General features: G+C 60.9%; 56 protein-coding genes (1 of these 56 running past the window's edge). 20 read left to right on the top strand and 36 right to left on the bottom strand.

The features are described from left to right. The 22 genes from EAY64_RS01325 to gatC all read right to left on the bottom strand — a co-directional run. A protein-coding gene (locus EAY64_RS01325) for a fimbrial protein (protein ID WP_158604591.1) crosses the window boundary here: on the bottom strand, positions 1 to 236 show its start. 850 nt of this gene lie to the left of the window's left edge; 236 of the gene's 1086 nt are visible here — the first part of the coding sequence; it begins with the start codon at positions 234 to 236; the stop codon falls past the left edge of the window. A gap of 307 nt (positions 237 to 543) precedes the next feature. After that, a complete protein-coding gene (moaC, locus tag EAY64_RS01320; protein ID WP_103522976.1) occupies positions 544 to 1023 on the bottom strand; it encodes a cyclic pyranopterin monophosphate synthase MoaC in 480 nt (159 codons plus the stop codon). A gap of 60 nt (positions 1024 to 1083) precedes the next feature. After that, positions 1084 to 1266: a hypothetical protein gene (locus EAY64_RS01315; RefSeq protein WP_103522975.1), complete on the bottom strand. Its 183-nt coding sequence runs from the start codon at positions 1264 to 1266 to the stop codon at positions 1084 to 1086. Positions 1267 to 1268: 2 nt separating this feature from the next. Beyond that, positions 1269 to 2180: a UDP-3-O-acyl-N-acetylglucosamine deacetylase gene (lpxC, locus tag EAY64_RS01310; protein WP_199734362.1), complete on the bottom strand. Its 912-nt coding sequence runs from the start codon at positions 2178 to 2180 to the stop codon at positions 1269 to 1271. A 117-nt stretch (positions 2181 to 2297) separates the two neighbouring features. Beyond that, on the bottom strand, positions 2298 to 3482 hold the full coding sequence (gene ftsZ / locus EAY64_RS01305) for a cell division protein FtsZ (RefSeq protein ID WP_103522973.1): 1185 nt from the start codon (positions 3480 to 3482) through the stop codon (positions 2298 to 2300). A gap of 95 nt (positions 3483 to 3577) precedes the next feature. Beyond that, positions 3578 to 4789 carry a cell division protein FtsA gene (gene ftsA / locus EAY64_RS01300; protein WP_220272880.1) on the bottom strand — a complete coding sequence of 404 codons (1212 nt, stop codon included), beginning with the start codon at positions 4787 to 4789 and terminating at the stop codon, positions 3578 to 3580. A gap of 46 nt (positions 4790 to 4835) precedes the next feature. Next, complete coding sequence (locus EAY64_RS01295) at positions 4836 to 5561, bottom strand: cell division protein FtsQ/DivIB (RefSeq protein WP_059285654.1); 726 nt, start codon at positions 5559 to 5561, stop codon at positions 4836 to 4838. Beyond that, entirely contained in the window at positions 5551 to 6462 is a 912-nt protein-coding gene (locus tag EAY64_RS01290) for a D-alanine--D-alanine ligase (protein WP_103522972.1), read from the bottom strand. Before EAY64_RS01290 ends, EAY64_RS01295 begins: the two co-directional genes overlap by 11 nt. Positions 6463 to 6515: 53 nt before the next feature. Next, positions 6516 to 7910 carry a UDP-N-acetylmuramate--L-alanine ligase gene (gene murC, locus EAY64_RS01285; RefSeq protein ID WP_103522971.1) on the bottom strand — a complete coding sequence of 465 codons (1395 nt, stop codon included), beginning with the start codon at positions 7908 to 7910 and terminating at the stop codon, positions 6516 to 6518. A 39-nt stretch (positions 7911 to 7949) separates the two neighbouring features. Then, entirely contained in the window at positions 7950 to 9038 is a 1089-nt protein-coding gene (gene murG, locus EAY64_RS01280; RefSeq protein ID WP_103523080.1) for an undecaprenyldiphospho-muramoylpentapeptide beta-N-acetylglucosaminyltransferase, read from the bottom strand. A 343-nt stretch (positions 9039 to 9381) separates the two neighbouring features. After that, positions 9382 to 10539, bottom strand: a complete 1158-nt coding sequence (gene ftsW / locus EAY64_RS01275) for a putative lipid II flippase FtsW (RefSeq protein WP_103522970.1) — start codon at positions 10537 to 10539, stop codon at positions 9382 to 9384. After that, positions 10536 to 11915 (bottom strand): UDP-N-acetylmuramoyl-L-alanine--D-glutamate ligase, encoded by a 1380-nt coding sequence (murD, locus tag EAY64_RS01270; protein ID WP_103522969.1) that lies wholly within the window; start codon positions 11913 to 11915, stop codon positions 10536 to 10538. Before murD ends, ftsW begins: the two co-directional genes overlap by 4 nt. Before the next feature lie 12 nt (positions 11916 to 11927). Then, the gene (mraY, locus tag EAY64_RS01265) at positions 11928 to 13013 is read right to left on the bottom strand and encodes a phospho-N-acetylmuramoyl-pentapeptide-transferase (RefSeq protein WP_103522968.1); all 1086 of its coding nucleotides are present in this window, start codon (positions 13011 to 13013) and stop codon (positions 11928 to 11930) included. Between the two features lies 1 nt (position 13014). Beyond that, positions 13015 to 14391 (bottom strand): UDP-N-acetylmuramoyl-tripeptide--D-alanyl-D-alanine ligase, encoded by a 1377-nt coding sequence (locus EAY64_RS01260; protein ID WP_103522967.1) that lies wholly within the window; start codon positions 14389 to 14391, stop codon positions 13015 to 13017. Next, positions 14388 to 15866 (bottom strand): UDP-N-acetylmuramoyl-L-alanyl-D-glutamate--2,6-diaminopimelate ligase, encoded by a 1479-nt coding sequence (locus EAY64_RS01255; RefSeq protein WP_103522966.1) that lies wholly within the window; start codon positions 15864 to 15866, stop codon positions 14388 to 14390. The genes EAY64_RS01260 and EAY64_RS01255 overlap by 4 nt, the downstream gene beginning before the upstream one ends. Before the next feature lie 11 nt (positions 15867 to 15877). Beyond that, complete coding sequence (locus EAY64_RS01250) at positions 15878 to 17629, bottom strand: peptidoglycan D,D-transpeptidase FtsI family protein (protein ID WP_103522965.1); 1752 nt, start codon at positions 17627 to 17629, stop codon at positions 15878 to 15880. Further along, positions 17629 to 17901, bottom strand: a complete 273-nt coding sequence (ftsL, locus tag EAY64_RS01245; RefSeq protein WP_059284568.1) for a cell division protein FtsL — start codon at positions 17899 to 17901, stop codon at positions 17629 to 17631. The genes EAY64_RS01250 and ftsL overlap by 1 nt, the downstream gene beginning before the upstream one ends. After that, the gene (gene rsmH, locus EAY64_RS01240) at positions 17898 to 18860 is read right to left on the bottom strand and encodes a 16S rRNA (cytosine(1402)-N(4))-methyltransferase RsmH (protein ID WP_103522964.1); all 963 of its coding nucleotides are present in this window, start codon (positions 18858 to 18860) and stop codon (positions 17898 to 17900) included. Before rsmH ends, ftsL begins: the two co-directional genes overlap by 4 nt. Then, complete coding sequence (gene mraZ, locus EAY64_RS01235; protein WP_103522963.1) at positions 18857 to 19303, bottom strand: division/cell wall cluster transcriptional repressor MraZ; 447 nt, start codon at positions 19301 to 19303, stop codon at positions 18857 to 18859. Before mraZ ends, rsmH begins: the two co-directional genes overlap by 4 nt. Before the next feature lie 392 nt (positions 19304 to 19695). Beyond that, complete coding sequence (gatB, locus tag EAY64_RS01230; protein ID WP_103522962.1) at positions 19696 to 21123, bottom strand: Asp-tRNA(Asn)/Glu-tRNA(Gln) amidotransferase subunit GatB; 1428 nt, start codon at positions 21121 to 21123, stop codon at positions 19696 to 19698. 64 nt (positions 21124 to 21187) lie between these two features. Continuing rightward, positions 21188 to 22639 (bottom strand): Asp-tRNA(Asn)/Glu-tRNA(Gln) amidotransferase subunit GatA, encoded by a 1452-nt coding sequence (gatA, locus tag EAY64_RS01225; RefSeq protein ID WP_103522961.1) that lies wholly within the window; start codon positions 22637 to 22639, stop codon positions 21188 to 21190. Between the two features lie 126 nt (positions 22640 to 22765). After that, complete coding sequence (gene gatC, locus EAY64_RS01220) at positions 22766 to 23053, bottom strand: Asp-tRNA(Asn)/Glu-tRNA(Gln) amidotransferase subunit GatC (RefSeq protein ID WP_059284572.1); 288 nt, start codon at positions 23051 to 23053, stop codon at positions 22766 to 22768. Between the two features lie 307 nt (positions 23054 to 23360). Between gatC and EAY64_RS01215 the strand changes: the two genes are divergently transcribed. From EAY64_RS01215 to EAY64_RS01190, 6 genes are all read left to right on the top strand, one after another. After that, complete coding sequence (locus EAY64_RS01215; protein ID WP_103522960.1) at positions 23361 to 24404, top strand: rod shape-determining protein; 1044 nt, start codon at positions 23361 to 23363, stop codon at positions 24402 to 24404. A 53-nt stretch (positions 24405 to 24457) separates the two neighbouring features. Further along, positions 24458 to 25363: a rod shape-determining protein MreC gene (mreC, locus tag EAY64_RS01210; RefSeq protein ID WP_103522959.1), complete on the top strand. Its 906-nt coding sequence runs from the start codon at positions 24458 to 24460 to the stop codon at positions 25361 to 25363. A 2-nt stretch (positions 25364 to 25365) separates the two neighbouring features. Then, entirely contained in the window at positions 25366 to 25869 is a 504-nt protein-coding gene (gene mreD / locus EAY64_RS01205) for a rod shape-determining protein MreD (protein WP_103522958.1), read from the top strand. Positions 25870 to 25872: 3 nt separating this feature from the next. Beyond that, positions 25873 to 27813 (top strand): penicillin-binding protein 2, encoded by a 1941-nt coding sequence (mrdA, locus tag EAY64_RS01200; protein WP_226034223.1) that lies wholly within the window; start codon positions 25873 to 25875, stop codon positions 27811 to 27813. Next, complete coding sequence (rodA, locus tag EAY64_RS01195; protein ID WP_199106488.1) at positions 27788 to 28888, top strand: rod shape-determining protein RodA; 1101 nt, start codon at positions 27788 to 27790, stop codon at positions 28886 to 28888. The genes mrdA and rodA overlap by 26 nt, the downstream gene beginning before the upstream one ends. Before the next feature lie 156 nt (positions 28889 to 29044). After that, positions 29045 to 29932, top strand: a complete 888-nt coding sequence (locus tag EAY64_RS01190; RefSeq protein ID WP_103522957.1) for a sterol desaturase family protein — start codon at positions 29045 to 29047, stop codon at positions 29930 to 29932. Here EAY64_RS01190 and EAY64_RS01185 read toward each other — a convergent pair. From EAY64_RS01185 to EAY64_RS01170, 4 genes are all read right to left on the bottom strand, one after another. Next, on the bottom strand, positions 29883 to 30206 hold the full coding sequence (locus EAY64_RS01185) for an AzlD domain-containing protein (protein WP_103522956.1): 324 nt from the start codon (positions 30204 to 30206) through the stop codon (positions 29883 to 29885). The two genes, EAY64_RS01190 and EAY64_RS01185, sit on opposite strands and share 50 nt — an antisense overlap. After that, positions 30203 to 30925, bottom strand: a complete 723-nt coding sequence (locus EAY64_RS01180) for an AzlC family ABC transporter permease (RefSeq protein ID WP_103522955.1) — start codon at positions 30923 to 30925, stop codon at positions 30203 to 30205. The genes EAY64_RS01185 and EAY64_RS01180 overlap by 4 nt, the downstream gene beginning before the upstream one ends. Positions 30926 to 30999: 74 nt before the next feature. Further along, positions 31000 to 31827, bottom strand: a complete 828-nt coding sequence (locus tag EAY64_RS01175) for an AraC family transcriptional regulator (protein ID WP_103522954.1) — start codon at positions 31825 to 31827, stop codon at positions 31000 to 31002. Positions 31828 to 31905: 78 nt separating this feature from the next. Beyond that, the gene (locus EAY64_RS01170) at positions 31906 to 32550 is read right to left on the bottom strand and encodes a MarC family NAAT transporter (protein ID WP_103522953.1); all 645 of its coding nucleotides are present in this window, start codon (positions 32548 to 32550) and stop codon (positions 31906 to 31908) included. 181 nt (positions 32551 to 32731) lie between these two features. Here EAY64_RS01170 and EAY64_RS01165 point away from each other — a divergent pair, with 181 nt between their 5' ends. From EAY64_RS01165 to dinB, 3 genes are all read left to right on the top strand, one after another. Then, positions 32732 to 33196 (top strand): copper chaperone PCu(A)C, encoded by a 465-nt coding sequence (locus EAY64_RS01165; RefSeq protein ID WP_103522952.1) that lies wholly within the window; start codon positions 32732 to 32734, stop codon positions 33194 to 33196. 396 nt (positions 33197 to 33592) lie between these two features. Continuing rightward, on the top strand, positions 33593 to 33901 hold the full coding sequence (locus EAY64_RS01160) for an Rdx family protein (protein ID WP_103522951.1): 309 nt from the start codon (positions 33593 to 33595) through the stop codon (positions 33899 to 33901). Between the two features lie 12 nt (positions 33902 to 33913). Beyond that, positions 33914 to 34978, top strand: coding sequence for a DNA polymerase IV (gene dinB, locus EAY64_RS01155; protein WP_103522950.1), 1065 nt, complete (start codon positions 33914 to 33916; stop codon positions 34976 to 34978). Positions 34979 to 34984: 6 nt separating this feature from the next. On the opposite strand, the gene EAY64_RS01150 is transcribed toward dinB, so the two are convergent. The 8 genes from EAY64_RS01150 to bioB all read right to left on the bottom strand — a co-directional run bounded on the left by EAY64_RS01150 (position 34985) and on the right by bioB (position 44198). Continuing rightward, positions 34985 to 35638, bottom strand: coding sequence for a glutathione S-transferase family protein (locus EAY64_RS01150; protein ID WP_103522949.1), 654 nt, complete (start codon positions 35636 to 35638; stop codon positions 34985 to 34987). Between the two features lie 161 nt (positions 35639 to 35799). After that, positions 35800 to 36690, bottom strand: a complete 891-nt coding sequence (locus tag EAY64_RS01145) for a patatin-like phospholipase family protein (protein ID WP_103522948.1) — start codon at positions 36688 to 36690, stop codon at positions 35800 to 35802. A 51-nt stretch (positions 36691 to 36741) separates the two neighbouring features. Continuing rightward, on the bottom strand, positions 36742 to 37284 hold the full coding sequence (locus tag EAY64_RS01140; protein WP_103522947.1) for a GNAT family N-acetyltransferase: 543 nt from the start codon (positions 37282 to 37284) through the stop codon (positions 36742 to 36744). 7 nt (positions 37285 to 37291) lie between these two features. Continuing rightward, entirely contained in the window at positions 37292 to 38206 is a 915-nt protein-coding gene (bioC, locus tag EAY64_RS01135; RefSeq protein WP_103522946.1) for a malonyl-ACP O-methyltransferase BioC, read from the bottom strand. Then, positions 38203 to 38967 carry a pimeloyl-ACP methyl ester esterase BioH gene (gene bioH, locus EAY64_RS01130; RefSeq protein WP_103522945.1) on the bottom strand — a complete coding sequence of 255 codons (765 nt, stop codon included), beginning with the start codon at positions 38965 to 38967 and terminating at the stop codon, positions 38203 to 38205. The genes bioC and bioH overlap by 4 nt, the downstream gene beginning before the upstream one ends. 76 nt (positions 38968 to 39043) lie before the next feature. Continuing rightward, positions 39044 to 41887 (bottom strand): putative bifunctional diguanylate cyclase/phosphodiesterase, encoded by a 2844-nt coding sequence (locus EAY64_RS01125; RefSeq protein ID WP_103522944.1) that lies wholly within the window; start codon positions 41885 to 41887, stop codon positions 39044 to 39046. A 64-nt stretch (positions 41888 to 41951) separates the two neighbouring features. Further along, entirely contained in the window at positions 41952 to 43106 is a 1155-nt protein-coding gene (gene bioF, locus EAY64_RS01120) for an 8-amino-7-oxononanoate synthase (protein WP_103522943.1), read from the bottom strand. 108 nt (positions 43107 to 43214) lie between these two features. Continuing rightward, positions 43215 to 44198: a biotin synthase BioB gene (gene bioB, locus EAY64_RS01115; protein ID WP_103523077.1), complete on the bottom strand. Its 984-nt coding sequence runs from the start codon at positions 44196 to 44198 to the stop codon at positions 43215 to 43217. A gap of 128 nt (positions 44199 to 44326) precedes the next feature. Between bioB and EAY64_RS01110 the strand changes: the two genes are divergently transcribed. The 3 genes from EAY64_RS01110 to EAY64_RS01100 all read left to right on the top strand — a co-directional run bounded on the left by EAY64_RS01110 (position 44327) and on the right by EAY64_RS01100 (position 46615). Then, positions 44327 to 45037: a ComFC family protein gene (locus EAY64_RS01110; protein ID WP_113024014.1), complete on the top strand. Its 711-nt coding sequence runs from the start codon at positions 44327 to 44329 to the stop codon at positions 45035 to 45037. 40 nt (positions 45038 to 45077) lie between these two features. After that, on the top strand, positions 45078 to 45542 hold the full coding sequence (locus EAY64_RS01105) for a tRNA (cytidine(34)-2'-O)-methyltransferase (RefSeq protein ID WP_103522942.1): 465 nt from the start codon (positions 45078 to 45080) through the stop codon (positions 45540 to 45542). Between the two features lie 275 nt (positions 45543 to 45817). Further along, positions 45818 to 46615 (top strand): septal ring lytic transglycosylase RlpA family protein, encoded by a 798-nt coding sequence (locus tag EAY64_RS01100; protein WP_226034222.1) that lies wholly within the window; start codon positions 45818 to 45820, stop codon positions 46613 to 46615. 235 nt (positions 46616 to 46850) lie between these two features. Here the strand turns inward: EAY64_RS01100 and yihA are convergent, their stop codons facing one another. Continuing rightward, positions 46851 to 47474 (bottom strand): ribosome biogenesis GTP-binding protein YihA/YsxC, encoded by a 624-nt coding sequence (gene yihA / locus EAY64_RS01095; protein ID WP_103522940.1) that lies wholly within the window; start codon positions 47472 to 47474, stop codon positions 46851 to 46853. Positions 47475 to 47564: 90 nt separating this feature from the next. Here yihA and EAY64_RS01090 point away from each other — a divergent pair, with 90 nt between their 5' ends. The 5 genes from EAY64_RS01090 (at position 47565) to EAY64_RS01070 (ending at position 53448) form a co-directional block, all read left to right on the top strand. After that, a complete protein-coding gene (locus EAY64_RS01090; protein WP_103522939.1) occupies positions 47565 to 48176 on the top strand; it encodes a c-type cytochrome in 612 nt (203 codons plus the stop codon). Positions 48177 to 48249: 73 nt separating this feature from the next. Beyond that, positions 48250 to 50274: a cytochrome c biogenesis protein ResB gene (locus EAY64_RS01085; protein ID WP_103523075.1), complete on the top strand. Its 2025-nt coding sequence runs from the start codon at positions 48250 to 48252 to the stop codon at positions 50272 to 50274. After that, positions 50274 to 51416, top strand: coding sequence for a c-type cytochrome biogenesis protein CcsB (gene ccsB, locus EAY64_RS01080; protein WP_103522938.1), 1143 nt, complete (start codon positions 50274 to 50276; stop codon positions 51414 to 51416). Before EAY64_RS01085 ends, ccsB begins: the two co-directional genes overlap by 1 nt. Before the next feature lie 120 nt (positions 51417 to 51536). Continuing rightward, positions 51537 to 53123: a TerC family protein gene (locus EAY64_RS01075; RefSeq protein ID WP_103522937.1), complete on the top strand. Its 1587-nt coding sequence runs from the start codon at positions 51537 to 51539 to the stop codon at positions 53121 to 53123. Further along, on the top strand, positions 53110 to 53448 hold the full coding sequence (locus tag EAY64_RS01070; protein WP_226034221.1) for a GIY-YIG nuclease family protein: 339 nt from the start codon (positions 53110 to 53112) through the stop codon (positions 53446 to 53448). Before EAY64_RS01075 ends, EAY64_RS01070 begins: the two co-directional genes overlap by 14 nt. Here EAY64_RS01070 and EAY64_RS01065 read toward each other — a convergent pair. Next, positions 53442 to 54263 carry a class I SAM-dependent methyltransferase gene (locus tag EAY64_RS01065; RefSeq protein ID WP_103522936.1) on the bottom strand — a complete coding sequence of 274 codons (822 nt, stop codon included), beginning with the start codon at positions 54261 to 54263 and terminating at the stop codon, positions 53442 to 53444. The two genes, EAY64_RS01070 and EAY64_RS01065, sit on opposite strands and share 7 nt — an antisense overlap. Before the next feature lie 124 nt (positions 54264 to 54387). Between EAY64_RS01065 and EAY64_RS01060 the strand changes: the two genes are divergently transcribed. From EAY64_RS01060 to EAY64_RS01050, 3 genes are all read left to right on the top strand, one after another. Then, entirely contained in the window at positions 54388 to 55038 is a 651-nt protein-coding gene (locus EAY64_RS01060; RefSeq protein ID WP_103523073.1) for an MBL fold metallo-hydrolase, read from the top strand. Continuing rightward, positions 55038 to 55373 carry an MGMT family protein gene (locus EAY64_RS01055; RefSeq protein ID WP_103522935.1) on the top strand — a complete coding sequence of 112 codons (336 nt, stop codon included), beginning with the start codon at positions 55038 to 55040 and terminating at the stop codon, positions 55371 to 55373. The genes EAY64_RS01060 and EAY64_RS01055 overlap by 1 nt, the downstream gene beginning before the upstream one ends. A 176-nt stretch (positions 55374 to 55549) precedes the next feature. Next, positions 55550 to 56299, top strand: coding sequence for an outer membrane protein OmpK (locus tag EAY64_RS01050; protein ID WP_103522934.1), 750 nt, complete (start codon positions 55550 to 55552; stop codon positions 56297 to 56299). Positions 56300 to 56495 lie beyond the last annotated feature (196 nt).

The raw sequence follows: 56495 nt of genomic DNA, 5'->3' as shown, positions 1-56495 counted from the left end.
AATGCCGTGGCACCATAATAAGAATAATAGTAAGTGCCACTACTATCAGCCTGACACTGAAAGAAAGTTGGAAAACTTGAAACATACCAGGGAGACAGTGGCGTGCCATCCGGATACAGATTACTCGTATTAAAAAGAAAAGAGGAAGGTCCGGTGGTGCTGAATATCTGATTGGTGGTACCGGGAAGGGCATTGCACTGAGCGTACAGCGTAGTGGGAGCAATCAGTACGAACAAGGTGAACAATAAACCTGACACTCGACTTCTGCATGGCATTTTACTGAAGAAAAGGCCTGCGAGACTCACTGGCACAGGCGCACATTTGCAATAAAAGATCATATTACGTCTCTCCGGTAATAAGCCAAAAACTCGCACAACTTGGGTCAGCTGCAGCAAATATAAAAATCCACACAGAATCAGCAAACGGTCAGGACCAAGGCTGGCCTCTTGAATAGCGTATTGAGCATGCAGGCGGTATTGATTCCAAACCGATCTTGAAAAACACCATGCAGAGACAACAAACCCTCAGTTACCAGTACCGCCTTCAAGGTCGACGCTGCCAATGGCCGCTCTTGCCGCCATCTTTTTCCTGCAACTGTACTGTTGAAATAACCATAGCACGGTCCACTGCCTTGCACATATCGTAGATGGTCAGTAAGCCGACGCTGGCAGCGGTGAGCGCTTCCATCTCCACCCCGGTCTGGCCACTACATTCCGCAGTGACAGTAATGGCAACGCTACTAGCGGCGGCGTCCAGCATGAAGTCGACCGCCACACGGGTCAGGGCGATGGGGTGGCACAGCGGGATGAGGTCGGCAGTACGTTTGGAAGCCATGATGGCGGCGATGCGGGCAATGCCCAGCACGTCGCCCTTTTTGTGGCTGCCATCGCGGATCAGTGCCAGGGTGGCGGGCTGCATCTGAATGCAGCCTTGTGCCACGGCACGGCGGCGGCTGACCTGCTTGTCACCGACATCCACCATATGGGCCTGGCCGCTGGCATCGAAATGAGTCAATCCGGACATGAAAACCTCCAGCAAGATGCAGCCGCGTACGGCTAGCGGAAAAAGGCTGGCAGTGTGCCGCTAGCGGATCAATTTGCCAATTAGCCAGAAGAGGGTGATCAGCAAACCCAGGCCGCCAGTCCACTTGCACAGGCGCTGGCTGATATGCAAATAACGCGGGTTGCGGGTGAGCGCATAGCTGATGGCGGACCAGCCAAAAGCCAGAATCATGACAATGGCCCACAGCCGCCACAGCGCCAGCATGGCTATATCACCTCGGGCAGGCGGTGGAAGCTGGACGGGGCGTCCAGCGGGTCGGTAAAGCTGACGTATTCCCAGGCATCCGGCGTATCCAGCAGTTTGCGTAGCAATTTGTTATTGAGCGCATGGCCGGATTTATGGCCGGAGAAGGCGGCAATCAGCGGGTGGCCGACGATGTACAGGTCGCCAATGGCATCCAGAATCTTGTGGCGCACGAATTCGTCGGGGAAGCGCAGGCCTTCCGGATTCAGCACATATTCGTCATCGATGACGATGGCGTTGTCCAGGCTACCGCCCAGCCCCAGTCCGTGCTGGCGCATGTATTCCACTTCGTGCATGAAACCGAAGGTGCGGGCGCGGCTGATTTCGTCCAGATAAGAGCTGCTGGCGAAATCGACAGTCACCTTTTGCGGGGCCAGATTGAAAGCGGGATGGTTGAACTCGATGGACAGGGTGATCTTGAAGCCATCCAGCGGCTCCAGCTTGACCCATTTGTCCCCTTGAACGATTTCCACTGGCTGCTTGACGCGGATGAAGCGCTTGGGCGCAGTCTGCTCGACCACACCAGCACTTTGCAGCAGATAAATGAAAGGGGCAGCGGAACCATCCATGATGGGCATTTCCGCTGCCGTCACCTCGACAATGAGGTTGTCGATGCCAAAGCCGGCAAAGGCCGACATCAAATGCTCGATCGTGCCGACACGCACGCCGGTGGCGGTCACCAGCGTGGAGGAGAGGCGCGTGTCGTTGACGAGCGCAGGCTCGGCTTTCACATCCTCCGACTCGGGCAAGTCGGTGCGGCGAAAGACGATGCCGGTGTCGGGTGCTGCCGGCAGCAGGGTGAGTTTCACCCGCTCGCCAGAATGCAAGCCGACACCTGTGGCGCTGATCGCTTGTTTCAGCGTGCGCTGGAATATCATGTGAAGCTTTCAGGCAATCGGGAAAACCCGATTTTAGCACAGGCTTGCGCCATGCTTTATTGATTGCTTGTCACACGTTAATAGTATTTAACTATTTATCCTGATTGGCCTTTCTCAGTCGGCCTGCTTGCGCAGGAAGGCCGGGATATCGTAGCTGTCGCTGACTTCCGGGTTGGAAAAATCGGTGGACGGCGCCGCGCGGCGACGGCCCTGGCGCATGATGGCCGGGGTATCGAAATCGTCGTAGTTGATCACTTCGACGGCACGGTCGTCGGTGCCGGTCTTGACGATCTTGATGTATTCCGGACGCTCTTCGCGTACCGGCTTTTGCTGACCCAGGCCAGTGGCGATCAGGGTGACACGGATGGTGTCTTCCGGCATGTCTTCCACTTCGGCGGTACCGAACTTGATCTGGGCATCTTCGTCGGCGTACTGACGGATGATGCCCATGATTTCGCGGTATTCGCTCATCTTCAGGCAACCCGGTGCGGTGGAAATGTTCACCAGCACGCCACGGGCACCTTCCAGGGTGATGTTGTCCAGCAGCGGGCTGGCCACAGCCTGCTCGGCGGCCACGCGGGCACGGTCGATACCAGAGGCGTAAGCCGAACCCATCATGGCCAGGCCCATTTCGCACATCACGGTGCGCACGTCGGCAAAGTCGACGTTGATCAGGCCGGGGCAGGTAATCACTTCGGCAATACCGGCCACTGCGCCCTTGAGCACGTCATCGGCGGCGCGGAAGGCTTCGCGCATGGTGACATCGTCGCCCAGCACTTCCATCAGCTTTTCGTTGGGGATGACGATCAGCGAATCGACATGCTTTTTCAGGTCTTCGATGCCGCTCTGTGCCACTTTCAGGCGCTTGCCTTCGTGGTCGAACGGACGGGTGACCACACCCACGGTCAGGATGCCCAGTTCCTTGGCCACTTCGGCCACCACCGGTGCCGCACCAGTACCGGTACCACCACCCATGCCGGCGGTCACGAACACCATATTGGCGCCACGCAGGGCATCGGCGATGCGTTCGCGGTCTTCCAGTGCGGCGCTGCGACCCACCTCGGGGTTGGCACCGGCACCCAGACCACGGGTCAGGTTGTTGCCCAGTTGCAGTTTCTGCGGCGACTTGTTGCGCTGCAGGGATTGCGCATCGGTATTGGCGCAGATGAACTCCACACCATGCACATGACTGCTGATCATGTTGTCGATGGCATTGCAACCACCACCACCTACGCCGATCACTTTGATCACGGCCGCGTTGGCGGTCTCTTGCATTACTTCAAAAACCATTCCGCTCATTTGCCTCTCCTCAAGTTTAAGATGAGCTTGCATTTCCGATATTTACTGCTGCCCGATAAAACACATCACCCCGGCGGCCAGCCGGCCGCCCGGGCTTAAAAATTCCCGGCGAACCAGGCCTTCATGCGGCCGAACAGATGGCCGACACCAGCGCTTTCCACTTTGGGGCCGCTATGGGTCTGGATCTGGTCCTTGCCGTACAACAACAGACCGACACCGGTGGAGAAGCGCGGGGTCTTCACCACTTCGGCCAGGCCGCCAACATACTTGGGCACGCCCACGCGCACCGGCATGTGGAACACCTCTTCGGCCAGTTCCACCATGCCCGGCATCAGGCTGGCACCACCGGTCAGCACGATGCCGGAGGACAGCAGGTCTTCGAAACCGCTGCGGCGCAGTTCCTGCTGTACCAGCTGGAAGAGTTCTTCCACCCGAGGTTCCACCACTTCGGCCAGGGTGGCGCGCGACATCTGACGCGGTCCGCGCTCGCCCACGCCCGGCACTTCGATCATCTGGCCCGGATCAGCCATGGTCACCAGCGCGACTGCGTGCTGGATCTTGATGTCTTCGGCTTCCTTGGTCGGGGTACGCAGCGCCATGGCGATGTCGTTGGTGATCTGGTCACCGGCAATCGGAATCACCGCGGTATGGCGGATGGCACCGTTGGCATACACCGCGATATCGGTGGTACCGCCACCGATATCGATCAGGCACACGCCCAGTTCCTTTTCGTCTTCCGACAGCACGGCAATGGCCGAGGCCATCGGCTGCAGTACCAGGTCGGACACTTCCAGCCCGCAACGGCGCACGCACTTGGTGACGTTCTGTGCAGCAGACACGGCACCGCTGACGATATGCACCTTGGCTTCCAGCCGCACGCCGCTCATGCCCAAGGGTTCGCGCACGCCTTCCTGGCCGTCGATGCTGTATTCCTGGGTGAGGATGTGCAGCACCTGGTGATCCGGCGGGATGGTGACGGCGCGGGCGGTTTCAATCACGCGCTCGATGTCCATCTGCATGACTTCGCGGTCCTTGATGGCCACCATGCCGTGCGAGTTGATGCTCTTGATGTGGCTGCCTGCAATGCCGGCAAACACCTCGTGAATCTTGCAGTCGGCCATCAGCTCGGCCTCCTCCAATGCACGCTGGATGGCCTGCACGGTGGATTCGATGTTCACCACCATGCCGCGCTTCAGACCGCGAGACGGGGTCTGGCCCATGCCGATGATGTTGAGCTGGCCGTCATCCAGAACTTCCGCGACAATCGCCACGATCTTGGATGTGCCGATGTCCAGGCCGACCAGCATGTTCTTGCTTTCCTTAGGTTTGCTCACCTGTCGCTCCAGCTTGGTATTACTTTTTCACTTGAGCCGGCGGGGCCTTGTAATCAGGCATCCGCACGGCAAATCCATTGGGGTAGCGCATATCCACGTAATCGATGTGGTACGGCAGCGCTGCCAGCTTGTCTTTCCAGTACTGGGCGAATCGCTCCACCCGCAAATCCACGTCGCCACGACCCAGATCCAGCTTGATGTCGTTATCCAGCCCGACCTGCCAGGCACGGCGTGGCGACAGCCAGATGTCCTTGGGGGCCAGCCCCGTCGGCTTCAGGCCCTGGCGCAAACGCGCCAGCATGGCTGTCATGTCCTTTTCTGCGCCTGCCGGCCCGTAAAACACCGGCAGTTGCTGATCACTGGCGGCATCGAAGCGGTCACCGTGGCTGTCTACCAGCCCGTTTTCCCCCCAGCGCGCCAGCGCCACATGTTCTTCCACTGCAATTTCCAGCGCATCCGGCCAGCGCCGGCGCACCTGGGCATCCCGCACCCAGGGCAGCTTGCCGAATGCCGCCCGCGTCTTGTCGATGTCCAGCGTGAAGAAAGTTCCGGTCAGCTCATGTTCGGCAATGAAGCGCAGCTGCTCCGGTGTCACCCTTTTCATCTGTCCCTGGATCTGGATCTTCTTCACCGGAAACACCGGTGCATGCGTCACCCAGAATCCACCTGCATACATCAGCATCAGCAGCGAGGCGCCCAGCAGGAAATTGGCCAGGCCTTTCAGCAGCTGATGGTTATCCCACATGCACCATATCCAGCACGTTCAGGCAGAGGTCCTCATAGCTGATGCCCTGGGCACGCGCAGCCATCGGCACCAGGCTGTGGCTGGTCATGCCCGGGTTGGTATTCACTTCCAGCAGATAGATGCCACCATCCTCATCCATCAGGAAATCCACCCGGCCCCAGCCCTGGCCACCCAGCACGCGGAAGGCCTGCAGGCACAGTGCACGGGCGCGCTGTTCCACTTCTTCGCTCAAGCCGGACGGGCAGCGGTAGACCGTGTCGTCACGGAAATACTTGGCCTGATAATCGTAATACTCGGTAGCCGGCTCGATCTTGATCGTGGGATAAGCCTGGCCATCTATCACGGCACAGGTGTATTCGCCACCACCGACAAAGCGCTCGGCCAATACCAGCGGGTCGTACTTGCGGGCTTCCTCAAACGCGGCTTGCAGTTCGCCCGGCTGTTTTACCTTGGTCACGCCAATGCTGGAGCCTTCGGTGGCCGGCTTCACGAACAGCGGCAGGCCCAGTCGTGCTTCCACGGCAGCGAAGTCGCTGTTCTCGTCCAGCAGCTCGAATTCCGGAATCGGCAGCCCGGCACCGCGCCACAGCAGCTTGGTGCGCCATTTGTCCATGCAGATGGCCGATGCCATCACCCCACAGCCGGTATACGGAATGCCCAAGGTTTCCAGTGCGCCCTGCAGCGTGCCGTCTTCGCCAAACGGACCGTGCAGGATGATGAACACGCGCTCGAAGCCTTCGTCCTTCAGCGCCGACAACGGTTTGTCAGCCGGGTCGAAGGCGTGGGCGTCCACCCCGCGCGAACGCAAGGCGCTGAGTACTCCATTGCCGCTCATCAGCGAGATTTCCCGCTCGGCGGAGCTGCCGCCCATCATCACTGCCACTTTGCCGTACTGCTTCATTGCTCTTCCTTACTGGGAGGGTCTGTCCCCTCCCGCCAAAATTCGCCTGCTACTTACAGCTTGCCCGCCACCAGCTTGCCTGGCACCGCGCCAATGGAACCGGCACCCATGGTGATCACCACATCGCCATCGCGGGCGATGTCCATGATGGTGCGCGGCATATCGGCAATCTGCTCGACAAACAGCGGTTCCACCTTGCCCGACACGCGCACGGCGCGCGCCAGGGCACGGCCATCAGCTGCCACGATGGGGGCTTCGCCAGCGGCATACACTTCCGACAGCAACAGCGCATCCACGCCGTTCAATACCTTGACGAAATCTTCGAACAAATCACGGGTGCGGCTGTAGCGGTGCGGCTGAAAGGCCAGTACCAGTCGCTTGTCCGGGAAGGCACCACGCACGGCCGACAGCGTGGCCGCCATTTCCACCGGGTGGTGGCCGTAGTCGTCCACCAGGGTGAAGCTGCCACCAGCCGGCAGGGCCACTTCGCCATAACGCTGGAAGCGACGGCCCACGCCGGCAAATTCGGCCAGACCACGCTGGATGGACGGAATGTCCGCGCCACACTCCAGACCGATGGCAATGGCCGACAAGGCGTTCAGCACGTTGTGACGGCCCGGCAGGTTCAGCACCACCGGGAAGGTCTGGCGTTGGCCGTTGTTGACCACCACGTCGAAATGCATCTGGCCGCTGGCGGCCACTACGTTTTCGGCATAGATGTCGGCCGAATCGTCCAGGCCATAGGTGGTCACCGGCTTGGTGATGCGGCTGCGAATCTCGCGCACATTCGGGTCGTCCACGCACAGCACGGCACGGCCATAAAACGGCAGGCGGTGCAGGAAATCGACAAAAGCCTGCTTGAGCTTGTCGAAGCTGTGGTCGTAGGTGTCCATGTGGTCGGCGTCGATATTGGTGATCACCGCCATCACCGGCGTCAGGTGCAGGAAAGATGCATCCGACTCATCCGCTTCAGCCACCAGGAACTCACCCGAGCCCAGCTTGGCATTGGTACCCGCTGCGGTCAGCTTGCCGCCGATGACAAAGGTCGGGTCCAGCCCGGCTGCCGCCAGCACCGAGGCCGTCAGGCTGGTGGTGGTGGTCTTGCCATGGGTGCCGGCAATGGCGATGCCCTGCTTGAAGCGCATCAGCTCGGCCAGCATCATGGCGCGCGGGATCACCGGAATGCGGCGTTCACGCGCGCACAGCACTTCCGGGTTGTCAGCCTTCACCGCAGTGGAGGTCACCACCACATCGGCACCTTCCATATAGGTGGCGTCATGGCCAAAGAACACGCGTGCGCCCTGCGCGGCCAGGCGCTGGGTGGCGGCACCATCAGCCATGTCCGAACCGGACACGCTGTAACCGAGGTTCAACAGAACCTCGGCAATGCCGCACATGCCGACACCACCGATGCCGACGAAGTGAATGTGTTTGACCCTGTGTTTCATGTTCTTTCTCGTTGCTTCCGGCCGCTTGTGGCTGCCGTATTACTGTTCGTCTGCCAGTGCCTGGCACAGATCGGCCACCCGGGCGGCTGCGCCGGGCCGGGCCAATGCATGGGCATGGCTGGCAAGTTCCAGCAGACGGGGCCGGTCAAGACCAGCCAGCACGTCTGCCAGCTTTTGTGCTGTCAGTTCGCTTTGCGGCAGATGAATCGCCGCGCCTTCCGTCGCCATCCAGCTGGCGTTGTCGCGCTGATGCGCGGTGGTGGATACCACCAGCGGCACCAGAATGCTGGCCACACCAGCGGCGCACAATTCGCTCACCGTGATGGCACCGGCGCGGCAGATGATCAGGTCGCAATCGGCCAGGCGGCTGGGCATGTCATCAATAAACGGCAACAGCGTCACATGCTGATCCAGCCCGGCAGCATGATAGGCCGCCTGTACCTCGGCAAAATTCGCTTCGCCAGTCTGGTGGGTCAGCACCGGACGCTGTGCTGCCGGCAGCAGCGCCAGCGCTTGCGGCAGGGTCTGATTCAATACCCGCGCCCCCAGGCTGCCGCCCACCACCAGTACCCGCAGCGGACCGCTGCGGCCGGCCATGCGCTGTGCCGGTGCCGGCAGGGCTTCGATTTCACGGCGCACCGGATTACCGGTCACCAGCGCCTTGGCCCCGCTCTTGGCTGCACTGCCATCAAAACCGCACACCAGCTTGCGGGCAAACGGCAGCAGTGCCTTGTTGCTCAAGAGCAGGCTGGCATCGGCATTCACCAGCACCAGCGGTTTCCACAGCAGGCCGCTCATTACCCCGCCAGGCAGGCAGACATAGCCGCCCATGCCCAGCACCACGTCCGGACGATGGCGAAACAACAGCTGTGCCGCGCGCACAAAAGCGCCGCACAGTTGCAGCACGCCCTTGAGCGAGCCGATCAGGCCCTTGCCACGCACGCCATGAAACGCCAGCCGCTCCAGCGGAATGCCGGTGGGCGGTACCAGCTTGTTTTCCATGCCGCGCTCGGTGCCCAGCCACACCACTTTCCAGCCGCGCTGTTGCAGCTCTTTGGCCACGGCGAGGCCGGGGACGATGTGTCCACCCGTACCAGCTGCCATTACCATGACCGTTCTGTTCGTCATCTTCATCAAACCTTGTAACCGCGCATGATGCGCTGTTTTAGCTTCGTCCTGCGGCCTCGCAGAAACCGCCACCACCGGGCTTGCGCCCTCGCGCGCCTGTCGGCGCTTGTCCTGCGCGACTAGACTTTGTAGCCGCCCTTTGCTCCGGTTTTAGCTTCGGCACTTGGCCTCGCAGAAACCGCCGCCACCGGGCTTGCGCCCTCACGCGCCTGTCGGCGCTTATCCTGCGCGACTACACCTTGTAGCCCCTTTGCTCCGGTTTTAGCTTCGGCCCTTGGCCTCGCAGAAACCGCCGCCACCGGGCTTGCACCCTCACGCGCCTGTCGGCGCTTGTCCTGTGCGACTACACTTTGTAGCCGCGCATGATGCGGCGGTTTTCATAATCAACCCGCAGCAGCACTGCCATGGCGATGAGGTTCATCAACATGGCCGAACCACCAAACGACATCAGCGGCAGGGTCAGGCCCTTGGTGGGCAACAGACCCATGTTCACGCCGATGTTGAAAAACACCTGGATGCCCAGCCAGATACCCAGCCCCTGCGCCACCAGCGCCTGGAAAAAGCGCTCCAGCTTTTTCGATTCCACGCCGATGTGAAACGCACGGCGCACGATCCAGGCATACAGGCCGATCACCACACAGATGCCGACAAAGCCGAATTCTTCCGAAATCACCGCCATGATGAAGTCGGTGTGGGCCTCGGGCAGGTAGAACAGCTTTTCAATGCTGGAACCCAGCCCCACGCCATACCACTCTCCCCGACCGATGGCGATCAGCGAGTGCGACAACTGATAGCCCTTGCCATAGGGGTCGTCCCACGGGTCCATAAAGCCCAGCACCCGCTTCAGGCGATAGGGCGAGGAGATGATCAGCAGCACGATGGCCACCGCCGCCATCACCGCCAGGCCTGAGAAGATGCGCATATTGATGCCACCGAGGAACAGCACGCCCATGGCGATGGACATCACCACCATCAAGGCGCCGAAGTCCGGCTCGCGCAGTAGCAGGAAGGCCACGGCCACCATGGCGGCGAACATCGGCGCAAAACCTTCTTTCAGGCTGTGCAGCTTGTGGGTCTTGCGCACGGTGTAGTCGGCGGCATAGATCACCGTGGCAAATTTCATGATTTCCGAGGGCTGCAGATTCAGCACGAGCAGGTTGATCCAGCGGCGCGAACCATTCACCACCCGGCCAATGCCGGGCACCAGCACCAGCACCAGCAGCACGATGCCCAGCAGGAACAGCTTGCCGGCGTACTTCTGCCAGATGCGAGTCGGCACCTGGAACAGGATGTAAGAAGCGCTGAGGCCGATCACCATGAAGATGACGTGGCGGATCAGATAGAAATAACGATTTTGCGTGGCAGCATCGGCCTCGGCGTAGGCAATGGAAGCGGAGTACACCATCACCAGGCTGATGGACAACAGCAGGGCCAGCGCCCAGGCCAGTGCCTCGTCGAAGGGTTTGATGGCGGTGTAGCGGCGCGCCGAGTGCACGATCATGGCTGCCCCTTTCCGACCGCTGCGGCCTTGATTTCTGCCACGGTATCGATGAACACCTGGGCGCGGTGGGCGTAGTTGCGGAACATGTCCAGGCTGGCACAGGCCGGCGACAGCAGCACCACATCACCCGGCTGGGCAAGCGCGGCCGCAGCGCGGGTGGCGTCTTCCAGCGTGGCGCAATCCTGCAGCGGCACAGCGCTGTCGGCCAGGGCGGCGCGGATACGGCCGGCATCGCGACCAATCAGCAGCACGGCGCGGGCAATGCGCTGGCAGGCCGGAGCCAGCGGGCTGAAATCCTGGCCCTTGCCATCGCCGCCGGCAATCAGCACCACCTTGCGGGTCATACCATTGAGCGCCGCTTCAGTAGCACCGACATTGGTGCCCTTGGAATCGTCAATCCAGGCGATGCCGCCAAATTCGTCCACCAGCTCCACGCGATGGGCCAGGCCCTGAAAGCTTTGCAGGCCTTGCAACAGGGCGACACGGTCAAGGCCAATGCTGTCGCACAAGGCCAGCGCCGCCAGGGCGTTGGCCGCATTGTGCAGACCTTGCAGTTGCAGGCGGGCTTGCGGCAGCACGGCCTCGCCCTGCGCGCTCAGCCAGTATTCGCCGTCCTGCTGACGCAGGCTGTATTCCACCGGCTGCTTGAGCGAGAACCACTTCACCTGATGGCCGGGACGCACCATGGCCGGAGCCAGGATGTCGTCGCGGTTCAGCACCTGCACACCCAGACCATTGAACACGGCGGTCTTGGCGTGGGCGTAGTCCAGCAGGTCGTGGTAGCGATCCAGGTGGTCTTCGGAAATATTCAGCACGGTGGCGGCATCCGCCTCCAGGCTGTAAGTGGTTTCCAGCTGGAAGCTGGACAATTCCAGTACCCAAACATCAGGCTGCTTGCCGGACTGTTCGCGCTCCAGCAGGGCTTCCAGCACCGCCAGGCCGATATTGCCGGCGACGATGGTATCCAGGCCGGCTTGCTGGCACAGATGACCCACCAGACTGGTGACCGTGGTCTTGCCATTGGAGCCTGTGATGGCAATGACCTTGCTGCCATTACCCTTGATGGCGCGGGCCAGCAATTCCACATCGCCCACCACTTCACCACCGGCCCGGCGGAAGGCGTCAATGGCCGGGGTTTTCAGCGGGACGCCGGGGCTGAGCACCAGCATGTCGACGCCGGCAAAAGTGCTGGCATCAAAGGCACCGACGCGCAGTTCGGCGTCCGGCACATGGCGCTGCAATTCGGCCACGCGCTCCGGCGCGGGCTTGCTATCGGCCACCACCACGCGTGCGCCGTGGGCAGCCAGATAGCGCGCGGCAGCCAGCCCCGAGCCTCCCAGCCCCACTACCGCGATGTGACGATCAGCAAAGTCCATGAGCCCTTGTCCTTAACGCAATTTCAACGAAGCGAGGCCGGCCAGTACCAGCATCATGGTGACGATCCAGAAACGCACGACAACCTGGGTTTCTTTCCAGCCCTTCAATTCGTAGTGGTGATGCAGCGGTGCCATGCGGAACACACGCTTGCCGGTGAGCTTGAACGAGGTCACCTGGATCATCACCGACAGCGCTTCCATCACGAACAGACCGCCCATGATGAACAGCACGATTTCCTGACGCACGATTACCGCCACGGTGCCCAGTGCCGCGCCCAGTGCCAGCGCGCCCACGTCGCCCATGAATACCTGGGCCGGATAGGCGTTGAACCACAAAAAGCCCAGACAGGCCCCGCAGATGGCAGCGCAGAACACCACGACCTCATGCGCGCCGGGAATGAAGGGCAGGCCCAGATAGCGGGAGAACACCACGTGACCGGCCACATAGGCAAAGATGGACAGGCCGGAGGCCACCATCACCACCGGCAGCGCTGCCAGACCGTCCAGACCATCGGTCAGGTTGACCGCATTCGAGGTGCCGACAATCACCAGATAGGTCAGCACGCAGAAGCCCACCACGCCCAGCGGGTAGGCCACGGTCTTGAAGAAGGGCACGATGAATTCGGTGGAGGCCGGCAGCTTGGCGGTGGCGATCAGGAACACCCCGGCAGCAATGGCAATGGTGGATTGCCAGGCCATCTTGAACTTGGCCGACACCCCTTTCGGGTCCTTGTACACCACTTTGCGCCAGTCGTCGTAGAAGCCCAGCGCACCGGTACCCAGCATCACCGCCAGCAGCAGCCAGACGTATTTGTTGGACAGGTCGGCCCACAGCAGGGTGGTAATGGTGATGGACAGCAGGATCAGCGAACCGCCCATGGTCGGCGTACCGGCCTTGACCAGATGGGTTTGCGGGCCATCATTGCGCACCGCCTGGCCGACTTTCAGTTCGGTCAGCTTGCGGATCACCCACGGCCCCATCAGCAGCGAGATGGTCAGCGAAGTCAGCGCCGCCATCACCGCCCGCAGGGTGACGTAGAACACAACGTTAAAGGTCCGGATATGAGAACCCAGCAATTCAGCTAGCCAGAGCAGCACCTTACACTCCCTCTTCTTGTTGTTTTGCGGTCGTCAGGTGTTCCACCACCCGTTCCATACGCATGAAGCGCGAACCCTTCACCAGCACTGAGGCTCCCGCTTGCAAATTGGCGCCCAGCCAGCTGGCTAGCGCCGCGAAATCATCAAAACTCTGCGCGCCGTCGCCATAGGCAGCGGCGGCGTGACGGCTGAGTTCGCCCAGCGTCACCAATTGGGCAATGCCGCGCCGGCGGGCGTGTTCGCCCACTTCGCGATGCAGTTGCACGGCTGACTCGCCCAGCTCGCCGATATCACCCATCACGAAGCAGTGCGGTGCCGGCAAGCCGGCCAGCACATCGATACCGGCTTTCATGGAATCCGGATTGGCGTTGTAGCTGTCGTCGATCACCACGCCACCGTGCAGGCCAGCCTTCTGCTGCAAACGGCCCTTGGCATTGCCAAAAGCAGCCAGGCCGGCCGCGATGGTGGCCAGCGGTACATCCAGCGCCAGCGCCAGCGCAGCGGCGGCCAGCGCATTGCGGACATTGTGTTCGCCCGGCGCCGGCAGGCTGATGGCCTGCTCGCCCTGCGGGCTGCACAGGGTAAAACTGCTTTGCAGCGCCTGCAGGCTGATGTCGCGGGCGCTGATGTCAGCGGGCTGCTGCAGGCCAAAGCTGCACACGCGGTGCTTGCCGGCGGCCGTACGGAACAGATCGATATTGGCGTCGTCGGCATTGACGATGGCCACGCCATCCGCCTGCAGGCCAGAGAAGATTTCTGCCTTGGCACGGGCAACATCGGTGGTGTCGGCGAAATGACCGAAATGCGCGCGCATGGCATTGTTGACCAATGCCACTTGCGGCTGCGCCAGGCCAGTCAGATAAGTCAGCTCGCCGTGATGGTTCATGCCCATTTCCAGCACCGCATAACGGTGGGCGGGCTTGAGACCCAGCAGGGTGAGCGGCAGGCCGATGTCGTTATTGAAGTTGCCGGCAGTGGCATGCACGGCGGCGTCTCCGGCATGAGCCTTGAGAATGGCGGTGAGCATTTCCTTGACCGTGGTCTTGCCATTGGAGCCGGTGATGCCCACGCGCAGCGCCGGCAGTGTGGCAGCCCAGCCGGCAGCCAGACGGCCCAGCGCCAGCCGGGTATCAGTTACCCGGATCAGGCTGGCATTCTCCAGTGCAAAATCCTCGGCCACCAGCGCAGCAAGCGCACCACGGGCCAGCACATCGGCCACGAAATCATGCGCATCAAAACGCTCGCCCTTGAGCGCGACAAACAGGTCGCCCGGCTGCACGGCACGGCTATCGGTGACCACGCGCGCCAGACGCGCCTGTCCGTCGCCACCGCTCAGGCTGCCGCCAGCCAGTTGTGCCGCCTGATGCAAGGTCATCATGCGCGATCTCCCCAGGCCGTCAGTGCTTCTTCGGCAATGCGAAAATCGGAGAAGGGATGCTTGACCCCGGCGATGTCCTGATATTCCTCGTGGCCCTTGCCGGCAATCAGTACGATGTCGCCGGCCTGGGCACGGCTGACCGCCCAGTGAATGGCTGCAGCGCGATCCAGCTCGACATGGCCCGGATGGCTCATGCCAGCCAGGATATGATCGACGATGGTTTGCGGGTTTTCGGTACGCGGGTTGTCGCTGGTCACCACGGCCACATCGGCAATGCGTTCGGCGATTTCGCCCATCATCGGGCGCTTGCCCGGATCACGGTCGCCACCGCAGCCGAATACGCAATACAGCTTGCTAGCGGCCGGGCGGATGTCGGCCAGCGTGGCCAGGGCTTTTTCCAGGGCATCCGGGGTGTGGGCGTAATCGATCACCACCAGCGGCTCGTGGCTGCCGCCTATGCTCTGCATGCGGCCACGTGCCGGCTGGATGCGCGCCATGACTGCAGCAGCATCGGCCAGGCTGACACCATTCACGCACAGCGTGGCCAGACAGGCCAACAGATTGCTGGCATTGAAGCGACCCACCAGGCCGGTGCGCACTTCCACCTCACCCCAAGGGGTGGTCACCTGCAGGTGCAGACCATCCAGATTGGCCGTGAGGCTGAGCGGGCGGACATCGCCCTGGGTCAGGCCATAGCTCACTACCTTGGTCTGGCTGGCATCAATGTCCTGCACCAGCTGGCGGCCAAACGGGTCGTCCACATTGATGACGGCGTGCTTGAGGCCTTCCCAGTGGAACAGCTTGGCCTTGGCCGCACCGTAGGCTTCCATGCTGCCGTGGTAGTCCAGATGGTCGCGGGTCAGGTTGGTAAACACCGCCGTGGCAAAGCTGACACCATTGACCCGCGACTGGTCCAGCCCGTGGCTGGACACTTCCATGGTCACCACGTGCGCGCCCTGGCGGCGATACTCAGCCAGCTTTTGCTGCACGGTGACCGGGTCTGGCGTGGTGTGGGTGGTTTGGGTCAGTTCACCATAAAAACCGTTACCCACGGTGCCGATCAGCGCGGCTTTTTGCCCCAGCAGGGAAAAGGCCTGTGCCAGCCAGTGGGAAATGGAGGTCTTGCCATTGGTGCCGGTAATGCCGATCACCGTCATCGCCAGGCTGGGCTGGCCATAGACATGCGCCGCCACCATGCCGGCACGCTCGCGCAGGGCCGGCACCGGCAGATTGGGCAGCACCCATTCCGGCTTCCAGGCAAACCCGTCAGCGTTATCCCACAGCACAGCTGCGGCGCCTTTTTCCAGCGCAGCAGGAATGAAGTCGCGGCCATCAGCGTACTCGCCGTGGCAGGCCAGGAAGATATCTCCGGGCAGCACGCGGCGACTGTCAGCCTCGACCCGTTTGATGGGGAGGCCCAGCTGGTTCAGTTGTGCCGGATCCCAGTCCGGCAAGCTTGTCAGGCGACTTTTCATGTTCTGTTTCTTCAAAAATCCGCAGGGACCGGGGTCGAGTCCGGCAGCAAGCTGTTGTTGGACGGCTCGTCCGGCTGCACATTCAGCACGCGCAGCGCGCCGCCAGCCACCTGGGAAAACACCGGCGCGGAAATGGCGCCGCCGTAATATTTGCCGGCCGTGGGTTCGTCGATCATCACGGCCACGATCAGTTTGGGGTTCTTGCCCGGGGCAAAGCCCATGAACAGGGCGCGGTGCTTGTTGGCCACATAGGTGCGCCCTTCCAGCTTGCGCGCCGTACCGCTCTTGCCGCCGATGCTGTAGCCGATGATGCGACCACCGACCGCGCCGCCACCCGGTTCGCTATTGGCCACCAGCAGGTCGTGCATTTCATGTGCGGTTTTTTCGCTCAGTACCCGTTTGCCCGGCATGGGGGTGCTGGTCTTGTACAGCGAGATGGGCAGCATCACGCCGTCATTGGTGAAAATGGTATAAGCCCGCGCCATCTGGAGCAGGCTGACCGACACGCCATAGCCGAAGGACATGGTGGCCTGCTCGATGGGCCGCCAGTTTTTCCAGTCGCGCAAGCGCCCTGCCGCCTCACCGGGAAAACCGGTATTGGGTGCACGGCCAAAGCCCAGTGAATCGTAATAAGTCCAGAAATCCTGCGGGCTGCTCAGCAGCGCCAGCTTGCTGGTGCCGACGTTGGACGATTTCTGGATGATGCCCAGAATGTTCAGGCTGGGCTGGGCCGATACGTCGCGGATGGTGGCCGGACCAATCATGTAGCTGTGGGTGTCCAGCACGGTGTTGACGTTGGCCTTGCCGTGCTCCAGCGCCAGCGAGATCGACAGCGGCTTCATGGTGGAGCCGGGTTCGAACAGGTCGATCACCGCACGGTTACGCAGCATTTCCGGCGTGGTGCCAACCCGGTTGTTGGGGTTGAACGAGGGGTAGTTGGCCAGCGCCAGCAATTCACCGGTCTTGGCATCCAGCACGACGACACTGCCCGCCTTGGCCTTGTTCTCTTCCACGGCGGCCTTGATTTCGCGATAAGCCAGGTACTGGATACGATGATCCACTGCCAGCGCCAGGGTCTGGCCATCGCGCGGCGGCTCGATGGCAGCCACGTCCTCGATGATGTGACCACGACGATCCTTGATCACCACACGGCGGCCATCCTTGCCGGACAGCATTTTTTCGCGCGCCAGCTCTACGCCTTCCTGACCTTTGCCGTCCACCCCGGTAAAACCGATGATGTGGGAAATGATTTCCCCGGCCGGATAGAAGCGGCGGTATTCCTGCTGCTTGGCAATGCCGGGAATGCCCAGGGCAATCACCTTGTCGGCCACTTCCGGATTGATCTGACGCTTGATGTAAACGAATTCTTTCTTGCGGTCGGACAGTTTGGTGGCCAGCTCTTCCGGTGCCATGTCCAGCAGCTTGCCCAGATCACGCAGCTTGGCCGGCGGCACCGGCTCCATGTCGGCCGGGCTGGCCCAGATGGTTTGTACCGGCGAGCTGATGGCCAGCGGTTCGCCATTGCGGTCGGTGATCACCCCGCGGTTGGCTTCCAGTGTCATGGCGCGCCGGAAACGCGCCTCACCCTGGCCTTGCAGGAAGTCCTGCTGCACCACTTGCAGGTAAATGGCACGACCGATCAAGGCCAGAAACAGCATGCCCAGCATCAGCAGCACAAAACGCACACGCCCTGCCGTCATTTTCAGGGCAGGGCTGGCATCGGCAAGGCGTTCACGCTGATGGGCGGAGTAGCTGGTGCGCATCAGGCACCTCCCCGGGCAGAAATCACCTGGATCTGCCGTGGATCGGGCGTATGCATGCCCAGCCGCGTGCTGGCGGCCTTTTCAATCACCGCGTGCGCACCCCAGGTACTTTGCTCCAGTTGCAGCTGACCAAACTCCACCTCCAGCTGCTGGGCGGACTTCTGCTCTTTCTGCAGGTCGCTGTACAGCCTGCGCGATACGTGCTGCGAGGTGACCACCGACCAGGCGGACACCACGACCAGCACCAGAAGGATCGCGCACAGGCGGTTCATGCATCCCCCTCCCGCCACGGCGCGGCGGTACGCTCGGCGATACGCATGATGGCGCTGCGGGAACGGGCGTTTTCACGCACTTCTTCCTCGCTGGCGCGCACCGGCTTGCCTACGGTTTCCAGCGGCGGGCGTGCCATCTCGTCGGCACGCACCATCACCCAGGTAGGCAGCTTTTCCACGCTGCTGGCATCGCGTAGGTATTGTTTGACGATACGGTCTTCCAGCGAGTGGAAGCTGATGATGGCCAGCCGGCCACCCTCAGCCAGATGACGGGCTGCTTGCGGCAATACCGCTTTCAGCTCGTCCAGCTCGCGGTTCACAAAGATCCGGATCGCCTGGAAGGTCCGCGTGGCTGGGTCCTGACCCGGTTCCCGAGTACGGACGTTTTGCCCAACGAGCAGGGCGAGCTCACGCGTGGTCTGGAGGGGAGCGAGCTCCCGTTGCGCAACAATGGCTGCTGCGATCTTGCGAGCAAACCGCTCTTCACCATAAGTCTTGATGACCTCTTTGATTTCGTCTTCTTCCGCAGTAGCCAGCCACTGGGCGGCAGTGATGCCGCGGGTGGTGTCCATGCGCATGTCCAGCGGTGCGTCGAAGCGGAAACTGAAGCCGCGACGCCCGTCGTCGATCTGTGGCGAGGACACGCCCAGATCCATCAATACACCGTCCACCACGGCTACCCCCAGTCGGGCCAGTTCCTGGCCCAGGGTTTCGAAACCGTTGTGGACAATGGTAAAGCGACTGTCTTCTGCCGCCAGCTTGTCAGCTTCGGCAATGGCTTCCAGATCCTTGTCGAAGGCAATCAGGCGGCCTTGCGGCCCCAGCTGCGACAGGATGAGCCGGCTGTGGCCACCGCGACCAAAGGTGCAGTCCACATACACGCCATCAGGCTTGATGGCGAGCGCGGCTACAGCTTCGGCTAGCAGCACCGTGCGGTGCACGTACGGGGTGGAACTCACAGGGTAAAGTCTCCAAGATGTTGTGCCAGATCGGCTTGGTCGATGGCCAGTGCTTCCGTGGTCTGGCTGTCCCACTCCTCGGCATTCCACAGCTCGAAGCGGTTGCCCATGCCCACCAGCGCCACGTCCTTGTCCAGACCGACCAGTTCGCGCAGGCGGGAAGGCAGCAAGATGCGTCCGGCGCTGTCCATGTCCAGCGTTTCTGCGTGGCCAAGCACGAGGCGCTGGTAGCGTTTCAGCGTGGGATTGCCGGTGGGAAGTGCCAGTAGACGAGCTTCAACCGGACGCCAGTTGGGTTCTGGGTAAATCAGCAGATGGTCGGGGGATTCGAGGGTGACAACCAGCTTGTGCCCGAACGCGGACAGCAGTGTCTCACGGTGTCTGGCCGGAATGGCCAAACGACCCTTGCTATCAAGAGAGACAATACTGACGCCGCCGATCATGAGCTGGACACCACCGCTGAAAGTTGAGGGGCCGTCGCCCCACTTTTACCCACTTCACCCCACATTTCGCCACTATAAGAAAGAACTTCACTATGGTCAACATCACTCGGCGCTAATTCACCTTTTGCGACAATGACTTAGCGACAGCCTCAAAAAGCGCTTTCCGTGTCAAATCAGTGGGTTAATACCGGCAGTCAAAGTGAGCTATGAGCTGAAATGGTGCGGGAAGACAACACAATGATTTTTCCATGACAATCAAATGCCAAGCGGTGGCCAGTCCGGAAAAACAGCAGGGGGCAGTTAAAATGGTCCATTTAAACTGCAAAAACAGAACGGCATGCCGCAGCATGCCGTTCGCTGAACACCGCCGCCAGGGGATGGCGGCAGGTGAATCAGGCCAGTTTCTGTTTCAGGATATCCTGCACCTGAGCCGGATTGGCCTTGCCCTTGGAAGCCTTCATCACCTGACCGGCCAGCGCATTGAGCGCCTTTTCCTTGCCGGCACGGTACTCTTCCACCGCCTTGGGGTTGGCCGCGATGGCTTCTTCCACCATTTTCTCGATGGCGCCCACATCGGACACCTGCTTCAGGCCATCGCGCTCGATGATGGCATCGGCGGACAGATCGCTATCCCACAAGGCATCGAACACCTGCTTGGCCAGTTTGCTGGACAGGGTGTTGTCGGCAATGCGCTGGATCAGGCCGGTCAGGCGCTCGGCGGTAATCGGGCAAGCGCTGATGTCCTTGCCATCGCGGTTCAGGCGGGCGGCGATTTCGCCATTCACCCAGTTGGCAGCCAGCTTGCCCTGACCCGAGGCCTGGGCCACCGCTTCGAAGTATTCCGCCGTGGCGCGGCTACCGGTCAAGAGCGCGGCATCGTAGGACGACACGCCGAAGGCTTCGACAAAGCGCGCCTTCATGGCAGCCGGCAGCTCGGGCATTTCGCTGCGGATGCGTTCGATCTGCTCGTCGGCAATACGCACCGGCAGCAAGTCCGGATCGGGGAAGTAGCGGTAGTCGTGCGCATCTTCCTTGCTGCGCATCATGCGGGTTTCGCCGCTGTCCGGGTCGAACAGCACGGTCGCCTGCTCCACGCGGCCGCCATCTTCCAGGGTGTCGATCTGCCACTGGATTTCGTACTTGATGGCCTGCTCCAGAAAGCGGAAGGAGTTGAGGTTCTTGATTTCGCGGCGGGTACCGAACTCCTGCTGGCCAAACGGGCGCACCGAAACGTTGGCATCCACGCGGAAGCTGCCTTCCTGCATATTGCCATCGCAAATACCCAGCCACATCACCAGGCTGTGCAGGGCGCGGGCATAGGCCACGGCCTCTTCCGGCGAGCGCATGTCCGGTTCGGACACCACTTCCAAGAGCGGAGTACCGGCACGGTTGAGGTCGATGCCGGTCATGCCGCTGAAGTCTTCATGCAGCGATTTGCCGGCGTCTTCTTCCATGTGGGCGCGGGTCAGCTTGACCAGCTTTTCTTCTTCACCCACCAGAATCGGCAGCACACCGCCTTCGACAATCGGCAGCTCCATCTGGCTGATCTGGTAGCCCTTGGGCAGATCGGGGTAGAAGTAGTTTTTGCGCGCAAACACGTTCTTCTGGTTGATCTTGGAGCCCAGTGCCAGGCCCAGGCGGATGGCTTTTTCCACCACGGCCTTGTTCAGCACCGGCAGCACGCCGGGGAAGGCCAGTTCCACGGCCGAGGCCTGGGTGTTCGGCTCGGCACCGAAAGCGGTGCTGGTGCCGGAAAAAATCTTGGTAGCGGTGTTGAGCTGCACATGCACCTCAAGACCGATGACGACTTCCCATTTCATCGCGGAGAAATCCTTTTGCTATGCCGTCAGGGGGCGCACAACGCACGCCCCTGCACGCGCTTGATTACAGGGCGGGGGCGCGGGTGTGCCAGTCGGTAGCCAACTGGAACTGATGCGCCACATTCAGCATTTTTGCTTCGCCAAAATAATTGCCGATGATCTGCAGACCCACCGGGCGGCCACGACGGTCGAAACCGGCCGGCACGCTCATGCCGGGCAGGCCGGCCAGGTTGACCGACAGGGTGTAGATGTCAGACAGATACATCTGAACCGGATCGCCGGACTTCTCGCCGATATTGAAGGCGGCGGTCGGGGCCACCGGCCCCAGGATCACGTCGCACTGCTCAAACGCGGCCTTGAAATCGTTGGCGATCAGGCGGCGGATCTTCTGCGCCTTCAGGTAGTAGGCGTCGTAATAGCCATGCGACAGCACATAGCTGCCCACCAGGATGCGACGCTTCACCTCCGCGCCAAAACCTTCGGCACGGGTCTTTTCATACATATCCACCAGGTCTTTGTAATCAGCCGCACGGTGGCCGTAGCGCACACCATCAAAGCGCGACAGGTTGGTGGAGGCTTCGGCCGGGGCGATCACGTAGTAGGCCGGGATGGACAGCTCGGTATTGGGCAGGCTGATATCCACCACCTGTGCGCCCTGCTTTTTCAGCTCGGCCACGGCGTCTTCGATCACCTTGGCCACGTCGGCATCCAGGCCGTCGGCAAAGTACTCGCGCGGCAGGCCCACACGCAAACCGGCCAGCGGCTGGTTCAGCTCGCGGGTGTAGTCTTCGCGGGCACGCTCCAGGCTGGTGGAATCGCGCTCGTCAAAACCGGCCATCACGTTCAGCATCAGCGCGCAGTCTTCGGCGGTCTGGGCAATCGGGCCGCCCTGATCCAGCGAGGAGGCATAGGCCACCATGCCGTAGCGCGACACCACGCCATAGGTGGGCTTGATGCCGGTCACGCCGCAATGGCTGGCCGGCTGGCGAATGGAGCCGCCGGTATCAGTAGCGGTGGCCACCGGCGTCAGACGGGCCGCCACGGCAGCGGCCGAGCCACCGGAAGAGCCGCCCGGAATGGCGTTCAGGTCCCACGGGTTTTTCACTGCGCCGTAGAAACTGTTTTCATTGGACGAGCCCATGGCGAATTCGTCCATATTGGCGCGACCCAATGTCACCAGGCCGGCGGCATTGCACTGCTCCACCACATGCGCGCTGTAAGGCGAGATGAAGTTATCCAGCATCTTCGAGCCGCAGCTGGTTTTCCAGCCCTGCTGACAGAAGATGTCCTTGTGCACCATCGGCACGCCGGTGAGCAGGCCGGCCTGGCCAGCGGCGCGAGCAGCATCAGCCGCAGCGGCATCGGCCAGGGTGCGGACGCGGTCCACGGTGATGAAGGCGTTCAGCTGCGGGTTCAGCGCCTCGATGCGGTCGAGGTAGTGCGTGGCCAATTCCACGCTCGACACCTCGCCCGCCGCCAGTTGTTGCGACAGTTGCTTGAGGGTGGCGTTCGTCATTTTGTCTTGATATCCGGTTAAGCTGGGATCAGTGAGCGGGTGTGCCTGCCATGGCAGGACGGCAGAACGGGGTCGGAAAAAGCCATTCCCAAGCGGGAACCATCCGAAACCGTGCTGCTCTGAAACTCACTCGATCACCTTGGGAACGAGGAACAGGCCCTTTTCCACCTGCGGGGCGACCGCTTGAAACGCCTCGCGCTGGTTGGTTTGGGTCACGATGTCTTCACGCAGACGCAGGCTTACATCCTGCGGATGGGCCATCGGTTCGATGCCATCGGTGTTGACGGCCTGCATCTTCTCGATCAGGCCAAAAATATTGTTAAGCTGGTTGCCAACCGCGGCGATTTCTTCATCGCTTACGTTGATGCGGGCAAGCTTGGCAATCCGCGCGACATCCTGGTGCGTCAGAGACATGGCGTCCTCGTTAAAACCTTTAATATTTCAAGCTTTATAGGGTATCATAACGGGTTTGATTCTCCCAAGATCGACATCACACTTCGCACCATGAATCATGCTGCTGCGGCTAGGGTTTTCTGCCAGCCCGCCTTGCTGTTTATTTGTGCGACGTGATGCAACAATGATGTCCCCCGGAGGGCCGCCGCCCGCCGTTTCAGGCCAGCCTGGACGTGCGCTGCGACGGGAGCCGGGAACCCAAGCCCATGCAAGAATTTGCCGGACGCGCATCGCGCCCGACTGACGGAAACTGAACCAGGACCGCCCAATGTTTCGTTCGCTCACCGGATACTTCTCCAACGACCTTGCCATCGACCTTGGCACGGCCAACACCCTCATTTACATGCGTGGCAAGGGCATCGTGCTTGACGAACCATCCGTGGTCGCCATTCACAGCGATGTACCCACCAACAAGAAATCCATCCTGGCCGTCGGCCTGGAAGCAAAACGCATGCTGGGACGTACTCCGGGCTCCATCCAGGCCATTCGTCCGATGAAGGATGGCGTGATCGCCGACTTCACCGTCACCGAGCAGATGCTCAAGCAGTTCATCAAGAAGGTGAACCCCAACCGCTTCTTTGCTGCCAGCCCGCGCATCGTGATCTGCGTACCCTGCGGCTCCACCCAGGTGGAACGCAAGGCGATTCGCGACTCGGCCCTGGCTGCCGGCGCGCGCCGCGTCGAGCTGATCGAAGAACCGATGGCGGCTGCCATCGGTGCCGGCCTGCCGGTGGAAGAGCCGACCGGCTCCATGGTGGTGGACATCGGTGGTGGCACCACCGAAGTGGGTGTGATCTCGCTGGGTGGTGTGGTGTATTCCAACTCGGTACGTGTTGGCGGTGACAAGTTCGATGAAGCCATCATCAACTACATCCGCCGCAACTACGGCATGCTGATTGGCGAAACCACCGCCGAAGAAATCAAGAAAACCATCGGCTCGGCCTTCCCGGGCGCCGAAGTGCGTGAAATGGAAGTCAAGGGCCGCAACCTGGCCGAGGGCATTCCGCGCGCCTTCACCGTGTCTTCCAACGAAATCCTGGAAGCGCTGACCGAGCCCTTGAACCAGATCGTGTCCGCCGTGAAGATTGCTCTGGAACAGACCCCGCCGGAACTGGGTGCCGACATCGCCGACAAGGGCATGGTACTGACCGGTGGCGGTGCGCTGCTCAAGGACATCGACCGCCTGCTGGCCGAAGAGACCGGCCTGCCGGTATTCGTGGCCGAGGAACCGCTGACCTGCGTGGTACGCGGCTCGGGCAAGGCACTGGAAAAGATGGACAAGATCGGCACCATCTTCACCAACGTACCCTGATTCTTTCCTAAACGGACCTGCGGCTGCCCCGTCAAGGGGCGGCATACCGCCTGATGGACTTCGCCAACACCCCCAGCTTTTTCCGCTCCGGGCCCAAGCCTGGCACGCGCCTGCTTCTCTGTGCCCTGGCCTCCATCGCACTCTTGGTGGGTGACAGCCGCTATGGACTGATGGAACAGGCCCGCGACGGCATGTCGCTGGTGCTGTATCCGCTGCAGCGCGCCGTCAACCTGCCGCTGGGCATGGTGCGCCATGTCAGCGACTACTTCACCGTGCAGGCCGATCTCAAAAGCGAAAATGACCAGTTGCGCACCCGCCAGCTGGAAATGTCCGCCCGGCTGGCACGGCTGGAGACGCTGGAGCGCGAGCTGAACGAGCTGCGTAGCCTGAATGCCATCAAGGCCAGCCGCAATGATGCCGCCCAGCTGGCAGAGACGCTGTATACCGGGCGCGATCCTTTCTCGTACAAGATCATCATCGACAAGGGGGCCGACGCCCATCTGCAGCCGGGACAACCGGTAGTGGACGGCCATGGCCTGCTGGGGCAGATCACCCGCGTGCAGCCCTTGACCGCCGAAGTGTCGCTGATCATCGACAAGAACCAGATGGTACCGGTGATGATTGCCCGTACCGGCGAGCGTGCCATTCTGTACGGCTATGGTGGTGGGGTGGAAATCCGCTACCTGCCGCTGCATGCCGATGTGCGCGAAAACGATATGGTGGTGACCTCCGGCATCGACGGCCTGTACCAGGAAGGCACGCCGGTGGCGCGGGTGAGCAAGGTGGAGCGTAACGCCGGTGCAGCGTTCAGCCGCATCACCACCGAGCCGCTGGCTGGCGTGCAGCAAACCCGTTTCGTGCTGGTACTGCAAGAAAAGGGCCAGACGCCACCGCGTCCGGCCGAGCCGGTTGTTCCGGTGAAAAAGACCAAGGGCAAAAAGCCCGCCGATTCGGAGTAAGCATGTCGTTCGACCGCCCCAAGGAATTGCTCAAGCCGGTCAAGCGCCGCTTCATTTTCATGACCCTGCTGCTGGCGGTGCTGGTGGAGATGATTCCGCTGCCGCATGGCTCCACCCGCTGGCTGCCCGACTTCATCAGCCTGGTACTGTTGTACTGGCTGATCAACCAGCCGCGCCGGGTCAATGTCGGCGTCGCCTTCCTGATGGGGCTGGTGGCCGACATCGCCACCGCCGGCATGCTGGGACAACATGCACTGGCCTATTCCGCCACCGCCTATCTGGCGCTCAGCCGCCAGCGCCAGCTGGTGATGTTCAATCTGGGCCAGCAAGCCCTGGCCGTGCTGGGGCTGATGCTGTGCAACCAGAGCATCATGGTGGTGGCACGCATGCTTAACGGTTCGGCCTTTGTCGGCTGGAGCTATTTCCTGCCGCCGCTGATCGGCGCGCTATTGTGGCCCTTGCTGACCAAGCTGCTGTTGCTGCCTTACCGTCATCATTCGGTGTAAGACGTGCGCCCTACCCGCTTCAAGAATCCGCAGGCTGAAGACGGCCAGTTCCAGCTCAGGCTGATCGTGGCCTATTGCTTCATGCTGCTGATGTTCTGCATCCTGATTGCCCGTTTTGTCTGGCTGCAGGTCTACCAGCACGAGCACTTTTCCACGCTGGCGCAAAACAACCGCATCTCGCTGCTGCCCATCCTGCCCAACCGCGGCCTGATCATGGACCGCAACGGGGTGATCCTGGCGCAAAACTACTCGGCCTACACGCTGGAACTGGTGCCCAGCAAGATGCCGGACATGAACGCCACCATTGCCGAGCTGGCCAAGCTGGTCAATATCACGCCGCGCGATGAAAAACTGTTCAGGAAGCTGCTGGGCGAGTCCAAGGATTTCGAATCCATCCCGCTCAAGGTCAAGCTCTCCGAGGAGGAAGCCGCACGGGTGGCCGCCAATGCCTGGCGTTATCCCGGCGTCGAGGTCAAGGCCCGCCTGTTCCGCGACTACCCCTACAAGGAACTCACCAGCCATGTACTGGGCTATATCGGCCGCATCAACCAGAAAGACCAGGAACAGCTGGACGACGAAGATAAAAGTACCAATTACAAAGGCACCAATTACATCGGCAAAACCGGCCTGGAAGCAGTGTATGAAGATGACCTGCACGGCCAGGTAGGCTTCGAGGAAGTGGAAACCGACTCCGGCGGCCGCGCCATCCGCAGCCTGCGCCGCACCCCGCCGGTGAATGGCAACAACCTGAAACTGGCTCTGGACATCCGCCTGCAGGAAGTGGCCGACAAGCTGTTCGGCAACCGTCGCGGCGCACTGGTGGCGATTGACCCGCAAACCGGCGGCGTGCTGGCCTTCCTGTCCAAGCCGGGTTTCGATCCCAACCTGTTCATCGACGGCATCGACAGCCAAAGCTGGGCCGCCCTCAACAGCGACTGGCAAAAACCGATGATCAACCGCGCCCTGCGCGGCACCTATCCGCCCGGCTCCACCTTCAAACCCTTCATGTCGATGGCCGCGCTGGAAACCCACTCCATCGGCATGCACGATGTACGCCCGGCACCGGCCTTCTTTACCCTGCCCGGCTCCAGCCACCAGTTCCGCGACAGCAACAAGAACGGTAACGGCTCGGCCAATCTGGCCAAGGCCATCCAGGTATCCAGTGATACCTTTTTCTACAAGCTGGCCTGGGATATGGGCATCGACAAGATCGCCCCCACCGTCGGCCAGTTTGGCCTGGGCCGCCCCACCGGCATCGACCTCGATGGCGAGGCCAGCGGTGTGCTGCCCACCAAGGAATGGAAAGCCAAGCGCTTTGCCCGTTACAAGGAAGAATACCGTCGCTGGTATCCGGCCGATGTGGTGAGCATCGGCATCGGTCAGGGCTTCAATGCCTACACCCCGCTGCAAATGGCCAATGCGGTGGCCATCCTCGCCAATGACGGTGTGGCCTACAAGCCGCACCTGGTACAAGAGGTGGTGGACGCCAAGAGCGGCAAGAGCCGGCTGGTTGAGGCCAAACCGGATCGTACCCTGCCCTTCAAGCTGGAAAACTTCGAATACGTCAAAACCGCCATGCAATCGGTGCTGAAACCGGGCGGCACTGCCTGGCGGCTGGGGATTGGCCTGCCCTATACCATGGCTGGCAAGACCGGTACCGCCCAGGTGGTGGCCATCAAGCAGGGGGCCAAGTACAACGCCTCGGCCCTGGCCGAGCAATACCGCGACCATTCCTGGTTTGTCGCCTTCGCCCCGGTGGACAAGCCCAGGATTGCCGTTGCGGTCATCGTGGAAAACGCCGGCTTCGGCGCGGCAGCGGCAGCGCCGATCGCGCGCGGCCTGTTCGATTACTATATGACCGGCAAGGTCCCCAGCTCCATCAGCGGAGACATGAAGACCGTGCCAATGGATACCGCCGATGACTCTGCAGCCACATCTGATTAGGCGGCTGTGGCTGGCGATCAAGGCTCCGCTTGATGGCCCGCTGATGCTGTTTCTGGGACTGATCTTCGCCCTCAGCCTGGTGGTGCTGTATTCCGCCAATAACCAGGGCCTGGACAAGATCGACAACAAGCTGATCTACACCCTGCTGTCGCTCACCATCATGTGGCTGCTGGCACGCAGCCGGCCGCAAAGCATCATGAACTTTGCCCCGCCCATCTATGGCATCGGGGTGGTGTTGCTACTGGCGGTGCATTTCAAGGGCGTAACGGTGAACGGCTCCACCCGCTGGCTGGAACTGGGCATTACCCGCATCCAGCCTTCGGAAATCATGAAGATCGCCCTGCCGATGATGCTGGCCTGGTTCTTCCAGAAGTACGAGCTCTCCATGCGCTGGTGGCACTACCTGGTAGCCGCGGTGATGATCGCCATTCCCTGCGCGCTGGTACTGAAACAGCCTGACCTGGGCACCACCATGCTGATCGCCGCCTCCGGCTTTTTCGTGCTGTTCTTCGTCGGCCTGCCGTGGAAGGTGATTCTGGGCGGCATGGTGGCGGCCGGGGCCAGCATGCCGGTAGTGTGGAACATGCTGCACGATTACCAGCGCCGCCGGGTGATGACCATGATCGATCCGATGGAAGACCCGCTGGGCGCGGGCTACCACATCATCCAGTCCATGATTGCCATCGGCTCGGGCGGCCCTTGGGGCAAGGGCTGGCTCAACGGCACCCAGACCCACCTGGACTACATCCCGGAACGCACCACCGACTTCATCTTCGCCGTGTATTCGGAAGAGTTCGGCCTGGTCGGCAATGTGGTGCTGGTATTCCTGTACACCCTGGTGCTCAGCCGCGCCATGATGATCACCGCCGGCGCGCAAACCCTGTACGGCCGTGCCATGGCCGGTGCCATCACCCTGTCCTTCTTCGTCTATGCCTTCGTCAACATGGGCATGGTGGCCGGCATTCTGCCAGTGGTGGGCGTGCCACTGCCCTTTGTCTCCTACGGTGGCACCGCCACCGTCACCCTGTTTGTCGGCATGGGCATGCTGATGAGCATAGGCAACGCCCGGCGCTGAGTACCGGTCAGCCATTCCTGCCACAGCCGGGGGCCAGTTTGCCCCCGCGTTCATGCAGAACTGTTGCCCCCAGCCGCCTCCTTCCTGTAGAAATAGAGCCACAACTCCAATCGAGCGTTTGCGCGATGACGCAAGGCCATCTACGAGGAAGACATCATGCAATTCGACGTGCAATTGCTGCTATTGGCGCTGGCACCGCTGTTTCTGGGCTGCATAGGCTGGGAGCTGTATTACTGGCAGCGACAGGGCCGCAGTAATATCTACGACTGGCGCGACAGCCTGTGCAATGCCTGCCTCGCCCTGTTGCATCAGGCTGCCGACAAGCTGGCCTGGCTGCTGGTGCTGCCGCTGTATGGCTGGCTCTACCAGCAACACCGCCTGTTCACTTTTTCGGCCAGCTGGCTGAGCTTTGTTGGCCTGTTCCTGGCGCAGGATTTCCTCTATTACTGGTTTCACCGCGCCAGCCACCGCATACGCTGGCTGTGGGCGGCGCATAGCGTGCACCACAGCTCGACACGGATGAATTTTTCCACTGCCTTTCGCCAGAGCCTGATGTATCCGCTGGCCGGCATGTGGGCCTTCTGGCTGCCGCTGGCCTGGCTGGGCTTCCCGCCACAACAGGTGGTCGGCGTGGTGCTGCTGAATCTGGCCTTCCAGTTTTTTGTGCACACCCAGGCCATTCCCAAGCTGGGCTGGCTGGAATACGTGTTCAACACCCCCTCCATCCATCGCAGCCACCACGCGCGCAATCCCTGCTATATCGACCGCAACTATGCCGGCGTGCTGTGCATCTGGGACCGGCTGTTCGGCAGCTTCGTAACCGAACGCGACGATGAACCCTGCGACTATGGCACGGTCAAGCCGGTCAACAGCTTCAACCCGCTATGGGTCAGCCTGGTGGAGTGGCGCGACATGTTGCGCGAAGCCTGGCAGGCCGATAACTGGCGCGCCAGGCTGGTCCTGCTGCTGGGCGCACCGGAACAGGCCGAAGCCATCAGCCGGGCACAAAGCCCCAGCGCCACAGGCCGTACACCACAAAGCTGATCACAATCGCCAGCAAGGTCTTGCCGCTTTTCCATGCCACCAGCGCGGCAACGATGATGCCCGGCAGGTAGGCATTTTGCAGGCTGATATCCACCGTGCCGGCTGGTGCCAGCGCCATCGGCACCACCAGCGCGGACAACACGGCCGGCGGTACATAGTGCAGTGCCCGGTTCAGCCAGTCGGGAAAAGCCAGCCGCTGGCCAAACACCAGAAAGCTGGCGCGAATCAACACGGTCAGCAGCATCATGCCGCTGATGGCAAGCCAGTGGTTCATGTGCTCTGCTCCTTGCGCCCGGCCAGCCCTTCCAGCAGCAGGCCACTTGTCACCCCGGCCAGCGCTGCCAGCATCAGGTCCAGCTTGTAGGGCAGGCCTCGCCCCAGCATGGCCACCACACCAGCCGCCACGGCGGCACCCAGTGCCGGCCGGCGCTTGAGCTGTGGTGCGACAATGGCGGCAAAGGTCGCCCCCATGGCGAAATCCAGCCCCAGATTGGCGAGGCCGGGCAGCGACTGCCCTAGGCTCACCCCCACCACCGTCCATAGCAACCAGTTGCCATACATGGCCAGCGACGAGCCCAGCCAGTACCACTGGCCGCCCTGGGCGCCTTTGGTGCGAAAGCGGTGTTCAACCACGGCAAAGGTTTCATCGGTCAGCCAGAACGCCAGCGGCCAGCGCCAGGCCAGCGACCAGTCACGGGCAAAGGGCAGCAAGGTGGCGCTGTACAGCGCATGGCGCAGATTCACCACAAAAGTGGTAAGCCACAGCACCGGCAAGGCGGTGCCGGCCCCGATCAGGCTGACCCCGATGAATTGCGAAGAGCCGGCAAACACCAGCACCGACATGCCGATGGCCGTGGCGCTGGACAGGCCGGCGGCAATGGCCAGCGTACCGAAGATGACACCAAACGGAGCAGCGCCCACCAGCATGGGCACGGTATCGCGCACGCCTTCCAGCAGTAGCGCGCGACGGGATGAACAGGTTTGTTGAGACATGGGACGATGATAAAGGTGAACACAGCAACCACGCTATCACCATGCATGGCAGGCTGACTTGAACGATCTTGCGCTCAACGCCGGAGGCTGCGCTGATAAGCTGCCGGGGTAATGCCCAGCGCGTGCCGGAACACCCGGGTAAGATGTGGCTGGTCGGCAAAGCCCAGCTCCAGCGCCGTAGCCGACGGACTATGGCCATCGGCCAGCATGCGTCGGGCACGCACCACGCGCAACTGATTGCGCCAGGCCACCGGCGGCAAGCCCAGATGGCGGGAAAACTGCCGGTTCAGCTGCCATGGCGACAGCCCAACCGCCTGCGCCAGCGTGGCCAGCGACAGATTGTCTGCCACGCAATCGGCCAGCAGCTGCCGCGCCCGCTCCACCGCCTGTGGCCACGGCCGCAGTGGCCGCTCGGCAATCTGCATATGGCGCAACACCACCTGGCTGAACACCGCATACAGCGCCGTTTCGCGTTGCAGCGTATCCCGGCTGTCGCGCAAGACCTGATGCAACTGGCTTAGCCGCGCTGCCAGTGGTGGATCGAACACCACGGTTTCACGAAAATACGGCGTCACCCCGCTCTGGCCGCTGATTTCTGCCGCCAGCCGGCCAATCAGCTGTGCTGAGGGATAAAAGCCGCGATAGGCCCAGCCTTGCTGGTGCGCGCACTCGCCAGTATGTACCTCGCCCGGATTCATCAGCACCAGCGCCCCCACCCCGGCGATATGATTGCCGCCACGGTGGCGATAGGCCTGCGCCCCGGCCAGCAAGGCATTCACTACGTATTCTTCGTGGAAATGCGGCGCGAACACCTGCTGCCGGTAAAAGGCATCCAGGCATTCCAGCGGCGCGATATCGTCGGCGCGAAAGAAACGGGAAAATTCGTGCTCAGGCAAGGGCATGGTATGAAACCGGAACAAACAGGGTCCGGCTCATTCTGGCACAGCCATCAGCGGAAAACTTGAACGATCTTGCGCCCGTCAGGAACCGGCCATGAAGGTACGGATGCCGGAGCCGACAAACTGCACGCCAACGCAGATCAGCAAAAAGCCCATCAGCCGGGTGGTCACCTCGCGCCCGCCACGCCCCAACCGGGCCGAGATCATGGCCGAGGAACGCAGCACCAGCCACATGCCGACACTGGTGCCGGCAATCGCCACAAAAGTCATGCCAAAGGCCAGCGCCTTGGCCGGCCAGCCGGATAGCTCGGCAATTTCGGTGGAAATGCCGATCACCACCGCGATGGTCCCCGGCCCGCTGATACCGGGCATGGCCAAGGGGAAAAAGGCATAGTCTTCACGTTCGCCGGTTTTGGGGGCCATGCCGGGATCCTGCGACAGAAACAGCATGCGATAGCCCAGTACCGCCACCACCAGCCCGCCGGCAATGCGCAGCGCACCATAGGAAATGCCGAAAGCCGCCATGATCAGGTTACCGGCCAGCAGGCTGACCAGCATGATGGCTGCGGCAAACAGGCAGGCTCGGCGTGCCTGGTTGGCACGGCCGGCGTCGTTCATCTGCTGGGTCAGCGAAATGAACAGCGGAATCTTGGACAGCGGATTGGTAATGGTCAGCAAGCTGAGCAAACCGCCAAACAGGAACTTCAGCGACAGGGTTTCAAGCATGATGAAAATACATGAAATATAAGTGGCCGATTATAAATACCTGCATCAGAAATGATAGTGCAGCGTCGTCGCTGGCGACGTCGGTGTCGCATCCCGACAAACCCGCAACCTGCGGCACTTTGTCGCAGGCAATATGGTCTGAACTGTGCTAATTTCGAGCGCAAAATTTCTGGAGAATCCCATGTCCCTGTCCCGACTGCTGACCCTGCTTGCCGGCCTGCTGCTGGCCGCCACTGTTTCTGCCCACAGCTTCAAGCTGGGCGCGCTGGAACTGGGCCATCCCTGGAGCCGTGCCATGCCGGAAGCCAGCCCCACCGGCGCGGCCTACCTCAGCATCAAGAACACCGGCAAGGAAGCCGACACCCTGCTGGCTGCCAGCACCCCCCGTGCCGACAAGGCCGAACTGCATGTACATATCAACGACAACGGCGTGATGCGCATGCGCGAAGTGAGCGGTGGCGTGGCCGTGGCCGCCGGCAGCGAGGTGAAGTTTGCCCCGGGTGGCTACCACATCATGCTGATCGGCCTGAAACAGCCGCTGAAGGCGGGCGAACACTTCCCGCTGACGCTGAAGTTTGCCAAGGCCGGCACGGTCACCGTGGAAGTGCAGGTGGAAAAAGACGCGCCGATGGCGATGGAACACTAAGGGTTTTGGGCTGGACAAATCCTGCCAATCTGCTGATTTTTCTAGCCAATTATTGCCACAGCCCGCTTCGGCGGGCATTTTTCTGCCCAACGTTGCGCCAATGTGACATCGTGCAATGCAGCATTCGACCTTTGTTAGAGTAATCGCTTTACCGCCGCACCATCCTTGGGCACACTGGCGTCCGGGAATTGAGTTGAACAACGCTTTGTACTGCTCAGTCCGCCGGTTACCCTACACAGTAGTAAGCGCCAAGTCTGCACTAAAAGAGTCAACACGATGGAGGAGAACGGGTCTTGCCAGTCAAGCCCCGTCAAATAATAGATCGACTCAGGGAACCGGCGGATTTTTCCTCATTCTGCGTTATGCTATCCGGCACTGCATTCAAGCCGGACTCTCATGAATACCCCCAGCACACCCCAGCCTTCCCTGCCCCGCATTGCCATTGAATACTGCACTGGCTGCCGCTGGCAGCTGCGCGCCGCCTGGATGGCACAAGAGCTGCTGACCACCTTTGAAAAAGAAGTGGCCGAAGTGGCGCTGCGTCCCGGCAGCGGTGGCGTGTTCCGCATCAGCATCGATGAACAGACCCTGTGGGACCGCAAGCGCGATGGCGGTTTTCCCGACATCAAGCAGCTGAAACAGCTGGTACGCGACCAGGTGGCACCTGACAAGACACTGGGCCACAGCGAACGCGCGGCCGACTGATCACGAGGCCGCATGACCGGGCAACGCAAGATCATCCATGTCGATTGCGACTGTTTCTACGCCGCCATCGAAATGCGTGATGACCCCAGCCTGCGCGAAGTGCCGCTGGCGGTGGGCGGCCAACCCGACAGCCGCGGCGTCATCGCCACTTGCAATTACATCGCCCGCCGCTACGGCGTGCACAGCGCCATGTCTTCGGCGCGTGCCTTGCGGCTGTGTCCGCAGCTGATCATCCTGCCACCGGACATGCGCCGCTATCGCGAGGCCAGCCAGCAGATCATGGCCATCTACGAGCGCTATACCCCGCTGATCGAACCGTTGTCGCTGGACGAGGCCTATCTGGATGTCAGCTGCCAGCCACATGAACAGGGCAGCGCCACCCGCATGGCCGCAGCCATTCGCCGGCAGATTCAGGCAGAAGTCGGCATCACGGCCTCGGCTGGCATCGCACCCAACAAGTTTCTGGCCAAGATTGCCAGCGACTGGAACAAGCCGGATTGCCAACTGGTGATCCGGCCGCAGGATGTCGACAGCTTTGTACTGGGCCTGCCGGTGGAAAAAATTCACGGGGTGGGCAAGGTGACGGCCACCCAGCTGAAACAGTTGGGCATTCATCGTTGCAGCGACTTGCGTCAATGGGAGAAGCTGGACCTGATGCGCCACTTTGGCCGCTTTGGCGAACGGCTGTACCAACTGGCGCGCGGACAGGACGAGCGGCCGGTCTCCACCGACCGCAGCCGCAAGTCCATCAGTGTGGAAGAGACCTATGCGCAGGACCTGCCCGACCTGGCCGCCTGCCTGGACAAGCTGCCAGAGCTGATGAGCAAGCTGCAGGGGCGCATTGCCCGGGCGGAGAATCCGCCATTCAAGGGGCTGAGCGTAAAGCTGAAGTTTGCCGATTTCAGCCAGACCACCGCCGAACATAGCGGCCGGCAGCTGAGCAGCGCCGATTACCGCGATCTGCTGGAAATCGCCTATGCCCGCGGCCAGCGTCCGGTACGGCTGGTGGGAGTGGGGGTCAGGCTGGCCGATGACACCGACCAGCCGCAGCAACTGCCGCTGTTCGATGTCCTGTAAGCGGGCTTATTGCTTGCTGGCTTCCAGATAGGCCGCCCGGGCGGCGGCGCTGTCCTGCCAGGTGCGGGCCACGCTGGAACGCTTGCCCAGCAAGGCCAGATAGTCTTCGATGCCCGGAATGATGGTGGTCAGATCTTCGCCATACACCTGCTGGGTGGACGCTGCCACCAGCGGCAACACACAGGCTGCTGAAATATCGGCATAGCTGAAATACTCACCTGCCAGCCACGGGCCGTACTGCACCAGGCGCGACACGGCCAGCAGGCTGCGCTCGATGGCCGCCTTGGCCGTCGCCTTGCCTGTCTCATCCAGCGCGGCACCAAACAGCAGATGGCGGTACAAGGGCGCGGCGGCCGGCATCAGGTACAAGTCCAGCATGGTCATCAGTTCGCGCGCGCTGGCACGGCCATTTGGCGTCGGCGGCAGCAGGGCGGCGGTGGGGTAGGCATCTTCCAGCCATTCCAGGATCACCGTGGACTCGGACAGGGCATGGCCATTGATGTCGACAAAGGGAATCTTGCCCATCGGGCTCAGTTCCAGCAGCGCTGGTTCCTGTGAGGGCCGGGTGGGTACTTCCTGGAAATTGACGCCCTTTTCCAGCAGGGCAATCTTGACCTTGTTGTAGTAAGCGGACAGCTGCACGCCGTAGAGTTTGATCATGCGGTTCTCCTTGCGGGCTGCGCCCAGAGTGAAAGACGGTGTTTTACGCGGCACCGGGCGCAACGCAAAACAGGCATTGTCTGCCCGGCTTGGCCGACAACGCCTGCATTATGCCATCTTTCCCGGCCACAGCCAGACGGCGAGGCCCGGCAAACGGCGCTTTAACGCGCCATGGCCAGCGACTTCTGCTGCAAACGGCTGCGCAAGACCGCCATGATTTGCTGGGTGGCCTTCTCACCCTCCAGAATGGCCTGGTGACGCGCCTCGAAGTCGGCCGAGCCGATATTCAGCACATTGGGGCGAATCACCACATCCGCCTGTTTCAGTTCGGCCGCCAGCGTCGGGCCACTCATGATGTTGAAGCTCTGGTCCAGCATGGAAAACAGACCGGTGGCCTTGCCGGCCTTGGGCTTGGCCGAAATATCCACCGCGATGACAAAATCCGCCCCCATCTCGCGCGCCGCCGACACCGGCACCGGGCTGACCAGGCCGCCATCAACATAGCGCTTGCCGCCAATCACCACCGGCAGGAAAACATTGGGAATGCTGGCCGAGGCACGCACGGCCTGGCCGGTATTGCCGGTGCGGAACACTACCTTTTGGCCGGAATCCAGCTCGGTGGCGACGATGCCCAGGCGGCGCGGCAGTTTCTCGATGGGACGGTTACCCAGCTGGGTGTTGATATAGGCTTCCAGCTTTTCACCCTTGAGGAAACCCTTGGTGGACAGCGTCCAGTCGGTGAGTTCCGACTCGTCCAGCTGCATGGCCTTGGCCTGCAACTGCATGCCGTTCAGGCCGGAGGCGTACAAGCTGCCCACCACACTGCCGGCACTGGTGCCGGTGATGATGTCCGGCACGATGCCGTTGGCTTCCAGCATCTTGATCACGCCGATATGGGCAAAACCCTTGGCCGCCCCGCCGCCCAGTGCCAGTGCCACACGTGGCTTCACCGGGACTTTCGGGGCAGTGATTTCGGTTTTGGGTTGGGTCAGGGTACAAGCGGCCAGCAGCAACAGCAGGCTGGCCGGAGCCAGGCGGCGTAGGAATGTCATGATGGATTGAATAAGTAGTGACGGGGTTGGAAGCGTATTGGGGTCATTCGATTATTGCGGCGCAACATGGTTCCCCTGGGCAAGAGCAGACAGCAGAAAAACATGATTGAGATGGCGCTCCTGTTCCATCTCAAAATAGCAATCCGCTACCTGTTGCAAGCCCAGATGCCGATAAAAAGCCAGTGCTTGCTGATTGCCGTGAAACACGCTCAACCACAAGCCGTGGTAACCCAGCTGGCCGGCCAGTCGCAAGCTGGCCGACAGCAAACACCGTCCCAGCCCCTGCCTGGCAAAGCGTGGCATGACATAAAGCGTGGCCAACTCGGCCTGCCAGGCCGGCTCTCCAGGACAGGCGGCATCCTCTTGCAGCAAGGCATAGGCCAGTAGATGGCCATCACGCTTCAACAGCAGGATGTGCTGTTGCGGGTCGGCCAGCTTGTCCAGAAACACCTGCGGGGTAAAACTGGCTTGCACATAACGCGCCAGTGCCGGACGGATGCCTGCGCTGGCATAGGTGTCCAGCCATACCAGGCTGGCCAGTGCCGCCAGGCATGCGGCGTCTTCCGGCCGTGCTGGCCGCACGCGGTCAGTCATTGTCGTATCAGACCTTGCCCGGCCAGCTGCCCGGTTTGACAAATTCGATCACCTGCCGGCCATCCGGCAGGGTATTGCCCTTTTTCTTCAGCGTACTTTTCCAGGCATGGCCATACACCACCTCATAGGTGGCGGGCAGTGTGCCATCGCGTCGCCGGGCCTCGTAGCTGGCTTCCACCCGACGCCAGGCCTGCTTGCCCATCAGGCCACGGCTGCGGTCGCGGGTGGCATTGTGTGCGCCAATGGCCTTGAGGTCGTGCATCACGTCGCGCACCTTGTCGTAGGTGAGCACGATCTTGTCCATGTCCATCACCGGTTCGGCAAAACCGACGCGCATCAGCGCATCGCCCAGATCATGCATGTCGATGAACTGGTTGACGTGGGTGGCCTGATCGATCCCGCCAAAGGCTTCGCGCAGCTCGAACAGGGTGTCCGGCCCCAGCGTGGAAAACATCAGCATGCCATCCGGCTTGAGCACGCGTTCGAACTCGCTGAACACGCTGTCCGGAATATTCACCCACTGGATGGTGAGATTGGACCAGATCATGTCCACGCTATTGTCGGCCAGCGGCAGCCTTTCCACATCGGCACACACCTGCCAGGGCTGGCTGCGCTTGAACAGTTTTTTCAGCAGGCCATCCCCGGCACGCTGACGCTCGCGCGAGGCACACAGCATGGCGTGGGCCAGATCCAGCTCCACCACCTGCGCCTCCGGATACTGGGCGCGCAACTGGGCTGCGCCATAACCGGTGCCGGTGCCGGCATCCAGAATCACTTGCGGTTGATGCTTGATATAGGACAGCCGCTCGGCCATGCGGTCGGACACCTCACGCTGCAATACGGCGGCGGAGTCATAACTGCTGGCGGCACGCTCGAAAGAGGCGCGGATACGGGCTTTGTCGGTGTAAAACGCTTCGCTCATGCGGAGGCTTCCAGATGCTGGGCCAGCTTGGCGACAAATTCGTCCTGATGAGACAAAAATGGCGCGTGCGAAGCCTGGGTGAATTCGTGCAGGGTGGCATCGGCCAGAGCGGACTGCAGCCAGCGGCCGGCACCGATCGGGGTGATGGCATCGCGCACCCCGAAAAACAGCGCCACCGGACAATGAATCTGGCCGGCCAGCGCACGCGCATCGGCCTCCAGCAATAATTCGAGTGCCGGCAGCAAGCCTTGTGGCCGGCCATGGGAAAACAACTGTTCGCGCACCGCCTTGACGGTGTCGCGCGCGGCGGGCGCGCCCATCATCTGCAGGGCGAGGAAGCGCTCCAGCGTTTGCTCGAAAGCCCCTTCCAGGCTGGCCCCCACCGCCTCGATGGCCGCACGTTGCTGGGCATGTGGCCAGCTATCGTCGCGCACGAAGCGTGGGCTGGTGGACACCAGCGCCAGACTCTTGATCTTGTCGGGATGGCGGGCCGCCCAGTGCTGGGCAATCAGGCCGCCCAGCGACCAGCCAAGCAGTTGTACGGGGAAGGGAAAATGGGCGTCCAGCTGGTCGGCCACGGCATCGGCATCGAAACGCGCCAGCGGGGCAGAGCCACCATGGCCGGGCAGATCAACCAGATGCACGCAATAGTGCGCGGCCAGCACGTCGGCCACACGGTCGAATACACCGCCATGCAGGCCCCAGCCATGCAGCATTACCACGTCCGGGCCACGGCCGCGGCTTTCAACAAACAGAGTCATGGGCAATCAAATGGGGGAGAAAGGTGGTTTTCGCAAGAGCGCGCAGCGAAAGAAAGCAGCCGCGCAGGCTGCCGGCTCAGGCGGCACGGCGAAACTCCTGCACAAAGCGCGCCAGCCGCTCCCAGTCGATGGCATCAGCCGGGGCCGGGGCGGCAAAGTAATAACCCTGCAATTTGCCACAGCCCATCTCTTGCAAGCGCGCCAGCTGGGCTGCGGTTTCCACGCCTTCGGCCACCACATCCAGACCCAGTGCCTGCGCCAGCGCCAGAATGGCACGCACGATGGCAAACGATTCTTCCTTGCGGTCGACATCGAACACAAAGCTCTGGTCTATCTTCAGCACATCGAAGCGATAGCGGTGCAGATAGGACAGCGCGGAATAACCGGTGCCGAAGTCGTCCAGCGCCAGCTTGACGCCCAGATCATGCAGGGCATGCATCACGGTGGCGGCAATATCCGGCACATCGATCAGCGCGCTCTCGGTGATTTCCAGATGCAGGATGGAGGCCGGCAGCTGGTAGCTGTCGATGATGTCGCGCATCCACGGCACCAGCTCCGGATCGTGGAAATTGGCCGAGGACAGATTGATATGCAGGGCGATGTCACGCGACACCCGCGCCTCGTCCAGCCACAGCCGCAGCTGGCGGCAGGCCGCATTGATCATATAGCGGTCGACGCGGGTGATCAGCCCGCTTTCCTCGGCCATGGGCAGGAATAGCGCCGGCGAAATCAGCCCGCGCAGCGGATGCTGCCAGCGCACCAGCGATTCGAAACCCACCAGCTCGCCGCTGCGGGCATCGATAAAGGGCTGGAAATAAGGCAGCAACTGGTCGTCTACCTCCAGCGCACGGCGCAATTCGCTTTCCAGCGCCAACTGGTCGGCCTGGTTGATACGCAGCTGGTGGTTGAACACGGTATACCCCTGCCGGCCCTGCTGCTTGGTGCAGTACATGGCATGGTCGGCATCACGCAGCAGCTCTTCTGCCTTGTGATAATGCTCACGGTCAGCCAGCACCACGCCGACACTGGCGGTGGAGAACACTTCGCGCCCGGCCAGAATCACCGGCCGCTCGAATTCGCTGACAATACGCCGCGCAATCATCTCGCAGCCTTCCAGCGTTTCGGTACCAAACAGCAGCACCGCAAACTCGTCGCCCCCCAGCCGCGCCAGGAAATCATAATGGCGCAGGCAGGAGCGAATGCGCGCACCGGCTTCGAACAACAGGTGATCGCCAGCCAGATGGCCCAGCGTGTCATTCACCAGCTTGAAGCGGTCCAGATCGATAAAGATCACGCTGAAGCGGGCACCGTTACCCGCCACATAGCCTTCCCAGGCGCGGCGCAAGGTTTTGGCAAAGTAATTGCGGTTGGGCAACTTGGTAAGCGGATCATGCAGGCTGTCGAACTCCAGCTGGGCATTGACCGCATCCAGCTCACTGGTACGTTCGCGTACCCGCTCTTCCAGTTCGGCATAGGCGTCTTGCAGTTCCTGCATGGCACGCACCCGCGCCAGTGCCGTACCGATATTGTTGGCGACGAACTCCAGCACTTCCTGATCGCGATAGTTGTAGATCACCTCTTCCTGATAACTGTGCACCGACAGCACACCCAGCAGCTCGTGTCCGCAATACAGCGGCACCCCCAGCCAGCTATGCAGCGGCGGTCCGGCTCCATCGGCAGATGACAGTTGCGGATTGAGGCGATCCAGCAATAACGCCCGGCCACTGTGCAATACCTGCTCGACATGACCCTTGCCTGGCCGGCGGGGCTTGGCCGCCGGCTGTTGCTCGTCGGAGCAATAGGGAAAACTGAGCAGGTCGCTATCCATGCTGTACAGCGCCACCTGGCAATTGCGCGCGGCCACCAGCTCCATCAGCAGCCGGTGCACACCGGCCAGAAAAGCCTCCAGCGACAGGCTGGTATTGGATAGGTCGGCAATACGGAACAGCACATCCTGAAAACGCTCGGCCCGTTTACGCTCGGACACTTCAGAACGCAGCCGGGCATTCATCCCCTCCAGCTCGCAGGTGCGCAGCCAGACCTGACGCTCCAGCTGGCTGCGGTACAACATGCGGTCCAGCGCATAGCCAACATGGCGGGCGACAAACAGAAACAGTGTCTGCTCGGCCGAGGTGCAGGGCGACTGCTCGGGATAAAACTGCATGACCGCCGCGCCGATAACCGTGTGATTGGCATTGCTCAGCGGCACGCCCATCCACAACTCCGGCACCGGCCCCTCCAGCAACAGTTGTTCCTGAGCGCAGATTTCCAGCAGCCGCTCACGAGTGAGCACCAAGGGCTTGCCGATACGCATCAGCCAGGCGGTCAGCGAGCGTTCGCTCTGGCTGGCGGAAAACTGTTGCTCGGGGGAAGGCGGGGCGGGGTCCAGCTGGTCGGCGTAAAAGGGGTAATGCAGGCTACTGGACTGTTCGTCGTACAGGGCAATGTAGAAATTACGGGCATCCATCAGCCGCATCAGCAAGCGGTGCAGCTTGGGTAGCATGTCATCCAGCGTGCTGCACTCGCTGGGCAGCTGGCTGATTTCCAGCAGGGTTTCATTCATCACCCGTGCCTGTGACTGCTCGGAATGCTGCCGCGCACTCAACAGATGCCCGGTCAGCAACGAAGCAATCGCCGCGGTATTCGCTGGCATCTTGCCGCGCCAGACCAGCCAGCCGATCAGCTCGCCCTGCACCGACAAGGGCATGGCTCCGCCATCCGGCCCGGGGAGTCGTCCCGCAGACAATGCCGCAGCCGGTGTCAAGGTGTCTGCCATGCCCAGCGTGGCCAGACGCTGCCATGTCGTCCCCACCAGCGCCCAGACGGCTGCCGCAGCCGGTTCGCCCCGGTGCCGCAGCAGGGACAAGGCAGTTTCAGCAGCCTCTTGCTGGGAGGACAGATAATCAGCCGTACTCTTCATGTCATTATCGTAGTATGAGTTAGCCGGAAATTCCGGTCATGCTACGAACAGACGCAGCCATCCCCTATGGCTGCATTGCTTCCACCACACAGTCCAGCAAGCCCTCCAGCTGGTCCGGTGTGTGGGCTGCCGACAATGTCAGGCGTAAACGTGCCGTCCCCTCAGGCACGGTGGGCGGCCGTATCGCAGGCACCCAGAATCCACGCTCCTTCAACTGTGCAGCCAGCAACAATGCCTGCTCGTTCCTACCAATGATAATGGGTTGGATCGGGGTACGGGATGCCATCAGCGGAATATTTACCTCCGACAAGCTTTCCCTCAGCCGGCTCACGCTCTGCTGCAAGCGTTGCCGGCGCCAAGGTTCGTCCGCCATCAGGCGCAAACTGACCAGCACCGCAGCCGCCAGCGCCGGCGGTTGGGCGGTAGTGAAAATATAACTGCGGGCCGTATTGACCAGCCAGGCAATCAACTGGCTGCTCGCTGCGACAAAAGCACCAGACACCCCAGCCGCCTTGCCAAGAGTGGCCATATAGATCAGCCGCTCTCCGTGCAAACCCTGTTCCACTGCCGACCCGCGGCCATCGCCCAGCACGCCGAATCCATGCGCATCATCAATGTAAAGCCACGCATCGTATTTATCGGCAAGATCCTGCAACTTCTTTAGCGGCGCTTCATCGCCATCCATGCTGTATACCGCATCCACGGCAATCAGCCGGGTACGGGCCGGGGTGCTCGCCAGCTGCTGCTCGAGCTGTTGCAGGTCGTTATGGCGAAAGCGGCGGAAGGTGGCCCGCGACAACAGGCAGGCATCATTCAGTGAAGCGTGGTTGAGCTTGTCGGCAAACACGGCATCGCCACGCCCCACCAGACTGGTGATGACTGCCTGGTTGGCAGCATAGCCGGAGCTGAACAACAAGGCCGCCTCGCGGCCACAAAATGCCGCCAGCGCCTCTTCGGCTTCTTCGTGAATGGCAAAGTGCCCGGCGACCAGGTGCGAGGCGCCTCCCCCGACCCCCCAGCGCAGCATGGCTTCGCGACCGGCTTCGATCAGCTGCGGGTGATTGGCCAGTCCCAGGTAGTCATTGCTGGCAAAGGCAATATAGCTTTTGCCGTCTATGATCATCTCGCAGGATTGTGGCGTTTCCACGATATGACGCTGGCGAAAACGGTGCTGCTGCTGCAATTCCAGCAGTGCTGCGGAAAGGTCCTGGGAGCGCATGCGGTTTTCCAGAAAATGATTGCCCTTGCCGGGCGGATTTCACGAAAAGTATTCCTTATATATACATTTCAAAAATCCGGCCGCACAAGAGCAGAAATGGCCAAGGATTTACAGCGGGGACAGGTCCAGTTTTTCCATCAGAACACGGTCCGCATCCACCTCCGGATTACCGGTGGTCAGCAGCTTGTCGCCGTAGAAAATCGAGTTGGCACCCGCCAGGAAACACAGCGCCTGCATCGCTTCCGGCATCTCGCGTCGACCGGCCGAAAGCCGCACATAACTTCTGGGCATGGTGATGCGCGCTACCGCGATGGTACGGACAAATTCGGTCCAGTCCAGCGGTTCGGCCCCTTCCAGCGGCGTGCCGCCGACCTTCACCAGATTATTGATCGGCACCGACTCCGGTTGCGGTTCCATATTGGCCAACTGGGCAATCAGGCCGGCACGGTCTTGCCGCGTTTCATTCATGCCGACAATGCCGCCACAGCACACCGACAGCCCGGCCCCACGCACCTTGCCCAGCGTGTCCAGGCGGTCCTCGTACTCGCGGGTATGAATGATGTCGCCATATTTGTCCGGCGCGGTGTCCAGATTATGGTTGTAATAATCCAGACCGGCCTGTTTCAGTTTTTCCGCCTGCCCGTCCTTTAACAGACCAAAGGTGGCACAGGTCTCCATCCCCAGCGCTTTCACTTCGTTTACCATGCGCAAGGTCTGCTCCAGATCGGCATCCTTGGGGCCGCGCCAGGCGGCACCCATGCAGAAGCGGCCAGCACCATTGGCCTTGGCGGTACGCGCCACGGCGATCACCTCATCCACTGTCATCATCGGCTGGTTTTCCACTGGCGTATCGTGATGCACCGATTGCGGACAATAACCGCAGTCTTCCGGGCAGCCACCAGTCTTGATCGAAACCAGCGTCGACAACTGCACCTTGGTCGGATCAAAAAACTGGCGATGAATCTCGGCAGCGCGGAAAACCACCTCCATAAACGGCAGGCTGAGCAAGGCCTCGATCTCTGCCACCGACCAGGTATTGCTCTGTGGATGCGGCGTCGCCGGGCGGGAAAACTGGATGGCTTGAGTGGTCATGAATGAGCTTTCGTCACTGAAAAATACCAATTGCATTTAATGACTAATAGCAACTGGACAAATGGGTAATTTAAGAAAAAAACCGCGTGCGTAAGAGTGTCTGGTCGCAGTCTTGCAGAGGGGGCATTATGCTGTCAAATATAACCGGGCAATTAATTGACAATTGCACAATATTTAATCAATCCTGTTTGTTGTGTAATACACGAAACAGTGAATTCGGACTGTGCCGTGACTGCAAAACCAGCCTGCCCTTGCTAGCCGAGCAACACTGCCCCATTTGTGCAGAACCAGCAGCCACGCGGGATATCTGCGGCTTTTGCCTGCGTTCACCCCCCGCTTTCGACGCACTACACGCTCCCTACCTGTTTGGCTACCCCCTGAATGCAATTATTTATGCCATGAAGTATGGAAAGCGCCTGGAACTGACCGGCACCCTGGCTCGACTGATGGCCGAATTTGCCAGGAAAACCGCCATTCGCAGTGACCTGGTACTAGCTGTTCCCTTGTCAAATGAACGACTTGCAGAACGGGGCTTTAATCAGAGCATTCCACTGGCCCAGGCAATCGCTGTTACAATGGAAAGCCGTTTTTCCTCCACACTGTGTTGGCGAAAACGCAACACTGTGCCGCAAGCCTCTCTCGGACGTGCCGAAAGACGCCAAAATGTTCGCGATGCATTTGGCGTAAAACAACGTATTGACGGGCTTTCCGTCGCGATTGTGGACGATGTGGCAACCAGTGGAATGACCCTGTCCGCCCTGGCCGAAAAGCTCAAAAAACAGGGGGCAAAACGGGTCGATGCGTGGGTGCTCTGCAGGGCATTCTTCCCAAAAACTTGACCAAGATTTTGATTCTTTGGAACAATCCAGCCAGCCAACGATGTTCACCGTTGTTCTTTTTCAGCCGGAAATCCCGCCCAATACGGGCAATGTGATTCGTTTATGTGCCAACACCGGCTGTGAACTGCATCTGGTCAAACCCATGGGTTTTCCCATGGAGGATGCCAAGTTGCGACGAGCGGGCCTCGACTACCACGAATATGCCCGTGTCGTTGTCCATGAAAACTGGGCTGCCTGTCAGCAGGCCCTGCAAGGACGGCGAATTTTCGCTGCAACCACCAAAGGCGCCACGCGCCATGACCAGATCTCTTTCCAATCTGGGGACGTACTGCTGTTCGGTCCCGAATCCCGCGGCTTGCCGCCTGAAGTGCTGGAGGATTTTCCTTCATCACAGAGGATTCGTTTGCCCATGCGCCCCGAATCGAGAAGCCTGAACCTTTCCAATGCCGTTGCAATCACGGTGTTCGAAGCGTGGCGGCAGATCGGATTTGAAGGAGGAAGCTGACAGTTCACAGACCGGCCAACACTAACGGGCCAGCAAGAAACATTGTTGCTGAAGTGAACCAGACTGCAAGCCTGCACCCTGCCGCCATCGTGGCAGTGACGTGACAACACAGGCCAGGCAGTTTTGCTCTTCCAGGCAGGGACTGCACTCGCTAGCCGAGCGCAAGTCGCCAGTGTTTTTTGATGTGCCCAACAGCATAAGGGAGGTCTATGCAATCAGTACTCCGATGGCTGTGGCTTGTTTTTGTCAGTCTCGTACTCGTGGCCTGCTCCACCGTGAAGACGGCGAGCGCCACCAGCCAAGCGTCGGCCAAGCCGACCAAGAAGCCCACCGTAGCCAACAATGGCGGTGCCTATTTTCAGAAGGATGGCCCTGCCGACCACATTCCGGTCAATCTGAATCTGGTACCGGATGCCGTACCCCAAGCGGAACCGCTGATCAAGTCAGCCAACCAGCCTTACTCGGCGATGGGAATGAGCTTCCGTCCCGACACCAGCGAGAAACCCTTTCAGGCCAGTGGCCGGGCCTCCTGGTATGGCAAGCAGTTTCATGGCAGGAAAACCACCTCGGGTGAGCGCTACGACATGTTTGCCATGACGGCCGCCCATCCGACCCTGCCGATCCCGAGCTATGCCCGGGTGACCAATATGGCCAATGGCAAGTCGGTCATCGTACGCATCAACGACCGTGGCCCCTTCCACAAGAATCGTGCGATGGATCTGTCCTATGCTGCCGCCTACAAGCTGGGCTTCGTCAAGCAAGGCAGTGCCAAGGTCAGCATCGAGCGTGTGTGGCCGATGGCCGGCGGTGAAGCCGTCGCCAGCAACAGCCCCGACATCAAGGCAGAGGACAATCCCAAGTACCTGCAACTGGGCTCCTTCAACAAGCTGGCCAATGCCGAAGCCCTGCTGAAGAAGATGCTGGATGAAATGGATGACCGTTACGATTCCAAGCTGGGCATCATCAACCAGCAAGGCAATTACAAGGTGCGCCTAGGACCCTTCCCTTCGGATGCCGCCGTGCGCAGCGCAGCGGAAAGCCTGAAGGTGGAAAACGTGGTGATGAAGAACTGAGGGAATGGTGGCGGCCTGGCATCGCCGCTGCAATTGACCAAACAAAAGCGAAGGGAACTCCCTTCGCTTTTTTCATGCCTGGCGACCAGCGCCGGATGCCGGCCATAAAAAACCCGGCGCACATGGCGCCGGGGTAAAGGCCTTAATTGTCAGCGTAAGGCTCCCGCTCAGGGAGGCAAGCGGGAGGTGCCGGAGCACCTGCACGGTTAGTGTCAGCCTCCCCGACAAAGTTCCATCATTCGCCAGCCGGGGGCTCTTCCTGTTCTTTTTGTACAGCATCAAACCAGCCAATCACCACCTGCTCCACCTGTTCGGTGCCGGTTTTCTTCAGGCTGGAGAACAGCTGCACGCTGACGCCTGGGTAGTCGGCCAGCTCGCGCCGCACCATGTTCAGGGTCTGCTGCTGGTCGCTACGCGACAATTTGTCGGATTTGGACAACAGAATATGCACAGGCCGGCCGGTGTCACGGAAGAAGTTCAGCATCTGCCGATCCAGCTCCAGTAGTGGCCTGCGCGAATCCATGATCAGAATCAGGCCAATCAGACTGTCTCGCGTTTGCAGATAGCGACCCAGCAGCTGCACCCAGTGTGCCCGTACGGCTTCCGGTACTTCGGCATAGCCATAACCGGGCAAATCCACCATGAAACGTTCATGGCCCAGGTCAAAGAAGTTGATATGCTGGGTACGGCCCGGTGTCTTGGAGACATACGCCAGCCGGGTACGGTTAGCCAGCGTATTGATGGCGCTGGACTTGCCGGCATTGGACCGTCCCACGAAGGCAACCTCGGCGCGGGTGGGCGGCAAGTCCTTCAAATGGTTGACGGTGGTATAAAAAGTGGCGTTTTTAAAAATCGACATAGTAGTAAGGTTGATTTCAGTTGGTATAGAATAACAGGTTTGAAATTGCCACTTTTACAGATATTTAAGAATTCCTCACAAGGAGCGATCATGAAACGGATGATGCTGTTGGCTGTAGCTGCGGCAACCCTGGCTGGAAGTGCATGGGCAGAAGGCATTGCCAAGGGAGACCCGGTAAAGGGCAAGCAGATCGTTGACACGGTGTGTGCCGCCTGTCACGGTGCTGATGGCAACAGCGTAGCGTCGGCAAACCCGACCTTGGCCGGCCAGCATGAGGTGTATATCTACAACCAGCTGCAGGCCTTCAAGAAGGGCGAGCGCAAGAATCCGATCATGCTGGGCATGGCGTCGGCTCTGTCTGATGCCGACATGCACAATGTGGCCTCCTACTTCAGCCAGCAGAAACCCAAGGCACGTGAAGCGTCCAACAAGGATCTGATGGCGCTGGGTGCCAAGGTATATCGCGTAGGCAACCCGACCACTCACGTACCTGCCTGTATGGCCTGCCACGGCCCGGCCGGCAAGGGTATCCCCGACCAGTTCCCGCGTGTGGGCAGCCAGCATGCCGCCTACATCGCCAAACAGCTGGGTGACTTCAAGGCAGGTGTCGATCGCAAGAACGTAACCATGTCGGAAGTTGCTTCCCGCATGAGCGATGCTGAAATGAAGGCAGTAGCCGAATACATTTCGGGTCTGCGCTAATCGCAACTTTTGCGAATAGCCTTGTTCAAAAGGGAAGCCTTAACCGGCTTCCCTTTTTGTGTTCGGCACCAAGATGACAAAAAACTCCCGCAACACCGCTGTTTACAAGTTGTACGAGCTGTTCAGCTCGATGCGTTTCGCCATTGGTCTGCTGACCATCCTGGCCATCGCCTCGATCATCGGCACCGTACTGAAGCAGAACGAACCCTACCCCAACTACGCCTTCGAATTCGGCCAGTACTGGTTTGCCGTATTCGAGCAGCTGGGCTTGTATGACGTTTACCACTCGGGCTGGTTTCTGACCATTCTCGCCTTCCTGGTGCTGTCCACCTCATTGTGCATCCTGCGCAATGGCCCGGGCTTCATCAAGGACATGAAGGCCTACCGTGAAAAGGCCTCGGACAACTCGCTGGCTGCCATCAAACACAGCGTGGAGCTGCCTGCGGACAAGGTGGACCCGGATACCTTGCGCGCCTACCTGCGCGGCCAGGGCTGGCGCTGGCGCGAATACCAGCGCGAAGACGGCAGCCTGGTGCTGGCAGCCAAAAAAGGCGCGGCCAGCAAGCTGGGCTACTTCTTCGCCCACATTGCCCTGGTGGTGATCTGCATTGGTGGCCTGATGGATGGCAACCTGCCGCTCAAGCTGGCCGAGATGGTGGGCAGCGTGGTGCCGGAAACCCGTGACATCCCGCAAAGCCAGATTCCACCACAAAGCCGCCTCTCCACCGCCAATCTGTCATTTCGCGGCAATGTCACCATTGCCGAGGGCAAGAGCGGCGACGTGGTATTCCTGAATGCCGGTAATGGCTATCTGGTGCAAGAGCTACCCTTTACCGTCAGCCTGAAAAAATTCTATGTCGACTACTACAGCAATGGCATGCCCAAGCTGTTTGCCAGTGACATCGTGGTCACCGACAAGGCCAGCGGCAAGGTCACCGAAGCCCAGGTCAAGGTCAACCATCCGCTGATCGTGGATGGCGTGGCCATTTACCAGGCCAGCTTTGGCGATGGCGGCTCACCGCTATCCTTGAAGGCCTGGAACCTGGAAGCCCCGCAGATGCAGCCGGTGGACATCAAGGGCATTTCCATGGGTAGCCAGCCGCTGCGTGCCAATGGCAAGGACTACAATCTGGAATTCGGCGAGCTGCGTGTGTTCAATATCGAGAACATGAGCGGCAAGAGCGACGATGCCGCCGGCAAGAGCCTGTCCCAGCGCATGCAGGATGCGCGCGAGGTGAAGCATGAAAAGCAGCTGAAGAATATCGGCCCGTCCATCAGCTTCAAACTGCGCGACAAACAGGGCCAGGCCGTGGAGTTCCACCACTACATGGCGCCGATCCAGCAGGATGGTGCCAGCTATATGGTGGCCGGGGTGCGCAGCAAGGTATCCGACCCCTTCCAGTACCTGCGCCTGCCGCTGGACGACAAACTGTCGCTGGAGCGTTTCATGCGTTTGCGCAGCGCTTTCATGAATCCGGCACTCTATGATGAGATTGCACAGCGCACCACCGCCAAGGCCATGCAGGGCTCGGCCATCAGCCCGGCCATGCAGCAGCAGTTCGCCGGCAGTGTGAAATGGATACTGGCGCGCTTTGCCCAGGGCGGTTTCGTAGCGCTGGAGCAGTTCCTGGATGAGAAAGTACCGCAAGACAAGCGTCAGGCGGTGGCCCAGACCTACGTCAAGATCCTGCAGGGTGCCGTGGTGGATGTGATGGATGTGGCCGACGCCAAGGCCGGCCTGCCTCCCGTCGCCATGGACAGCCAGCACTATCGCTTCCTGCTGGACAGCCTGGTGGGCATCAGCGCCCTGCATGATTACCAGGCACCGGTGTTGTTGCAACTGCAGGGCTTTGACCAGGTACAGGCTTCCGGCTTGCAATTGACCCGCTCGCCGGGCAAGAACCTGGTGTATCTTGGCTCGCTGATGCTGGTGATCGGCATCATCCTGATGTTCTATGTACGCGAAGTTCGGCTGTGGCTGCGGTGTGGCACGGCCAGCGTGCGGCTAGCCATGAGTTCCAACCGGCACAACCGTGATCTGGACGAAGACTTCCGCCGCCGCAGCGAAGCAATTCAACAGTTGGTACGAGGTAAGTGATGGAACTGGCTCAATCCTTTGTCGAGCAGCCGCTGTACAAGCGGCTGAAGCCCAGCGACTGGCTGTATGCGGTACTGGTGCTGGTGGCTGCCGGGCAAGCCTGGCGCTTGTACAACCCCTTCATGGATGGCTATGAACAGGCGATTCTGGCCGGCTCCGCCATCGGACTGGTCGCTTTGGGCTGGTTCTGGAAAGCCTGGCGCTGGTTCTTCCCGCTGTCGGCCAGCGTGGCCCTGCTGGGCATCAGCCTCTACCATGGCCAGCTGGCCCGCGCTCAGACCGCGTTCTGGTTGAAGTTCCTGCTGTCCAGCCAGTCAGCCATCATGTGGATGTGCACGCTGTTCTTCCTGGCTACCCTGGTGTACTGGGCCGGCCTGCTCACCCGCTCGGCCATGCTGTCACGCATGGGCAGCGGCCTGACCTGGGCGGCGGCGGTGATGGGGGGAGCCGGCCTGTTCGTGCGCTGGTACGAGAGCTATCTGATCGGCAGCGATGTCGGCCATATCCCGGTATCCAACCTGTACGAAGTCTTCATCCTGTTCACCCTGATCACCGCGCTGATGTATCTGTACTACGAAGCGCGCTTTGCCACCCGCCAGGCGGGGGCCTTCGTGCTGCTGGTGATCAGCGCCGCAGTCGGCTTCATCCTGTGGTACAGCTTCGACCGCCAGGCGCATGAAATCCAGCCGCTGATCCCGGCCCTGCAATCGTGGTGGATGAAGATTCATGTTCCGGCAAACTTTGTCGGGTATGGTGCTTTCGCCATGTCGGCCATGCTGGGTGTGGCCGAACTGCTGGTGCTCAAGGGCGTGCTGAAAGACCGGCTGCCCAGTGCCGAGGTACTGGATGAAATGATGTACAAGGCCATTTCCATCGGCTTTCTGTTCTTCACCATCGCCACCATTCTGGGGGCCATGTGGGCAGCCGATGCCTGGGGTGGCTACTGGAGCTGGGATCCGAAGGAAACCTGGGCGCTGATCGTGTGGCTGAACTACGCCGCCTGGCTGCATATCCGGCTGGTGAAGGGCTGGCGGGGCGAACCGCTGGCCTGGTGGGCGGTCATCGGCCTCTTGGTCACCACCTTCGCCTTCCTCGGGGTGAACATGTACCTGACCGGCCTGCACTCTTACGGCGGTCTGTAAACCTCACCCAGCCCCGGCCAGTCGCACGGCCGGGGCTTTGCTTTGCCCCCGGCACGGACAAGAAAGCCGGGGTTTGTTATTGTGTGGACTGTTTCTTTTCAAGGATCGCGTTTTTACATCATGGATTTTTCATGGCTGTCTGACCCCTATGCCCTGCTAGGCCTCTTGACCCTGATCGTGCTGGAGGTCGTGCTCGGCGTCGACAACCTGATTTTCGTGGCCATCCTGGCCGAAAAACTCCCCCCCCACCAGCGTGACCGTGCCCGCGTGCTGGGCCTGTCACTGGCGCTGATCATGCGGCTGTTCATGCTGGCCGGCATCAGCTGGCTGGTGAAGCTGACCGAACCGCTGTTTTCGGTACTGGGGCAAAGCTTTGCCGGCCGCGACCTGATCATGCTGGGCGGCGGCCTGTTCCTGCTGTTCAAGGCCACCATGGAGCTGCACGAGCGGCTGGAAGGGGTGGAGCACAGTGATGGCAATGGCCAGAAAGCCTATGCCGCCTTCGCCACCGTGGTGGTGCAGATCCTGGTGCTGGACGCGGTGTTCTCCATCGACTCGGTGGTGACCGCCATCGGCATGTCCGAACACCTGGGCATCATGATGCTGGCGGTGGTCATCGCCATGAGCATGATGATCATGGCCAGCAAGCCGCTGACCCGCTTCGTCAACGCCCACCCCACCGTGGTGATGCTATGCCTGGGCTTCTTGCTGATGATCGGCTTCAGCCTGATTGCCGACGGCTTCGGTTTCCATATTCCCAAGGGCTATCTGTACGCCGCCATCGGCTTCTCGGTACTGATTGAAGTGTTCAACCAAGTGGCCAACGTCAACCACCAGCGCTATCTGAACAGCCGCAATACCTTCCGCTCCCGCACTGCCGACACCGTGCTGCGCCTGCTGGGCAATGCCCCCTTGCAGCATGGCAATCATCACGAGCAGGAAAAGGAAGAAGGCCCGCGCGAAGAAGGGGAAGGCGCGTTTGCCCACAATGAGCGGGCGATGATCCACAGCGTGCTGACCCTGGCCGAGCGGCCGATACGGGTGATTGCCACCCCGCGCTCGGACATCCACCGCCTGGACATCAGCCAGGATGCCGAACAGCAACGCAAGGTGCTGCGCGACAGCCCCTACTCGCGCCTGCTGGTGGTCGGTGCCGGCCGCATCGACGAGCCGCTGGGCATCGTCGCCCGCAAAGACCTGCTGGCCCAGCTGCTGGATGGTCAGACGCTGGACGTGATGGCCGCCCTGCGCCAGCCGCTGGTATTGCCGGAAGGCATGACCGTGCTCAAAGCCATGGAAGCCTTCCGCCAGCAAGCCGCTGACATGGCCTTCGTGGTGAATGAATTCGGCAGCCTGGAAGGCATCGTCACCCAGAAAGACCTGATGGAAGCGATAGCCGGTGACTTCCCGGAAGAACATGAGCGCCATGAACAGCCTGCCCTGGTGCAGCACGAAGATGGCAGCCTCGATGTAGAAGGCAGCCTGGAGCTGGTGACGCTGGAGCAATACATCGAACTGGGGGATTACGAGGACGAGGATTTCCACACCGTGGCCGGCCTGCTGATGCATCGCCTGGAGCGTATTCCGCGCCTGGGTGACAGCATCCGCGAAGGTGGCTGGGAAATCAGCGTGACCGAGCAGAAGGGCAACCGCACCGAGCGCGTCAGCATCTGCCCGCTGCCGCGCCTGGAAGATGAGCAGCACTGAGACCGGCAGCACCGCGCCGGCAGCGGCCTCCAGCTGGTACCTGTACATGCTGGAATGCCGTGACGGCGCGCTCTACACCGGCATCAGCACCGATGTGATGCGGCGCTATGCCGCCCACTGCGCCGGCAAGGGGGCACGCTACACCCGGCTCAACCCGCCGCAGCGCATCGTGCTGATCCATCCCTTTGCCGACAAATCACAGGCGCTGAAGGCCGAACATGCCGTCAAGCGCCTGTCTGCCGCCGCCAAACGCCAGCTGGCGGCCAAGGGTGACCTGAGCGACTGGCTGGCGGCACGTGCCGCCCAGCCTGACACTACTCAATAAACAAAGCGTTCGCGCAGATCTTCCAGATTCAGCTCGCGCAGAATGGCTTCCTGCCGTTCGCGTGCGCTTTGCTTGCCCTTGCCGACCTTCTTGGCAATGATCAGCTCGTTCTTCATCGAATGCTCCCAGCCCACCAGCTCGGTCACCGTCAGCTGGTAACCACGCGCCTCCAGCTGCAGACAACGCAGCACATTGGTCAGCTGGCTGCCAAACTCGCGGGTGTGGATGGGGTGACGCCATAGCTCGGACAGCGGCGTCTTGCCGAAGGTCTCGTTCTTTTTCTGGCGCAGCACCGCAGCCACCTCGGCCTGGCAGCAGGGCACCAGCACGATGTATTTGGCGTCCTTGGCCAGCGCAAAGCGGATGGCGTCGTCGGTGGCGGTATTGCAGGCATGCAGCGCAGTAATGATGTCCACCTGGGCCGGCAGCGCATCCGAGGTGATGGACTGCTCCACCGTCAGGTTGAGAAAACCCATGCGCGCGAAGCCCAGCCGGGCCGCCAGTTCCTGGGAGCTCTGCACCAGCTCGGGCCGGGTCTCGATGCCGAACACCTCGCCGACCGCCTTGTCCTTGAGAAACAGGTCGTACAGGATAAAGCCCAGATAAGACTTGCCAGCACCGTGGTCGGCCAGCGTCACACTGCCCTTGCTGTCCAGTACATCCTGCAGCAGCGGCTCGATGAACTGGTACAAGTGGTAAACCTGCTTGAGCTTGCGGCGGGTGTCCTGGTTGATCTTGCCGTCGCGGGTAAGGATGTGCAGTTCTTTCAGCAATTCCAGCGACTGCTGCGGTTTGATTTCGGGGATCAGGCTCATCTTGGCCTCCGGTAAAGCGGGAATGGCGCGATTTTACCAGTTTCACCGCCCCAGCCCCCGACAAGCTTGGCCGCTGGCGCGCACCATGCCACAATTTGCCATTCCCATTCCACCGAGCACCGCCATGTCCCTGCAGTACCACCTGATTCCGGTTACCCCCTTTGCCCAGAACTGCAGCGTACTGTGGTGCAGCGTGACGCGCGAGGCCGCCATTGTTGATGCCGGTGGCGATATCAGCCGCATCCGCGCCTGGATCGAACAGCAGGGGCTTACCGTCAGCAAGCTGCTGCTGACCCATGGCCATATCGACCATGCCGGTGGTGCCGGCGAACTGGCGGCACAATTGGGTGTGCAGATCGAAGGCCCGGAGCAAAGCGAAAGCTTCTGGCTGGACCAGCTGCCCAATCAGGGCCGCATGTTCGGCTTTCCTTCCAGCCCGGCCCTCACCCCGGAACGCTGGCTGAACGAGGGCGACAGCGTCAGCATCGGCCAGGAAACCCTGCAGGTGATCCACTGCCCCGGTCACACCCCCGGCCATGTGGTGTTCTACAGCGCCGCCGCCAGCCTGCTGGTGGCGGGTGATGTGCTATTCCAGGGCTCCATCGGCCGTACCGATTTCCCCATGGGCAATCACCAGCAGCTGATCGATGCCATCCAGCAAAAGCTGTTTTTGTTGCCGGATGACACCGTGGTGATTCCCGGCCATGGCCCACTCACCACCATTGGCGACGAAAAACGCCACAATCCCTTCGTGGCAGACGCCCGCTTCCGCTGATGTCGCCCGCCTTCGAGCACGCCGTGCTGCAGTTGGTCGGGCAGATTCCTCCAGGGCGAGTGAGCAGTTATGGCGTACTGGCACAACTGGCCGGTTTTCCACGCCATGCCCGCCATGTCGGCAAGCTGCTGGGACAGTTGCCCGAAGGCCATGCCCTGCCCTGGTACCGGGTAGTCAGTAGCGCAGGCAGTATCTCCCGTCCCGGCACAGAGCAGGCCGACTGGCAGCGCGTGCTGTTGGAACAGGAGGGGATCGAGTTTTCTGCCAGCGGTAAAATCAGCCTGTTTCGCTATGGCTGGCCAGCCGAATCCTATGCGCCGGGCGGCGCTGGCTGAGTTGTTCCTGCCGAATATTGTCTGACACGGCCGCATACTGTTTTCATAATGTTGCCGAAATGTTACGTCGCTCGAGCTGAAACTTTTCAATATGGAGCTTTCTGCGCTACCCTGCGCGCCCCGCATGGCTGCATGTGGGGAAATCCATATAAAAAAAGTTCACTTAGGCGGAAAAAATGAAAGCTCGCAAACTGCTGCTGGCCCTGTCCTTGCTGGGTAGCGCAAGCCTGGCCCAGGCCGACAACTGGTCTTTTGCCAATGTCAGTGCCAACTATCTCGATTGGTCTGGCCGCACCACTGACCAAAGTGGCAAGAAAGACTTTGCCTACCTGGAGGCCGAAGGCGGCATGGGTGGCAGCTGGGGTGATGTGTATGGCTTCTTCGATCTGGAAAATCCGGGCAAGAGCGACCACGGCACCAACGGTTACGACCGTCGCTACACCACCAAGGCCATTGGCCGCTTCAACCTGACCCAGGTCGGCAATGTACCGGTGCAGTTGTATGCCCACATCTACGATACCCGTGGCAACGACTTCTTCACCCAGAACCGTGTACTGGGTGTCAGCACCGAACTGAAGTACGGCAATCTGACCCTTAAGCCTTTCATCGGTGCCCATGATGAACTGGATGCATTCAGCGTGGGCTCCGGCTTCAATGGCTGGATGGCTGGCTATGTACTGCTCTACCCGTTCAGTGCTTTTGGCCAGTCCTTCCTGGTGACCCAATGGCATGAGACCGAATTCGCGCGCAAGCAGGAATTCACCCCCAACTACAAGCACAACACCGGTGAAAACGGTGCCATCGCCCTGTGGTGGAATGTCAGCAAGCGCTTCACCACCGGTGTGCAATACCGCTACGCCGACCAGAAGCTGGGCTCCGGCGAATACCAGAACGCCGTGATCTACAGCGCCAAGTACAATTTCTGATCCAGCGCCGATCACTGTTGTAGCCATAATACAAAACGCCTCCATCCGGAGGCGCCAGGCTGCTGACCATAGTAATTTGGTGCGATGGCACGGGGCCCGGCGAAGCCGGGCCTTTCGACTAAGTTATTTCGTCCGCAGCCTTCCCGTCTATTCCCCTTTCCCCCCGCCCTTGCCCTGCAAGGGAGCCTCGCTTTCC

This window comes from Aquitalea palustris, assembly GCF_003693445.1.
GTDB lineage: Bacteria > Pseudomonadota > Gammaproteobacteria > Burkholderiales > Chromobacteriaceae > Aquitalea > Aquitalea palustris.
Note: the sequence above shows the minus strand (reverse complement) of the source record. Positions and strands in the feature narration are given on the sequence as shown.

Excerpts from the sequence above, each read along its gene's own strand:
- EAY64_RS01090 (WP_103522939.1), top strand. The coding sequence starts at position 47,565 with ATGAAACGGATGATGCTGTTGGCTGTAGCTGCGGCAACCCTGGCTGGA.
- bioC (WP_103522946.1), bottom strand. The coding sequence starts at position 38,206 with ATGAGCGAAGCGTTTTACACCGACAAAGCCCGTATCCGCGCCTCTTTC.
- EAY64_RS01060 (WP_103523073.1), top strand. The coding sequence starts at position 54,388 with ATGTCCCTGCAGTACCACCTGATTCCGGTTACCCCCTTTGCCCAGAAC.
- bioF (WP_103522943.1), bottom strand. The coding sequence starts at position 43,106 with ATGCGCTCCCAGGACCTTTCCGCAGCACTGCTGGAATTGCAGCAGCAG.
- EAY64_RS01160 (WP_103522951.1), top strand. The coding sequence starts at position 33,593 with ATGAATACCCCCAGCACACCCCAGCCTTCCCTGCCCCGCATTGCCATT.
- EAY64_RS01175 (WP_103522954.1), bottom strand. The coding sequence starts at position 31,827 with ATGCCCTTGCCTGAGCACGAATTTTCCCGTTTCTTTCGCGCCGACGAT.
- EAY64_RS01105 (WP_103522942.1), top strand. The coding sequence starts at position 45,078 with ATGTTCACCGTTGTTCTTTTTCAGCCGGAAATCCCGCCCAATACGGGC.
- ftsA (WP_220272880.1), bottom strand. The coding sequence starts at position 4,789 with ATGCTGGTCGGCCTGGACATCGGCACATCCAAGATCGTGGCGATTGTC.
- EAY64_RS01290 (WP_103522972.1), bottom strand. The coding sequence starts at position 6,462 with ATGAAGCAGTACGGCAAAGTGGCAGTGATGATGGGCGGCAGCTCCGCC.
- murG (WP_103523080.1), bottom strand. The coding sequence starts at position 9,038 with ATGACGAACAGAACGGTCATGGTAATGGCAGCTGGTACGGGTGGACAC.
- rodA (WP_199106488.1), top strand. The coding sequence starts at position 27,788 with ATGACTCTGCAGCCACATCTGATTAGGCGGCTGTGGCTGGCGATCAAG.
- EAY64_RS01190 (WP_103522957.1), top strand. The coding sequence starts at position 29,045 with ATGCAATTCGACGTGCAATTGCTGCTATTGGCGCTGGCACCGCTGTTT.
- mraZ (WP_103522963.1), bottom strand. The coding sequence starts at position 19,303 with ATGATCGGCGGCGTCAGTATTGTCTCTCTTGATAGCAAGGGTCGTTTG.
- gatC (WP_059284572.1), bottom strand. The coding sequence starts at position 23,053 with ATGTCTCTGACGCACCAGGATGTCGCGCGGATTGCCAAGCTTGCCCGC.
- EAY64_RS01070 (WP_226034221.1), top strand. The coding sequence starts at position 53,110 with ATGAGCAGCACTGAGACCGGCAGCACCGCGCCGGCAGCGGCCTCCAGC.
- ftsL (WP_059284568.1), bottom strand. The coding sequence starts at position 17,901 with ATGAACCGCCTGTGCGCGATCCTTCTGGTGCTGGTCGTGGTGTCCGCC.
- EAY64_RS01110 (WP_113024014.1), top strand. The coding sequence starts at position 44,327 with ATGCTGTCAAATATAACCGGGCAATTAATTGACAATTGCACAATATTT.
- EAY64_RS01180 (WP_103522955.1), bottom strand. The coding sequence starts at position 30,925 with ATGTCTCAACAAACCTGTTCATCCCGTCGCGCGCTACTGCTGGAAGGC.
- mreC (WP_103522959.1), top strand. The coding sequence starts at position 24,458 with ATGGACTTCGCCAACACCCCCAGCTTTTTCCGCTCCGGGCCCAAGCCT.
- EAY64_RS01150 (WP_103522949.1), bottom strand. The coding sequence starts at position 35,638 with ATGATCAAACTCTACGGCGTGCAGCTGTCCGCTTACTACAACAAGGTC.
- yihA (WP_103522940.1), bottom strand. The coding sequence starts at position 47,474 with ATGTCGATTTTTAAAAACGCCACTTTTTATACCACCGTCAACCATTTG.
- EAY64_RS01165 (WP_103522952.1), top strand. The coding sequence starts at position 32,732 with ATGTCCCTGTCCCGACTGCTGACCCTGCTTGCCGGCCTGCTGCTGGCC.
- EAY64_RS01140 (WP_103522947.1), bottom strand. The coding sequence starts at position 37,284 with ATGACTGACCGCGTGCGGCCAGCACGGCCGGAAGACGCCGCATGCCTG.
- EAY64_RS01250 (WP_103522965.1), bottom strand. The coding sequence starts at position 17,629 with ATGCGCACCAGCTACTCCGCCCATCAGCGTGAACGCCTTGCCGATGCC.
- EAY64_RS01255 (WP_103522966.1), bottom strand. The coding sequence starts at position 15,866 with ATGAAAAGTCGCCTGACAAGCTTGCCGGACTGGGATCCGGCACAACTG.
- EAY64_RS01050 (WP_103522934.1), top strand. The coding sequence starts at position 55,550 with ATGAAAGCTCGCAAACTGCTGCTGGCCCTGTCCTTGCTGGGTAGCGCA.
- EAY64_RS01085 (WP_103523075.1), top strand. The coding sequence starts at position 48,250 with ATGACAAAAAACTCCCGCAACACCGCTGTTTACAAGTTGTACGAGCTG.
- ccsB (WP_103522938.1), top strand. The coding sequence starts at position 50,274 with ATGGAACTGGCTCAATCCTTTGTCGAGCAGCCGCTGTACAAGCGGCTG.
- EAY64_RS01260 (WP_103522967.1), bottom strand. The coding sequence starts at position 14,391 with ATGATGACCTTGCATCAGGCGGCACAACTGGCTGGCGGCAGCCTGAGC.
- gatB (WP_103522962.1), bottom strand. The coding sequence starts at position 21,123 with ATGAAATGGGAAGTCGTCATCGGTCTTGAGGTGCATGTGCAGCTCAAC.
- EAY64_RS01295 (WP_059285654.1), bottom strand. The coding sequence starts at position 5,561 with ATGTGGGATAACCATCAGCTGCTGAAAGGCCTGGCCAATTTCCTGCTG.
- bioB (WP_103523077.1), bottom strand. The coding sequence starts at position 44,198 with ATGACCACTCAAGCCATCCAGTTTTCCCGCCCGGCGACGCCGCATCCA.
- moaC (WP_103522976.1), bottom strand. The coding sequence starts at position 1,023 with ATGTCCGGATTGACTCATTTCGATGCCAGCGGCCAGGCCCATATGGTG.
- EAY64_RS01145 (WP_103522948.1), bottom strand. The coding sequence starts at position 36,690 with ATGACATTCCTACGCCGCCTGGCTCCGGCCAGCCTGCTGTTGCTGCTG.
- dinB (WP_103522950.1), top strand. The coding sequence starts at position 33,914 with ATGACCGGGCAACGCAAGATCATCCATGTCGATTGCGACTGTTTCTAC.
- EAY64_RS01125 (WP_103522944.1), bottom strand. The coding sequence starts at position 41,887 with ATGAAGAGTACGGCTGATTATCTGTCCTCCCAGCAAGAGGCTGCTGAA.
- EAY64_RS01185 (WP_103522956.1), bottom strand. The coding sequence starts at position 30,206 with ATGAACCACTGGCTTGCCATCAGCGGCATGATGCTGCTGACCGTGTTG.
- ftsW (WP_103522970.1), bottom strand. The coding sequence starts at position 10,539 with ATGATCGTGCACTCGGCGCGCCGCTACACCGCCATCAAACCCTTCGAC.
- mreD (WP_103522958.1), top strand. The coding sequence starts at position 25,366 with ATGTCGTTCGACCGCCCCAAGGAATTGCTCAAGCCGGTCAAGCGCCGC.
- EAY64_RS01315 (WP_103522975.1), bottom strand. The coding sequence starts at position 1,266 with ATGCTGGCGCTGTGGCGGCTGTGGGCCATTGTCATGATTCTGGCTTTT.
- ftsZ (WP_103522973.1), bottom strand. The coding sequence starts at position 3,482 with ATGAGCGGAATGGTTTTTGAAGTAATGCAAGAGACCGCCAACGCGGCC.
- bioH (WP_103522945.1), bottom strand. The coding sequence starts at position 38,967 with ATGACTCTGTTTGTTGAAAGCCGCGGCCGTGGCCCGGACGTGGTAATG.
- EAY64_RS01075 (WP_103522937.1), top strand. The coding sequence starts at position 51,537 with ATGGATTTTTCATGGCTGTCTGACCCCTATGCCCTGCTAGGCCTCTTG.
- EAY64_RS01055 (WP_103522935.1), top strand. The coding sequence starts at position 55,038 with ATGTCGCCCGCCTTCGAGCACGCCGTGCTGCAGTTGGTCGGGCAGATT.
- EAY64_RS01170 (WP_103522953.1), bottom strand. The coding sequence starts at position 32,550 with ATGCTTGAAACCCTGTCGCTGAAGTTCCTGTTTGGCGGTTTGCTCAGC.
- murD (WP_103522969.1), bottom strand. The coding sequence starts at position 11,915 with ATGGACTTTGCTGATCGTCACATCGCGGTAGTGGGGCTGGGAGGCTCG.
- murC (WP_103522971.1), bottom strand. The coding sequence starts at position 7,910 with ATGAAACACAGGGTCAAACACATTCACTTCGTCGGCATCGGTGGTGTC.
- EAY64_RS01065 (WP_103522936.1), bottom strand. The coding sequence starts at position 54,263 with ATGAGCCTGATCCCCGAAATCAAACCGCAGCAGTCGCTGGAATTGCTG.
- EAY64_RS01215 (WP_103522960.1), top strand. The coding sequence starts at position 23,361 with ATGTTTCGTTCGCTCACCGGATACTTCTCCAACGACCTTGCCATCGAC.
- gatA (WP_103522961.1), bottom strand. The coding sequence starts at position 22,639 with ATGACGAACGCCACCCTCAAGCAACTGTCGCAACAACTGGCGGCGGGC.